At 69.5% G+C, this 55,673-nt stretch carries 59 protein-coding genes and 1 pseudogene (1 of these 60 running past the window's edge); 32 read left to right on the top strand and 28 right to left on the bottom strand.

The window, feature by feature from the left end:
• Both TU34_RS21305 and TU34_RS23260 read right to left on the bottom strand, forming a co-directional pair.
• Positions 1-497, bottom strand: the 5' end (the start) of a protein-coding gene (locus TU34_RS21305) for a DUF6049 family protein (RefSeq protein WP_052689151.1). Its footprint begins 2,101 nt before the window's first position; only the first 497 of its 2,598 coding nucleotides appear in the window; its start codon is at positions 495-497; its stop codon lies beyond the left edge, outside the window.
• On the bottom strand, positions 494-1,663 hold the full coding sequence (locus tag TU34_RS23260; protein WP_082080504.1) for an NUDIX hydrolase: 1,170 nt from the start codon (positions 1,661-1,663) through the stop codon (positions 494-496). Before TU34_RS23260 ends, TU34_RS21305 begins: the two co-directional genes overlap by 4 nt.
• Positions 1,664-1,816: 153 nt before the next feature.
• On the opposite strand from TU34_RS23260, the gene TU34_RS21295 reads away from it, so the two are divergent.
• The 3 genes from TU34_RS21295 (at position 1,817) to TU34_RS21285 (ending at position 5,295) form a co-directional block, all read left to right on the top strand.
• Complete coding sequence (locus TU34_RS21295; protein ID WP_045824925.1) at positions 1,817-3,286, top strand: CCA tRNA nucleotidyltransferase; 1,470 nt, start codon at positions 1,817-1,819, stop codon at positions 3,284-3,286.
• A gap of 391 nt (positions 3,287-3,677) precedes the next feature.
• Positions 3,678-4,841 carry a DICT sensory domain-containing protein gene (locus TU34_RS21290; RefSeq protein WP_082080503.1) on the top strand — a complete coding sequence of 388 codons (1,164 nt, stop codon included), beginning with the start codon at positions 3,678-3,680 and terminating at the stop codon, positions 4,839-4,841.
• On the top strand, positions 4,834-5,295 hold the full coding sequence (locus tag TU34_RS21285) for a hypothetical protein (protein ID WP_045824923.1): 462 nt from the start codon (positions 4,834-4,836) through the stop codon (positions 5,293-5,295). Before TU34_RS21290 ends, TU34_RS21285 begins: the two co-directional genes overlap by 8 nt.
• Positions 5,296-5,317: 22 nt before the next feature.
• Here TU34_RS21285 and TU34_RS21280 read toward each other — a convergent pair whose 3' ends face one another.
• Complete coding sequence (locus TU34_RS21280; protein WP_052689161.1) at positions 5,318-6,028, bottom strand: GAF and ANTAR domain-containing protein; 711 nt, start codon at positions 6,026-6,028, stop codon at positions 5,318-5,320.
• 228 nt (positions 6,029-6,256) lie between these two features.
• On the opposite strand from TU34_RS21280, the gene TU34_RS21275 reads away from it, so the two are divergent.
• From TU34_RS21275 to TU34_RS21255, 5 genes are read left to right on the top strand one after another with little or no spacing between them, the layout of a single operon-like run.
• Complete coding sequence (locus tag TU34_RS21275; protein ID WP_045824921.1) at positions 6,257-6,937, top strand: HAD family hydrolase; 681 nt, start codon at positions 6,257-6,259, stop codon at positions 6,935-6,937.
• Positions 6,934-7,632, top strand: a complete 699-nt coding sequence (locus tag TU34_RS21270) for a glycosyltransferase family 2 protein (protein ID WP_045824920.1) — start codon at positions 6,934-6,936, stop codon at positions 7,630-7,632. Before TU34_RS21275 ends, TU34_RS21270 begins: the two co-directional genes overlap by 4 nt.
• The gene (locus TU34_RS21265) at positions 7,629-8,570 is read left to right on the top strand and encodes an acyl-CoA dehydrogenase family protein (protein ID WP_045824919.1); all 942 of its coding nucleotides are present in this window, start codon (positions 7,629-7,631) and stop codon (positions 8,568-8,570) included. The genes TU34_RS21270 and TU34_RS21265 overlap by 4 nt, the downstream gene beginning before the upstream one ends.
• Positions 8,567-9,370, top strand: a complete 804-nt coding sequence (locus tag TU34_RS21260) for a PIG-L deacetylase family protein (RefSeq protein WP_045824918.1) — start codon at positions 8,567-8,569, stop codon at positions 9,368-9,370. Before TU34_RS21265 ends, TU34_RS21260 begins: the two co-directional genes overlap by 4 nt.
• A complete protein-coding gene (locus tag TU34_RS21255; RefSeq protein WP_052689149.1) occupies positions 9,367-9,996 on the top strand; it encodes a class I SAM-dependent DNA methyltransferase in 630 nt (209 codons plus the stop codon). Before TU34_RS21260 ends, TU34_RS21255 begins: the two co-directional genes overlap by 4 nt.
• 6 nt (positions 9,997-10,002) lie before the next feature.
• On the opposite strand, the gene TU34_RS21250 is transcribed toward TU34_RS21255, so the two are convergent.
• Complete coding sequence (locus TU34_RS21250; protein WP_045824917.1) at positions 10,003-10,227, bottom strand: hypothetical protein; 225 nt, start codon at positions 10,225-10,227, stop codon at positions 10,003-10,005.
• Between the two features lie 179 nt (positions 10,228-10,406).
• On the opposite strand from TU34_RS21250, the gene TU34_RS21245 reads away from it, so the two are divergent.
• Both TU34_RS21245 and TU34_RS21240 read left to right on the top strand, forming a co-directional pair.
• A complete protein-coding gene (locus TU34_RS21245; protein ID WP_045824916.1) occupies positions 10,407-10,946 on the top strand; it encodes a Dps family protein in 540 nt (179 codons plus the stop codon).
• Between the two features lie 99 nt (positions 10,947-11,045).
• Complete coding sequence (locus tag TU34_RS21240) at positions 11,046-11,216, top strand: CsbD family protein (protein WP_045824915.1); 171 nt, start codon at positions 11,046-11,048, stop codon at positions 11,214-11,216.
• A 133-nt stretch (positions 11,217-11,349) separates the two neighbouring features.
• Here TU34_RS21240 and TU34_RS21235 read toward each other — a convergent pair whose 3' ends face one another.
• Positions 11,350-12,303, bottom strand: coding sequence for a diacylglycerol/lipid kinase family protein (locus TU34_RS21235; protein ID WP_045824914.1), 954 nt, complete (start codon positions 12,301-12,303; stop codon positions 11,350-11,352).
• Complete coding sequence (locus TU34_RS21230) at positions 12,300-13,961, bottom strand: FAD-binding oxidoreductase (RefSeq protein WP_238981424.1); 1,662 nt, start codon at positions 13,959-13,961, stop codon at positions 12,300-12,302. The genes TU34_RS21235 and TU34_RS21230 overlap by 4 nt, the downstream gene beginning before the upstream one ends.
• A 20-nt stretch (positions 13,962-13,981) precedes the next feature.
• Here TU34_RS21230 and TU34_RS21225 point away from each other — a divergent pair, with 20 nt between their 5' ends.
• The 3 genes from TU34_RS21225 (at position 13,982) to TU34_RS21215 (ending at position 17,541) form a co-directional block, all read left to right on the top strand.
• On the top strand, positions 13,982-14,647 hold the full coding sequence (locus TU34_RS21225; RefSeq protein ID WP_045824912.1) for a TetR/AcrR family transcriptional regulator: 666 nt from the start codon (positions 13,982-13,984) through the stop codon (positions 14,645-14,647).
• Positions 14,644-16,233: a glycerol-3-phosphate dehydrogenase/oxidase gene (locus tag TU34_RS21220; RefSeq protein WP_082080502.1), complete on the top strand. Its 1,590-nt coding sequence runs from the start codon at positions 14,644-14,646 to the stop codon at positions 16,231-16,233. The genes TU34_RS21225 and TU34_RS21220 overlap by 4 nt, the downstream gene beginning before the upstream one ends.
• Before the next feature lie 78 nt (positions 16,234-16,311).
• On the top strand, positions 16,312-17,541 hold the full coding sequence (locus TU34_RS21215) for an acyl-CoA dehydrogenase family protein (RefSeq protein WP_045824961.1): 1,230 nt from the start codon (positions 16,312-16,314) through the stop codon (positions 17,539-17,541).
• Positions 17,542-17,544: 3 nt separating this feature from the next.
• On the opposite strand, the gene TU34_RS21210 is transcribed toward TU34_RS21215, so the two are convergent.
• On the bottom strand, positions 17,545-17,820 hold the full coding sequence (locus TU34_RS21210) for a GlsB/YeaQ/YmgE family stress response membrane protein (protein WP_408068671.1): 276 nt from the start codon (positions 17,818-17,820) through the stop codon (positions 17,545-17,547).
• A 138-nt stretch (positions 17,821-17,958) separates the two neighbouring features.
• Between TU34_RS21210 and TU34_RS21205 the strand changes: the two are divergent.
• Positions 17,959-18,993 (top strand): annotated as a pseudogene (locus tag TU34_RS21205) (metallophosphoesterase); the annotation flags it as partial.
• A 112-nt stretch (positions 18,994-19,105) separates the two neighbouring features.
• On the top strand, positions 19,106-20,833 hold the full coding sequence (locus tag TU34_RS21200) for a chloride channel protein (RefSeq protein ID WP_045824910.1): 1,728 nt from the start codon (positions 19,106-19,108) through the stop codon (positions 20,831-20,833).
• 25 nt (positions 20,834-20,858) lie between these two features.
• Here TU34_RS21200 and TU34_RS21195 read toward each other — a convergent pair whose 3' ends face one another.
• Entirely contained in the window at positions 20,859-21,950 is a 1,092-nt protein-coding gene (locus TU34_RS21195) for an aminotransferase class V-fold PLP-dependent enzyme (RefSeq protein WP_045824909.1), read from the bottom strand.
• Between the two features lie 134 nt (positions 21,951-22,084).
• On the opposite strand from TU34_RS21195, the gene TU34_RS23255 reads away from it, so the two are divergent.
• Positions 22,085-22,825: a hypothetical protein gene (locus tag TU34_RS23255; protein WP_338063023.1), complete on the top strand. Its 741-nt coding sequence runs from the start codon at positions 22,085-22,087 to the stop codon at positions 22,823-22,825.
• On the opposite strand, the gene TU34_RS21180 is transcribed toward TU34_RS23255, so the two are convergent.
• Positions 22,711-24,117 (bottom strand): MFS transporter, encoded by a 1,407-nt coding sequence (locus TU34_RS21180; protein WP_065973670.1) that lies wholly within the window; start codon positions 24,115-24,117, stop codon positions 22,711-22,713. The two genes, TU34_RS23255 and TU34_RS21180, sit on opposite strands and share 115 nt — an antisense overlap.
• A 150-nt stretch (positions 24,118-24,267) precedes the next feature.
• Between TU34_RS21180 and TU34_RS21175 the strand changes: the two genes are divergently transcribed.
• Both TU34_RS21175 and TU34_RS21170 read left to right on the top strand, forming a co-directional pair.
• Positions 24,268-24,930 (top strand): YqgE/AlgH family protein, encoded by a 663-nt coding sequence (locus TU34_RS21175; RefSeq protein WP_082080499.1) that lies wholly within the window; start codon positions 24,268-24,270, stop codon positions 24,928-24,930.
• Positions 24,931-24,935: 5 nt separating this feature from the next.
• Positions 24,936-25,850 (top strand): ketopantoate reductase family protein, encoded by a 915-nt coding sequence (locus tag TU34_RS21170; protein ID WP_045824906.1) that lies wholly within the window; start codon positions 24,936-24,938, stop codon positions 25,848-25,850.
• A 30-nt stretch (positions 25,851-25,880) separates the two neighbouring features.
• Here TU34_RS21170 and TU34_RS21165 read toward each other — a convergent pair whose 3' ends face one another.
• Both TU34_RS21165 and TU34_RS21160 read right to left on the bottom strand, forming a co-directional pair.
• Positions 25,881-26,729 carry a hypothetical protein gene (locus TU34_RS21165; RefSeq protein ID WP_150116649.1) on the bottom strand — a complete coding sequence of 283 codons (849 nt, stop codon included), beginning with the start codon at positions 26,727-26,729 and terminating at the stop codon, positions 25,881-25,883.
• Positions 26,730-26,834: 105 nt separating this feature from the next.
• Positions 26,835-27,377 (bottom strand): hypothetical protein, encoded by a 543-nt coding sequence (locus TU34_RS21160; RefSeq protein WP_045824904.1) that lies wholly within the window; start codon positions 27,375-27,377, stop codon positions 26,835-26,837.
• A 107-nt stretch (positions 27,378-27,484) separates the two neighbouring features.
• Between TU34_RS21160 and TU34_RS21155 the strand changes: the two genes are divergently transcribed.
• Positions 27,485-28,045 (top strand): hypothetical protein, encoded by a 561-nt coding sequence (locus TU34_RS21155; RefSeq protein ID WP_045824903.1) that lies wholly within the window; start codon positions 27,485-27,487, stop codon positions 28,043-28,045.
• Positions 28,046-28,094: 49 nt separating this feature from the next.
• Entirely contained in the window at positions 28,095-28,526 is a 432-nt protein-coding gene (locus TU34_RS21150; RefSeq protein WP_045824957.1) for a nuclear transport factor 2 family protein, read from the top strand.
• Position 28,527: 1 nt separating this feature from the next.
• Here TU34_RS21150 and TU34_RS21145 read toward each other — a convergent pair whose 3' ends face one another.
• The 6 genes from TU34_RS21145 to TU34_RS21120 form a co-directional block, all read right to left on the bottom strand.
• The gene (locus TU34_RS21145) at positions 28,528-29,877 is read right to left on the bottom strand and encodes an FAD-binding oxidoreductase (protein ID WP_045824902.1); all 1,350 of its coding nucleotides are present in this window, start codon (positions 29,875-29,877) and stop codon (positions 28,528-28,530) included.
• On the bottom strand, positions 29,874-30,899 hold the full coding sequence (locus TU34_RS21140) for a hypothetical protein (RefSeq protein WP_045824901.1): 1,026 nt from the start codon (positions 30,897-30,899) through the stop codon (positions 29,874-29,876). The genes TU34_RS21145 and TU34_RS21140 overlap by 4 nt, the downstream gene beginning before the upstream one ends.
• Positions 30,896-31,300 carry a RidA family protein gene (locus TU34_RS21135; RefSeq protein ID WP_045824900.1) on the bottom strand — a complete coding sequence of 135 codons (405 nt, stop codon included), beginning with the start codon at positions 31,298-31,300 and terminating at the stop codon, positions 30,896-30,898. Before TU34_RS21135 ends, TU34_RS21140 begins: the two co-directional genes overlap by 4 nt.
• Entirely contained in the window at positions 31,297-32,403 is a 1,107-nt protein-coding gene (locus TU34_RS21130) for an alpha-hydroxy acid oxidase (protein WP_052689147.1), read from the bottom strand. Before TU34_RS21130 ends, TU34_RS21135 begins: the two co-directional genes overlap by 4 nt.
• The gene (locus TU34_RS21125) at positions 32,400-33,851 is read right to left on the bottom strand and encodes an amino acid permease (protein ID WP_082080498.1); all 1,452 of its coding nucleotides are present in this window, start codon (positions 33,849-33,851) and stop codon (positions 32,400-32,402) included. The genes TU34_RS21130 and TU34_RS21125 overlap by 4 nt, the downstream gene beginning before the upstream one ends.
• Positions 33,852-33,929: 78 nt before the next feature.
• The gene (locus TU34_RS21120) at positions 33,930-35,123 is read right to left on the bottom strand and encodes a hypothetical protein (RefSeq protein WP_045824899.1); all 1,194 of its coding nucleotides are present in this window, start codon (positions 35,121-35,123) and stop codon (positions 33,930-33,932) included.
• Positions 35,124-35,225: 102 nt separating this feature from the next.
• Here TU34_RS21120 and TU34_RS21115 point away from each other — a divergent pair, with 102 nt between their 5' ends.
• From TU34_RS21115 to TU34_RS21105, 3 genes are all read left to right on the top strand, one after another.
• Positions 35,226-35,825 (top strand): TetR/AcrR family transcriptional regulator, encoded by a 600-nt coding sequence (locus TU34_RS21115; RefSeq protein WP_045824898.1) that lies wholly within the window; start codon positions 35,226-35,228, stop codon positions 35,823-35,825.
• A gap of 108 nt (positions 35,826-35,933) precedes the next feature.
• Complete coding sequence (locus TU34_RS21110) at positions 35,934-36,650, top strand: TVP38/TMEM64 family protein (RefSeq protein ID WP_045824897.1); 717 nt, start codon at positions 35,934-35,936, stop codon at positions 36,648-36,650.
• A 33-nt stretch (positions 36,651-36,683) separates the two neighbouring features.
• The gene (locus TU34_RS21105; protein WP_045824896.1) at positions 36,684-37,406 is read left to right on the top strand and encodes a DsbA family protein; all 723 of its coding nucleotides are present in this window, start codon (positions 36,684-36,686) and stop codon (positions 37,404-37,406) included.
• A gap of 16 nt (positions 37,407-37,422) precedes the next feature.
• On the opposite strand, the gene TU34_RS21100 is transcribed toward TU34_RS21105, so the two are convergent.
• Complete coding sequence (locus tag TU34_RS21100) at positions 37,423-38,088, bottom strand: peroxiredoxin-like family protein (protein ID WP_045824895.1); 666 nt, start codon at positions 38,086-38,088, stop codon at positions 37,423-37,425.
• Between the two features lie 107 nt (positions 38,089-38,195).
• Here TU34_RS21100 and TU34_RS21095 point away from each other — a divergent pair, with 107 nt between their 5' ends.
• Positions 38,196-38,837 (top strand): TetR/AcrR family transcriptional regulator, encoded by a 642-nt coding sequence (locus TU34_RS21095; RefSeq protein WP_045824894.1) that lies wholly within the window; start codon positions 38,196-38,198, stop codon positions 38,835-38,837.
• Here TU34_RS21095 and TU34_RS21090 read toward each other — a convergent pair.
• A complete protein-coding gene (locus tag TU34_RS21090; RefSeq protein ID WP_052689145.1) occupies positions 38,826-39,458 on the bottom strand; it encodes a TetR/AcrR family transcriptional regulator in 633 nt (210 codons plus the stop codon). The two genes, TU34_RS21095 and TU34_RS21090, sit on opposite strands and share 12 nt — an antisense overlap.
• Before the next feature lie 120 nt (positions 39,459-39,578).
• On the opposite strand from TU34_RS21090, the gene TU34_RS21085 reads away from it, so the two are divergent.
• Entirely contained in the window at positions 39,579-40,979 is a 1,401-nt protein-coding gene (locus TU34_RS21085; protein ID WP_052689143.1) for a serine hydrolase domain-containing protein, read from the top strand.
• Here TU34_RS21085 and TU34_RS21080 read toward each other — a convergent pair.
• Together TU34_RS21080 and TU34_RS21075 are read right to left on the bottom strand one after the other, a co-directional pair.
• Positions 40,930-41,922: a bile acid:sodium symporter family protein gene (locus TU34_RS21080; protein WP_238981423.1), complete on the bottom strand. Its 993-nt coding sequence runs from the start codon at positions 41,920-41,922 to the stop codon at positions 40,930-40,932. The genes TU34_RS21085 and TU34_RS21080 overlap by 50 nt on opposite strands.
• Positions 41,923-41,940: 18 nt before the next feature.
• Entirely contained in the window at positions 41,941-42,402 is a 462-nt protein-coding gene (locus tag TU34_RS21075) for an SdpI family protein (RefSeq protein WP_052689141.1), read from the bottom strand.
• A 64-nt stretch (positions 42,403-42,466) separates the two neighbouring features.
• Here TU34_RS21075 and leuS point away from each other — a divergent pair, with 64 nt between their 5' ends.
• Together leuS and TU34_RS21065 are read left to right on the top strand one after the other, a co-directional pair.
• On the top strand, positions 42,467-45,292 hold the full coding sequence (gene leuS, locus TU34_RS21070; protein ID WP_045824891.1) for a leucine--tRNA ligase: 2,826 nt from the start codon (positions 42,467-42,469) through the stop codon (positions 45,290-45,292).
• 8 nt (positions 45,293-45,300) lie between these two features.
• Entirely contained in the window at positions 45,301-46,002 is a 702-nt protein-coding gene (locus TU34_RS21065; protein WP_045824890.1) for a YoaK family protein, read from the top strand.
• Between the two features lie 4 nt (positions 46,003-46,006).
• Here the strand turns inward: TU34_RS21065 and TU34_RS21060 are convergent, their stop codons facing one another.
• Positions 46,007-46,342, bottom strand: a complete 336-nt coding sequence (locus tag TU34_RS21060; RefSeq protein ID WP_045824889.1) for a TfoX/Sxy family protein — start codon at positions 46,340-46,342, stop codon at positions 46,007-46,009.
• Between the two features lie 20 nt (positions 46,343-46,362).
• Positions 46,363-47,478, bottom strand: coding sequence for an alpha/beta hydrolase (locus tag TU34_RS21055; RefSeq protein WP_045824888.1), 1,116 nt, complete (start codon positions 47,476-47,478; stop codon positions 46,363-46,365).
• A gap of 57 nt (positions 47,479-47,535) precedes the next feature.
• Between TU34_RS21055 and TU34_RS21050 the strand changes: the two genes are divergently transcribed.
• From TU34_RS21050 to TU34_RS21035, 4 genes are all read left to right on the top strand, one after another.
• Positions 47,536-47,865, top strand: coding sequence for an ArsR/SmtB family transcription factor (locus TU34_RS21050; protein ID WP_045824887.1), 330 nt, complete (start codon positions 47,536-47,538; stop codon positions 47,863-47,865).
• Positions 47,865-48,545 (top strand): cation efflux transmembrane domain-containing protein, encoded by a 681-nt coding sequence (locus tag TU34_RS21045; RefSeq protein ID WP_045824952.1) that lies wholly within the window; start codon positions 47,865-47,867, stop codon positions 48,543-48,545. Before TU34_RS21050 ends, TU34_RS21045 begins: the two co-directional genes overlap by 1 nt.
• A 64-nt stretch (positions 48,546-48,609) precedes the next feature.
• The gene (locus tag TU34_RS21040) at positions 48,610-49,311 is read left to right on the top strand and encodes an SDR family oxidoreductase (protein WP_045824951.1); all 702 of its coding nucleotides are present in this window, start codon (positions 48,610-48,612) and stop codon (positions 49,309-49,311) included.
• A 27-nt stretch (positions 49,312-49,338) separates the two neighbouring features.
• Entirely contained in the window at positions 49,339-49,761 is a 423-nt protein-coding gene (locus TU34_RS21035) for a tautomerase family protein (protein ID WP_045824886.1), read from the top strand.
• A 57-nt stretch (positions 49,762-49,818) separates the two neighbouring features.
• On the opposite strand, the gene lon is transcribed toward TU34_RS21035, so the two are convergent.
• Positions 49,819-52,137: an endopeptidase La gene (gene lon, locus TU34_RS21030; RefSeq protein ID WP_045824885.1), complete on the bottom strand. Its 2,319-nt coding sequence runs from the start codon at positions 52,135-52,137 to the stop codon at positions 49,819-49,821.
• A gap of 165 nt (positions 52,138-52,302) precedes the next feature.
• Positions 52,303-52,506 carry a hypothetical protein gene (locus TU34_RS21025; RefSeq protein ID WP_045824884.1) on the bottom strand — a complete coding sequence of 68 codons (204 nt, stop codon included), beginning with the start codon at positions 52,504-52,506 and terminating at the stop codon, positions 52,303-52,305.
• A 25-nt stretch (positions 52,507-52,531) separates the two neighbouring features.
• On the opposite strand from TU34_RS21025, the gene TU34_RS21020 reads away from it, so the two are divergent.
• Positions 52,532-53,077 carry a CGNR zinc finger domain-containing protein gene (locus TU34_RS21020; RefSeq protein ID WP_045824883.1) on the top strand — a complete coding sequence of 182 codons (546 nt, stop codon included), beginning with the start codon at positions 52,532-52,534 and terminating at the stop codon, positions 53,075-53,077.
• On the opposite strand, the gene TU34_RS21015 is transcribed toward TU34_RS21020, so the two are convergent.
• The 3 genes from TU34_RS21015 to TU34_RS21005 form a co-directional block, all read right to left on the bottom strand.
• Positions 53,074-53,733 (bottom strand): DUF8176 domain-containing protein, encoded by a 660-nt coding sequence (locus TU34_RS21015; RefSeq protein ID WP_045824882.1) that lies wholly within the window; start codon positions 53,731-53,733, stop codon positions 53,074-53,076. The genes TU34_RS21020 and TU34_RS21015 overlap by 4 nt on opposite strands.
• Before the next feature lie 218 nt (positions 53,734-53,951).
• Positions 53,952-54,446, bottom strand: a complete 495-nt coding sequence (locus tag TU34_RS21010; protein ID WP_045824881.1) for a DUF8176 domain-containing protein — start codon at positions 54,444-54,446, stop codon at positions 53,952-53,954.
• A 70-nt stretch (positions 54,447-54,516) separates the two neighbouring features.
• On the bottom strand, positions 54,517-55,575 hold the full coding sequence (locus TU34_RS21005) for a hypothetical protein (RefSeq protein ID WP_052689140.1): 1,059 nt from the start codon (positions 55,573-55,575) through the stop codon (positions 54,517-54,519).
• Positions 55,576-55,673 lie beyond the last annotated feature (98 nt).

Raw genomic sequence — 55,673 nt, 5'->3', positions numbered from 1 at the left:
AGGGGGTAGACGCCCGGGGTGTCGACACCGAGTCCTGCTGTGCCGCCGCCGGACTGGGGTTCGGCGGGCGCCGACAGCGGGACGGTCAGCGAGAAACTCCGACGCTGTCCGGGGTCGAGCTCGGACGCGACGTCGCGGAACGGCGTCGTGACCTCGTACTGCGCGGTGTCGCGGGTGAGCGACGACCGCAGGCCCGTCGACGACTGCACCGCGTCGCCGCGCTGCAGTCGCATCACCAGATCGCGCACCGGTCGGTCCCCGACGTTGGAGAGCGTGCCCGTGACGGTCACCGTGGACGGGCTCGACGTGGTCACGGTCGACGGTGACACCGAGTCGATGGCGACGTTGACGAACTCGGCGGGTTCGGGGAACGGTGCCGCGCCCACGGGGCCCGTCCCGGCGATCCACATCGCCGCCACGATCGCGGCGAGCAGTGTCGCGACGGCACGTGCACCGGTGCGCCGGTGGCCTCGTACCGGCGGTCGATGCCGGGTCATCCGTCGTGACGCGGCTCGTGGGCGCCCCGCCTCGGCTCGGACTGCGTCCGTGTCGATTCGGGCTGCGTCCGTGTCGATTCCGGCTGCGCCGGGCCCGACGCCGTACTCGGGGTGCCATCGGCTGCGGCGGGACGTCGGGGGCCGCGGCGACGTCGGCGCGGACGCGGCGCCCGCACCGGCTCCTTGCGGCGCTGGTTGCGTGCGGCCGCGGCCTTCTCGTACTCGTTGGGCTCGGTGCGCACGTTGTCGGCCTCGGAGCGGGCGAGGAGTTCGGGGTCGGAGGTCAGGGAGTCCAGGACGTCGGCGGCGGCGCGGGCGAGACGTCGTTCGTCGGAGTAGGTCAACTTCTTCGGCAGGTCCGACAGCGGGACCCAGGCCACCTCGGCGACCTCGTAGTCGGCGTCGGAGAGCTCACCACCGATCGACCGCATCAGATAGTGGTGCACGGTCTTGTGGATCCGCTTGCCCTCGCTGACGAACCAGTAGTCGATCTTGCCCAGCGAGGCGACGACGGTGCCCTCGATGCCGGTCTCCTCGGCGACCTCGCGCATCGCGGTCTGCTCGACGGTCTCCCCGGTTTCGATGTGTCCCTTGGGAAGTGACCACATCATCCGTCCCCGTCGGTCGACACGGCCGATGAGTGCGGCGCATCGATCGTCGGCGGGACCGTCGATGTTCGACACGACCAGACCGCCGGCCGAGGTCTCGCGCACGGTTCGGAGGCGCGGGCCCGCGTCGGCGTCGGGATCGGCCGGCGTCGAACGCGGCGCGCGGCCCGCCGGACGGACGGCGGCACGCAGATCGGAGGGTTTGACCGCGACGGTGACGTCGCCGTCGCGGGAGCCGCCGACGGCGTTGTCGGGGGTGTCGGAGGTGGGGCGGCTGGGCTTGCGACGCCGACCGCGACGGCCGCGTCGTGATCCGCCGGTGGGGGTGTCGGAACGGGACGGCGACGGTGCCTCGGCGGCGATGTCGGGGGTCTCGGTCGAGCCGGCGGTGCTGGGGGTGTCGTCCGTTGTACGGGGGTCCGTCGTACGGGTGTTCGGGACCGCGACGATGCCCGTCGCCGCCGCGGAACCACGCCTGCGACCGCCGCGCCTCTTGCCGCGCCGACGACGCGGATGTCCTGCGACATCGCGATTCGGCTCGGTGGGTTCGGCTGACACCCCACGATGCTAGCCGCCTGTAACCCCCCGTTCGGGGAACGGTGAGGGTGCCCGTTCGGAGAACGGTGGGTGCGACAGTTCGGAGAACGTGCGAGGTCGGCGAGTCGACGACGCCGGATCGGGTGGATCCGGGGGTCGGTAGGCTGTCACCTCGTGACAGCATCGGCCGGCCAGTCCTCCGACGAGCGCCGCACCCGTCTGCTGACGAACGCGGCGGTCTCGCTGCGTCAGTTCTCCGACGTCCTCACGCCCCTCGGTGACCGTTTCGCCGAGCGCGGTTTCTCCTTGTTCCTCGTGGGTGGCTCGGTCCGCGACGCGGTCCTGGGCCGTCTGGGGACCGATCTGGACTTCACGACCGACGCCCGACCGGCCGATGTACAGGCGCTGCTCCGCGGGTGGGCCGACGCCGTGTGGGACACCGGTATCGAGTTCGGCACGGTCAGCGCGTCGCGCGCCGGCCACCAGATCGAGATCACGACGTTCCGCGCCGACACCTACGACCAGGTGACGCGCAATCCGTTGGTCGAGTTCGGCGACACCCTCGAGGGTGATCTCGTGCGCCGGGATTTCACGGTCAACGCGATGGCGGTGCGTCTCGGGGCGGGCGGCGAGCAGGAGTTCATCGACCCCCTGGACGGGATGGCCGACCTGGTCCGCGGGGTGCTCGACACCCCGTCGCCGCCGGAGGTGTCGTTCACCGACGACCCGTTGCGGATGTTGCGAGCGGTGCGGTTCGTCGCGCAGTTGGGGTTCACCCCGGTGCCGCGGGTGATCACGGCGATCACCGAGATGGCCGATCAGATCCAGCGCATCACCGTCGAGCGTGTCGCGGCCGAGCTCGACAAGTTGATCCTGGGTGAGCACGCGGTCGAGGGTGTCGTGGCCCTCACCGACACCGGTCTCGCCGAGCGGGTGCTGCCGGAGATCCCCGGGATGAAGCTGGCGATCGACGAGCACCACCAGCACAAGGACGTCTACTGGCATTCGCTGACGGTGCTGCAGCAGGCGATCGATCTCGAGGAGAGTGATCCCGATCTCGTCCTGCGGTGGGCGGCACTGCTGCACGACATCGGCAAACCGGCCACTCGCAGGCACGAACCCGACGGTGGGGTGAGCTTCCATCACCACGAGGTCGTCGGCGCGAAGATGGTGCGCAAGCGGCTCAAGGCGTTGAAGTATCCGAAGGCGGTGATCGAGGAGATCGCCACCCTGGTGTTCCTCCATCTGCGCTTCCACGGGTACGACGAGGGCAAGTGGACCGATTCCGCGGTCCGGCGCTACGTCACCGACGCCGGTGATCTGCTCCCCCGTCTGCACAAGTTGGTACGCGCCGACTGCACGACGCGGAACAAACGCCGAGCTCAGCGCCTGCAGCGGACGTACGACGACCTCGAGCGGCGCATCGCCGTCCTGGCCGAGCAGGAGGACCTGCAGCGGGTGCGGCCCGATCTCGACGGCAACGCGATCATGGAACTGCTCGGTGTGCCCGCGGGCCCGGTGGTCGGCCGCGCGTGGCGCCACCTCAAGGAGGTGCGCCTCGATCGCGGACCGCTCGACCGCGAGGAGGCCGAGGCGGCCCTGCTGGCGTGGTGGCAGGAGCAGCCCGATCGACCGGGTTCTTGACCCCTGTCGCCTTCGTTATCATTCCGTTACCTGGTGGTGCGGTCGGTTACCGGCCCGTGACGTACGGGCCGGATCCGGCTACTCTGTGGTCAGGTCGAGACACTGGCCTCGCGAACGACTACATCCCCTCCTCCTCCGTGACCCGCACGATCGACCCTCCGGACACCCCGGATCAGATCTGACGCAGCGTGAACCGATCCGCTGCCGGTGTGGCTGCGAAACGGCGAGGGCAAGACGGGAAACGCACGATGGCCTTCTCTCCCGGGACCGCTCCCACGGTCTCCACCTGCACACTCTCGACCTCGGGTCGGTGAGGCGTATTTCCACCGACTCACGACCGGTACGCTCGAGTCACGACGAGGATTCCTTCGTCGGGGCGTTGGAGGTGTCTGTGCAGTTCGCGCCTGTACGACGTCTCACCGACGGTGCTCTCGCCGCCGCTGAGCTCCAGGTGCGCGGCCCCGCGGGGTCCGCACTGAGCACCGCGGAATCTCTCCGGCACGCTGCGCGCCTCATGCAGCAGGAACACGTCCTCGATCACCACAAGTTCGCGTTCGCGGCCACCGAGCAGGCGCAGACGATCGCCGACATCCTCCCGTTGCTGGTCACGGTCGACCTCGATTCGGTCGACGACGACGATCTCGAGCCCTCCCTGGAGCGGCTCGCGGTCTCGGTCCAGCCCGACGAGATGCTGCACAGCCCTCAGCGGACGATGGCGAAGGTCGCCGCGGCACGTCGTGCCGGCCGGGTGATCTGTGTCGACGGCCTCGGGGTGAGCGAATACGCGATCACGATGCTGGCGCTCATCGAGCCCGACGTGATCATCACCGGACCCGAACTCCTGACCCGTACCACCGAGCCCGACATGGCCCGTCTCGCCCATGCCCTGGCGGCGCACGTGGAGCGCAGCCACGCCGTGGTCATCGCCGAGGGTGTCGACTCGGTGGCGCTCAAGATGGCGGCGCTGACCGTCGGTGCGACCTACGGGCTGGGTGACCTGTATCCCCCCGTGAAAGACCCCGCGGAGTTCGGCGACGAGGCGATCGTGCCCCTGCCCGAGGCCCCGGTGTGGTCGACGCCCGAGACCGGACCGACCACGCCCTACGCCATCGGGTCCGCGGTGCACCGCCCCCGCCGCGGCACCAAGCGCCTGCTCATCGAGATGAGCAAGTCGCTGGAGGCGCAGGCATCGGCGGCCGGTGCGGCGGTCGTGGTCCTCGGTACCTTCCAGCACGCGAAGTTCTTCACGCTGCTCACCGCGAAGCGGTGGAAGGAACTGGCCGAGAACGCCGGTCTGGCCGGTGTCTACGGCGTCGGTCTGGTCAACATGATCGACGGGAACGTGCAGCACGCGCCGCTCGATCCCGACGATCCCCTGGCCGACGAATGGAACGTGGCCGTCCTCGGGCCCCACTTCTGCGCCCTGCTCGCCGCGCGCGATCTCCACGACGAGGGCCCCGATCTCGAGCGCACCTTCGATTTCGTGCAGACCTACGACCGCATGACCGTCACCCAGGCCGTGCACTCGATCCTGAGCCGGTTCACCGTTGTCTGATCGGCCCGGGGCCGACAACGCAGACGACCTGCCGGTCGACGACGAACACCGTCGTCCTGCCGGGGTGTCCGACGCCACCGTCGAAGCGGTCGGCAAGGTCACCGAGGCCCTCGAGTGGGTCGAGCGTGTCCGGGGTCACCTCTACGAGGCCCACCAGATGTCCGGTCACGCCGATCTCCTGTTCGGTGAGGCCGCGGACATGCTGTCCGACGCCGGACACGATGGCCTCGCGGCCGACATGTGGCGAGAGGTCGTCGGCGCCAACACCTTTCCGGGTCGATGGACCTTTCAGCTCGTGGAGGAGTTCGACGACGGCTACTACACCACGGTGAAGGACTTCGAGAAGCGCACGCGCGAGGAGCTCCTGGACGGCCGACGCCATGTCATGGAGTCGGAGATGAAGGAGCGCCGCCGCACCGACGGCCGTACCGGTCACGAGGCACGACCGAGCTGACCCGCGTCGACCGTCGTGATCGCTAGTTCAGCAGATCGCGGCGCTTGGTGGGGTGGTCGGCGTCGATGAGCTTGCGTGCCAGTTCGGCGACCTTGATGTTGGCGTCCTGGGAGAGTTTCCGCATCAGCTCCCACGCCTGTACCGCGTCGACGTCGAATCGCTCCATGACGATCCCCTTGGCCTGCCCGATGGTGTCGCGACTGGCCAGCGCGCTGGCGAACTGGTCGTCCCGTCGCGCCGCGAAGATCGCCAGCGCAGCGTGGGTGGCGACCGCCAGACCGAGTTCCTCCGATTCGGCGTCGAAGGCATTCGCGTTGTGTGCGTACAGGTTCAGCGCTCCCATGGTGGATTCACCGCGGTAGAGCTGAAACGCCACCGTCGAGCGTACGGGGGTCTCCGTGCGGACCGCGGACACGAACGAGGGCCACCGGGTCTCGGTGTCGTAGTCGGGGACACGGACGATGTGATCCGCCCATGCGGCATCGAGACAGGGACCTTCGCGGCGTTCGTGCTGGATGGCGTCGACGCGGGCGGCGACATCGTCGGTGGGAGCCACCGAGGTGAACTCCCCCTTGTCGACCAAGGTGATCCCGCAGTGGTCGGTGCCGGGGACCAGATCGACCGCGCTGTCGGTGATCGATTGCAGCAGTGCGTCTTCACCGGCCGGGTCGTCCTGCTCGTGCAGGGAGCGTGCGAGCTGCGCCAGCGCGAGGAGCGTACTCGTATCGGTCATCTCATCCACGGTCATGCCTTCTCACCTGCTCATGGTCTCACGGGTGAGGGTTCGTCGGTGTTGACAGGCCCCCCGGCCTGGATACACTCGGGCTACGTGCCTGAAGTCCTCGGGTGGTTCGTCGCACATCCTCGAGCCCTCGGAAGGCCGTTCCCTCATGCTGTTCGCATATCCGCGATTCCCTGTCTGCGCAATGCAATCGGTGCTCGCCTCGGCGCGCGATCACGCGTGAGCGAGCCACGGGCGGCCCTGTTCGACATCGACGGCACCCTCATCGACTCGGTGTACACGCATGTCGCCGCGTGGCGGCAGGCGTTCGCCGAGAGCGATCTGACGTTGCCGCACTGGGAGATTCACCGACGTATCGGTGAAGACGGTGCGTTGCTGGTGTCGGAGCTCATCGAGGTCGCCACCGGCGACACCGGATCCGACGATCTCGAATCCCGTCTGTCCGACGCGCACGACCGTGCGTACGCCGAGCGTTCCTCGCAGCTCACGGTTCTGCCCGGTGCGCGCGAACTCGTGCGGGAGGCCAAGCGACTGAACATGCGCGTCGTCCTGGCGACCTCGGCCCCCGACCATGAACTGGCCCTGCTGCGAGAACTCCTCGACGTCGACGATCTCGTCGACGCCGTCACCTCGGGAGCAGACGTCGACACCGCAAAACCTGACTCGACGATCGTCGGCATCGCACTCGACCGTGCCGGTGTGCGGGCCGCCGATGCGGTGATGATCGGCGACGCCACATGGGATTTCGTCGCGGCATCCGACCGTGGCGTTCCCGGGATCGGCGTCCTGACCGGCGGTGTGGGTCGCGGTGAGCTCCTGCAGGCGGGTGCCGGTGCGGTGTACCGCGACGCCGCCGAGGTCGTCGCGAGCGGCGTCCTGGACTCCGGTGATCGGCGGTGACCGCGGTGTCGCGGTGCGTCGTGGTGGTGCCCGCACACAACGAGCGCGACGACCTGCCCGAGGCCCTGGCCGCCATCGACCGCGCCGCGGCGCAGGTGTCGGTGCCGGTCCAGGTGGTGGTCGTCGCCGACGCGTGTGACGACGGATCCGAGACCGTCGTGGGACGGCACGTAGAGGTGCGCACCATCGGCGCGCGCAACGTCGGTGTCGCGCGGGCCACGGGGTTCTCCGGCTTCCCGTGCACCGCGGACGTCTGGTTCGCGAACACCGATGCCGATTCACGGGTTCCGGCCGATTGGCTCGTGCATCACCTGCGTCTGGCCGACGCCGGAGCCGATGCCGTTCTCGGCACCATCGTCCCCGAGAACTGGGAGCGGTGGCCGCGCGACGCCGCGCAGCGGTTCGCCGCGCAGTACATCGACCGCGACGGCCATCGCCACATCCACGGCGCGAACCTGGGCGTGCGCGCATCGGTGTACGGCGCCCTCGGCGGGTTCGCGCCGCTGACCCACGACGAGGACGTCGACCTGGTGCGCCGGCTCCGGGCACACCGGTATGCGATGGAGTGGAGCGCGCAGGCCCCGGTGGTCACCTCCACCCGGGCCCGCGGCCGGGTGCCGGCCGGATTCGCGACCTCGCTGCCCGCGCTCCTCGACACCCCCGTCACCGCCACTCCGAGCGTGGTGGCCGGATGACCCCGGTGATCACGGGGATCGGCCCCACCCTCCCGTTGCCCGGCCATGGGCACACGGCAGAACGGTGGCGAGCCCTGACCGAGGCGGCGCGCGCCGACATCTCCACCGGGCGCCTGCTGGAGGCGCACGTCGATGCCGAGGCGATCCTGCACGACCTGGGTGCCAGGGCACCCGGACCCGGCGAACGATGGGGCGTGTGGGCGGCGGAGGGTCCGCCGCCCACGCTCGCGGCCGATCCGGACCCCGCGTCCACGGACACCTCCACCTGGTCTCTGCGCGGGACGAAGCCCTGGTGCTCGGGCTCCCGCGGCTGCACACACGCGCTCGTGACGGCGTGGCACGAGGGCCGACGCGTCCTGGTCGCCGTCGCCCTCGACGCACCGGGCATCACCGTGGGGAACGACGACTGGCACGCCGCGGGGATGCGGGCCACCGAGACCCACGCCGTCGCCTTCGACGCGACTCCCGCCACCTTCATCGCCGACGCCGAGGACTACTTCGGGCGCCCGGGCTTCTGGCACGGCGCCATCGGGGTCGCGGCATGTTGGTTCGGCGGCGCGCAACGCGTGGCGCAGGCCGTGCTCGCTCACCCTCGCGACGACGATGTCGCGCTCATGCACCGCGGTGCGGTGGACGTGGCCCTGTTCTCGGGCGAGGCCGTGCTCGCCTCCGCCGCGGCCGCGATCGACGATGCGCCCGACGACGGAGTGGCCGCCCAGGTGCTCGCGTTGCGGGTGCGGGCGCACATCGAGTCGGTGGCCGGCGAGATCATCGACCGCGTGGGCCGCAGCCGTGGACCGGGACCGCTGGTCGCCGATGTTTCACACGCAGGTGCGGTCGCCGATCTCACCGTCTACATCCGGCAGTCGCACGCCGAACGCGACCTGATCGCGCTCGGACGACTGTGCACCGAGATCGACGCGAGAAAGGCACCATGACCGCAGCCGATGTCACCAGTGAGGACGCAGAGGGGTTCAACGCAGAGGGGTTCAACGCAGAGGGGTTCGGTGCCGAGGGGCTCGCGACCGCCGAACAGTGGCGGGACTGGCTGTCGACCCACCGGCTGCCAGCCCTGGAACTCACCGAGCCCACGCGGATGTTGGTGGTGTCGGCCCATCCCGACGACGAGGTCCTCGGTGCGGGTGGCCTCATCGCCGAGCGGATCGCCGCCGGGGGCGGGGTGACGGTGCTCTGCCTGTCCGACGGTGCCGCCTCGCATCCCGGATCGCCGACGGTGTCCCCTGCCGACCTGGCGCGTATCCGTCGCGCCGAGCTGGAGGCCTCCCTGGCCGAGGTGGGGGTCGAGCACGTCAGGCACGTGGGTCTGCCCGACGGGGAGCTGGCCGACCACGCCGCCGAGATGGAGGAGGCGGTGGCCGAGGCGATGGAGACGTTCGGTGGCCACGATCTGGTTCTCGCGCCCTGGCGCGGCGACCGTCATCCCGATCACGAGGCCGCCGGCCGCGCCGCGGTCGCCGCGGCACAGCGCACGGGGTCGGTGTTCGCCGAGTATCCCGTGTGGATGTGGCACTGGGCCACCCCCGGCGATCCCGCGGTTCCGTGGGAACGCGCGAGCGCACACCCCCTCTCCGAGGGCGCACACGCGGCGAAGATGCGGGCGGTCGCCGCGTTCGTCAGCCAGATCACCGACCTGTCCCCCGACCCCGCCGACCGCGCGGTGTTGCCGCCGCGGATCCTCGACCGTCTCACCGGCCGCACCGAGGTGTTCTTCACGTGACCGACCCGGCCTACTTCGAGCGGATGTACGCGCGGTCGGATGACCCGTGGGGTTTCGACGACCACTTCTACGAGCGCCGCAAGCGTGAGCTCACCGTGGCCGCGCTCCCGCGGGCGCGTTTCGTCAGCGCGCTCGAGCTGGGGTCGTCGACCGGTGCACTCACCGAGCAGCTGCTCGCGCGGGTGGATCGCGTCCACTGCGTCGAACTGCACCCCCGAGGCGTCGAGATCGCACGGCGACGACTGGTCGCCGACTCCGACCGCGTGCGGTTCGAGGTCGCCGACCTCATCACGTGGACCCCTGGCGAGACCTACGACCTCGTCGTCGCCAGCGAGGTTCTCTACTACCTCGACGCCGAGCCGCTGGCGCGGGCGTTGGGGTGGATCCGCGATCAGCACCTCGCCGGGGCCACGGTCGTCGCCGTGGACTGGCGGCATCCGGTGGACGAGCACCGGTGGTCGGGAGACGAGATCCATCGTCGGCTCACCGAGGTGCTCTCCACCGCGTCGGGTGGCTACCGCGACACAGATGTGACCATCGAGATATTCGAGCCGGCAGGGGTCGAGTCGGTGGCCGTGCGCGACGGTCTGGCGCCGAGCACGACCGATGGCCCGTCCGGCGGCTAGGGGCCGTCAGTCCTGCACGCGGGACAGCACGAAGATGGTGGCGAGGCCCGCGCCGGTGAAGAGTCCGAGCACGGCGCCGGCGAGCGCCAAAGACCCCAGCATCGGCAGCGCGATCACGAACAGGCAGGTCAGCAGGGCGAGCACCATCACGACGGCGTTCACCGACCGCCATTCGCGGCGGTCATCGTCGCGGCTGTCGATCTCGTCGACCATGGTGGTCTGCTCGTCCATGACCCCTACGCTGACAGATGCAGGTAGCGGCCCCGCACCCCGGATCATCACGGTGTGGTCTCGCAGCGGTAACGCTGGAGTCACGGCTTGCCGTTACCATTTCGTGATCGTCGAATCGGTCTGGTTGCGATCTCCGCCAGCGGTGGGCAAGCCCCCGGTGGCGACCTACCGTCGAAGACATGGCTCCTTTCACCACACCCGGACTGACCGCAGACAGCGCTGCGACCGTCGTCGCGACGCTGCAGGAACGACTGAGCGCGCTCAACGACCTGCATCTGACCCTCAAGCACGTGCACTGGAACGTCGTCGGCACGAACTTCATCGGCGTCCACGAGATGATCGACCCGCAGGTCGAGCTGGTGCGCGGCTACGCAGACACCCTGGCCGAGCGCATCGCCACCCTCGGCGAGTCGCCCAAGGGCACCGCCAAGGCCATCGAGGACAGCCGCAGCTGGGATGACTACAGCCTCGGCCGCGACACCGTCCAGGCGCATCTCGGTGCCCTCGACCTGGTCTACGTCGGCTTCATCACCTCGCACCGCGACGCGATCGAGACCACCGGCAAGCTCGACCCCGTCACCGAGGACATCCTCATCGGCCAGACCGCCGAACTCGAGAAGTTCCACTGGTTCGTCCGCGCGCATCTCGAGAGCTACACCGGTGAGCTCGCCACCGCCGGCGCGACCAGTGAGAAGGCCGCTGCAGACCAGGCTCGCTGATCTGCGACGACGCTGTCGCTGAGCTCGCCACCCGTGCGCCGTCGGTGCACGGCCCACAGACGCCCCGACATCGGTCGGGGGAGACAACAGGAGATTCTCATGGGGATTGTTGACAAGGCCAAGAACGCCGCCGAAGACGCCATCGGCAAGGCAAAAGAGGTCGTCGGTGACGCCACCGACAACAAGGATCTCGAGGCCGAGGGCAAGAAGGACCAGGGTTCGGCCGGCGTGAAGAAGGTCGGCGAGAACATCAAGGACAAGCTCAGCTGAGACCAGCTGCTCGCGGAGCCCGAATCGTCTGTGACGGTTCGGGTTTCGTCGTTTGTCGATCTAAATCGTTGGCGGCCAGCACGAATCACGACTTATCCACAGAACACCTGTGGACAGTGGGGATAAATGGCTTTCACGCCTGTGGAGAACCCGTGGATCGTGGGCTGAGGAAATCCATTGCGGATGCGTCGATCTCGATTGTGACCGGCGTCACCCCGAGGAGTTCCCCGTCGGCGGAGACCGGCGTCGGCTCGGCCGTCTCGATCGTCACGGTGCTCGCCCGCAGCGAGTGCACGCCGCGGCGGGAGACGTGCGTCCCGCGGTAGATCGTCGGGAACAGACCCAGCAGGCGCAGCCGGGAGGTGTGCTCGACGAGGGTCACGTCCAGCAGACCGTCGTCGATGCGTGCGTACGGGCAGATCCGCATGCCGCCGCCGTAGCTCGGGGTGTTGCCCACCGAGGCCATCACGAGATCCATCTCGTGGACGATCCCGTCTACCGTCACCCGGAATCGGCGGGGCCTCAGCGCCGCGATCTCGGCGACGGCGGCCAGTGCGTACCGGGACTGCCCCCGAGGGCGCGTCATACCCACCGCACGTTCGGTGACGGCGGCGTCGAGCCCGATCGCCGCGACCGTGCCGAAGGTGGTGGTGCGGTCGCCGACGGTGAGCCGCGCGAGGTCGCACCGAAGCGTGTGACCTGCGACGATGATGTTTGTCGCCCCGTCGATGTCCGTGGTGGGGATCCCCAGGGCACGTGCGTGGTCGTTGCCCGTCCCGGCCGGGATGAGGCCGACGCGCACCTGCGTACCGCGCGCCGCGGCGAGCACCGGGCCGATGGTGCCGTCGCCGCCGATGACCACCACCGCGTCGAGACCCGACGCCGGGTCGCCCGCCCGGGCCACCGCTTCGCGCGCGATCAGCGCGGCATCGGCAGCCGACGACCCCGACCGCGCGTCGACGGTCACACCGCGCGCGGTCAGGGCGGCGATCGCCTGCCGGGCCGTGACCATCGCCGCGCCGTTGCGCGACGTCGGGTTCACCAGCGCCACGACCGATGAGACCGGTCCGCGGTCGGAGTTGCTCACGGGATCAGCGTTCCGGGATTGAGCACGCCCGCGGGGTCGAGCGCGTCCTTCACGGCCCGCAGCATCTCGACCCCGACCTCGCCGATCTCCGCCGACAGGTACGGCCTGTGGTCGGCCCCGACGGCGTGATGGTGGGTGATGGTGGCGTCCGCGGCGACGATGGCGGCGCATGCATCGGCCTTCGCCGTCGCCCACTGCGCCAGCGGGTCGTCTCCCATCCGGTAGATGACCGTGAAGTAGAGCGACGCACCGGTCGGATAGGTGTGCGAGATGTGGCACATCACCAGCGCAGGCGAGCCGCCCGGCAGGCCGTCGGCGGGACGGGACAGTGCGGTGGTCAACGCCGCGACCACCGCGTCGCGCAGCGCGGGGACCCCTGCCCAGGTGGTCGCGGTCTCGAGGGTCTCGCATCCCACACCGATGGCCAGCAGCGCATCACGCAGGTAGGGCGCGCGGAAGCGCCCGTGCTCCCAGGCGTCGGCCGGCGCGGTACCCAACGAGGTGCCGCCCGCGGCCAGCAGCGTCTCCGCGGTGAGGTCGCGCCGCGCCGCACACAGCGACTCGTCGCCCTCGAAGCGGGTGATCGCGAGGACACCGCCGGCCACGGCGTCGTCGCTGACCCCGATCGCGCCGGGTCTGGCCAGGTTCACGCCGGTCTCGACCTCGTCGGACAGTCGTAGCACCGTCGGACCGGTCCCCCGCTGGACGACCGCGCGGACCGCGGCCGCGCCCTCGGCGAAGCTCGCGAAATGCCACGCCTCGTTCACGGCGTGCGGCGGCGTCGGATGCACCCGCAGCGCCACGGCGGTGATGATCCCGAGGGTGCCCTCCGATCCGAGCACCATCTGTCGTAGGTCGGGCCCGGCCGCCGACTTGGCCACGGGGCCGAGGCGGAGCGTCCCGCGCGGGGTGATCGCCGTCAGTCCGACGACCATGTCGTCGAAGCGTCCGTAACCGGCCGAGTCCTGACCTGACGAGCGGGTCGCCGCGAACCCGCCCATGGTGGCGAACTCGAAACTCTGGGGGAAATGGCCGAGCGAGAATCCGTGCTCGGTGAGAAGTTCCTCGGCGCGTGGCCCGGAGACGCCGGCACCGAGCACCGCGATCCCCGACGTCGCGTCGAGATCGATCAGGGAGTCGAACCGGTGCAGATCGAGCGAGATGACGGCACGGTGACGCCCGGCATCGGGATCGAGGCCGCCGACGACACCGGTTCCGCCGCCGAAGGCGACCACCGCGACCCCGGCCTTCGCGCACCAGGCGAGGATGGCGGCGATCTCGTCCTCGGTCCCGGGAGCCACGACCGCGTCGGGCGCGTCCTGTTTGATCGCGGTCCGACGCAGCAGGTCGGGAGTGCTCTTGCCGCCGGCACGGCGCAGACGGTCCTGCGGATCCACCGAGACGCACCCCGACCCGACGATGTCGGCGAGCGCCCCGCGGTCGTCGTCGGTCACGCGGGTCGGTGCGACGGTCACCTCGTCGATCGCGGGCACCGGTCGCGGGTCGCCGCTCACCCCGAGCGCGCTGCGAACGAGGTCGAGGACCGCCGGCGAGAGGGTCGTCGCCTCCTCGGCGACTCCCCAGGCGTTCCACTGCATCGGCGGCAGACCGATCCGGGGTGATCCATGGGCACGAGCGGCGGACGGGGAGGCAAACATGCGTTACAGTTTTACACAACATGTCAACCAGGAACGACGTCCTCGACGCGGCACGGCGCTGCCTCGTCCGCGGATCCGGACGCAAGCTGACCCTCGCCGAGGTCGCCCGTGAGGCCGGCGTGAGCCGACCGACCGTCTACCGGCGATGGCCCGAGGTGAGCGCGGTCATCCGCGACCTCCTGACCCGTGACATGACGAGCCTGGTGACCGAGCACATCACCGCCGTCGACGCCGCGATCGACTCCGCACCCGAATCGAGTCCCCCGAAGGTGCTCGCGGCTCTCGTGGACGGGATCGTCGGCGCCGCGATCGCGTTGAGCGAGGACACCCTGTTCTCGTCGTTGCTGCGCCGACAGCCGGATCTGATGGCGCCATACGTGTTCCAGCGACTGGGAGCCAGCCAACGCGGAGTCCTCGCACTCCTCGACAGCCGCATCACGCAGGCCCAGCAGGTGGGCGCTGTCCGCTCGGGTGATGCGATGCGTCTCGGCGCGATGGTCCTGCTCATCACCCAGTCGGCGATCCAGTCCCGATCGGTGGTGGCACCCGTGCTCGGCGGCGACTGGTCGCAGGAACTGACGCGTGCCCTGTGCGGCTACCTGACCCCGGTCGAGCCGGTGTCGTTGCTGACGACCACCGCAGACATCCCGCCCGGCGACGGTGATCGGGACGAGGAACGATCATGACCACACCACCGCATCCCTTCAGCGCCGACCTCGGCCCCGAACGCTCGCGCCGCGACCGCGCGAGCCTGCAGTCCCGGCGCAGACCGTGGGACGTCCTCGTGGTCGGTGGCGGCGTCACCGGCGTCGGCGTGGCGCTCGACGCCGCCTCGCGTGGTCTCACCGTCGCCCTCGTGGAGGCCGAGGACCTGGCCTTCGGTACCAGCCGGTGGAGCAGCAAACTGGTCCACGGCGGACTCCGCTACCTCGCCTCGGGCAACATCCGGATCGCGTGGGAGAGCGCCGTCGAGCGGCACAACCTCATGACCACGATCGCGCCACACCTGGTCTCCCCCGTCGCCCAGGTCGTCCCGTCCTACTCCGCGGGCCACGGCACCGCCGGACCGGGCATGCGGGGACGCGTCGACGCCGCCATCGGGAGTGCCCTCGTGGGAACGGGTTTCGCCGTGGGCGACCTCCTGCGTCGCGGCGCACGCACCCCGGCCGATGTGCTGGCGCACCCCGCCCGCATCTCGGCGTCCGAGGTGATCGCGGCGTGTCCCGCCGTCGAGACCGAGGGACTGCGTGGTGGATGGCGCTCGTACGACGGCCAGCTCGTCGACGACGCACGACTCGTCGTCGCGATCGCGCGGACCGCGGCCGCCCACGGCGCGGCGATCTGCACCCGGATGCGTGCCACCGAGGTGACCGGTCAGGGCGCGACCGTGATCGACGGGACCACCGGTGACCACCTCGACATCCGTGCGCGCACGGTGATCAACGCGACGGGCGTGTGGGCGGGCACCGTCGACGACTCGATCACGGTGCGTCCCAGTCGCGGAACGCATCTCGTGTTCGACGCCGCGACACTGGGATACCCGACCGGCGCCCTCACCGTCCCGATCCCCGGCGCCCGCAACCGGTTCGTGTTCGCGCTGCCCGAACAGCTCGGCCGCGTCTACGCCGGCCTCACCGACGTTGACGCGCCGGGCCCGGTGCCCGCCGTCCCGCAGGCCTCCGACGACGAGATCGACTCGATCATCGCGACCCTGAACACCGCACTCGCTCGGCCGGTGTCGCGCGACGACGTGATCGGGACGTTCGCCGGTCTGCGACCGCTGCTGCAGGCCGACGGTGAGACGGCCGACCTCTCCCGGGAGCACTCGGTCACCGTCGGTGACGACGGGCTGGTCACCGTGGTCGGCGGCAAGCTCACCACCTACCGCACGATGGCCGCCGACGCGGTCGACGCCGCCGTCGCCCGTGCGCGTCTCGACGCCCATCCCTGTGTCACCGACTCGATCCCGCTCGTCGGGGCGCACGGCACGCGCAACCGTCGACTACCGGCGTCGCTCATCGCGCGCTTCGGCGGTGAGTCCGATCGCGTGGTGCAGGGTGCCACGATCAGTGCGCCCCTCGGGCCGATCGCCCCCGGGATCGACGTGACGCGGGCAGAGGTCGAGTTCGCCATCACCGCCGAGGGCGCGGTCGACGCCGACGACATCCTGCACCGCCGCACCCGTATCGGGTTGGTCGCCGCCGACGCCGATCGTGCGCGTCCGGCCGTCACCCACCTGCTCGACCAGGTCCTCGCGGCACACATCGGTTGATCGACCCCCCGACAGGATCGACCCCCGACCGGCCCCGAACCCGGTGTGACACAGCGGGCGGCGACCTACGCTGGACCGATGACGACAACGCAGGTCGGCCCCACCATCGACGGCCCCGGAGCCGGTGACCTCGCCGTGTCGGGCGCCGAGGTCGACGCCGAGGAACTCGGACAGATCCTCGCCACCACCGAGGAGTTCATCCGCACGAAGGTGATCCCCCGTGAGCAGGAGATCGCCGACGGCAACGAGATCCCCGCCGATCTGCGGCAGGCCGCGCGCGATCTCGGACTGTTCGGGTTCGCGATCCCCCAGCAGTGGGGAGGCCTCGGTCTCGACCTCGCGCAGGAGGTGCGCCTGGCCGAGGTGCTCGGGTACACCAGCCTCGCGCTGCGGTCGATGTTCGGGACGAACAACGGCATCGCCGGTCAGGTGCTGGTGCAGTTCGGCACCGATGAGCAGAAGAAGACATGGCTCGAGAAGATCGCCTCCGGCGAGGTCGTCGCGTCGTTCGCCCTCACCGAGGACGGCGCCGGATCGAACCCGGCCGGACTGCGCACGAAGGCCGTCGCCGATGGTGACGAATGGGTGCTCACCGGCGAGAAGCGGTACATCACCAACGCCCCCACCGCCGACCTGTTCGTCGTGTTCGCGCGCTACCGCGACGCCGACGCCGAGGGGCCGGGGATCGCGGTGTTCCTGGTGCCCGCAGACGCCGAGGGTGTGAGTGTGGCACCGGCCGACAAGAAGATGGGCCAGGAGGGTTCCCTCACGGCGACGGTGCATTTCGACGAGGTGCGGGTGTCGGCGGAAGCCCTGGTCGGTGGCGACGCCGACGTGGGTTATCGGGCGGCGATGACCATCCTCGCGCGGGGCCGCATCCACATCGCTGCGGTCGCGGTGGGCCAGGCGCAGCGTGCGCTGGATGAGTCGGTGACCTCGGCGGCGATCAGCACCCAGGGCGGCACACCCGTCGGGAGCAATCAGTTGGTGCAGGCGATGATCGCCGACATGGCCACGCAGGTGATGGCGGGGCGGACCATCGTGCGGGAGGCCGCACGACAGTGGGTGGCCGAGACCGACCGGCGGATCGCCCCGTCGATGGCGAAGCTGTTCTGCACCGAGATGCTCGGCACGGTGGCCGACACCGCCGTGCAGGTGCACGGCGGTGCCGGATACATGCGGGGCGTCGTCGTCGAACGGATCTTCCGCGACGCCCGGCTGCTGCGCCTCTACGAGGGCACCAGCGAGATCCAACGCCTGATCATCGGTGGCGGACTGGTCAAGCAGGCCACCAGGCGCCTGCAGTAGGAGCTACTTGCGGAGACGCTTGACGATGAAGAGCAGGATCACCGAGCCGAGGAGTGCGGTGAGGAAGGTGAAGAACCAACCGCCGCTTGCGGTGTCGAAGGCGAAGCTCAGCAGGAACCCGCCGAGGAACGCGCCGATGACACCGACGACGACGTTGAGGACGATGCCCATCTGAGCGTCGGTACCCATGAACTTGCTGGCGATCCAGCCGGCGAGTCCGCCGATGATGATGTAGCCGATGATGCCGACACTGGTCGTGGTGGTGGAACGTTCCGCCAAGATCTCGACGGCGACTGCGGTTGTGCTGATGGTGACTCCTCGGTCTGGTGTTCACGGATGGAGCGGACGCGCGTGCGGTGGTTATGCACGGGCGGAGAAGTGCTCATGGTTTGAACGCTCGGTCTCACGGTACGGGTCGTCGACGTGGTCCTCGTGGTCGCTGGAGCCCTCGCGCTGATCGGGTTCGGCTCCGGTTCGGTGTTCGACCCGGCGTGGTCTCAGTGGCCCGCCTTCGCGGGATGGACGTGGATGGCGGTCGTGCTCTATCTGCTGCTCGGCACCGTCGTCCTCGGTGTCGTCACTCTGGGCGTGCGACTCGTACACATCGGCCGCACAGGTGACAGCACGTCGATGCGGTTGCGCGCCAACCGCATCGGCTCGGCCGTGGTGGTGGTTGCATCGGTGGCGACCGTCGCCTACGGCCTGGTCGAGGCGGCGCATCCGCGCGTCACCCGGACGACGGTCGCCCTCGACCGCCTACCGGCGGGCTTCGCCGGCACGTCGGTGGCGCTGGTGTCGGATCTGCACGCCGGACCGTCGCGCGGGGTGGGTTTCGTCCGCGAGGTGGTCGATCGCATCAACAGCCTGTGTCCGGACATGGTGGTCCTCGGCGGCGACCTCGTCGACGGGACCGTCGAGCACGTCGGGGGTGACCTCACGCCGCTGCGTGACCTCTCCGCGCCACTCGGTGTGTTCGCCGTGAGCGGCAACCACGAGTTCTACGCCGACGACGGCGGACGCTGGCTCGACCTGTGGGAGACGTTGGAGGTCACCGTCCTCCGCAACGAGCGGACCACGGTGACGCGCGACGGTGCGCAGATCGACGTCGCCGGCATCAACGACGCGACCGCGCCGCGCCCCTACGAACCCGACCTCGCCGCCGCACTCGCCGGACGCGACCCGAACCGCTTCGTCCTGCTCCTCGCCCATCAGCCCCTGCAGGCGCGCGAGGCGTCGGCCGCCGATGTCGACATGCAGGTGTCGGGTCACACGCACGCCGGGCAGATCTGGCCGCTGCGGTATCTCGTGCCGCTGCAGCAGCCCACGGTCGAGGGCCTCGACACCATCGGCGACACGACGATCTACACGACGCGCGGAGCTGGTGCGTGGGGTCCGCCGGTGCGCGTGGGTGCTCCGCCGGAGATCTCGATGCTGGAGCTGACACCGGCCTGACACCGGGTCGGCGCGGGGCAGGTGCGTCGGAGCGATACGTTCGGACGATGGAATCGCGCCATGGTGACATCGCCGAACCTGTTGTGCTGTCCGAATTGTCGGCTACGACGTGATGACGATCCCGATGTCGCTGAGCCGATGGTTCCGGACCGAACGCGCCGCGCTCGTCCCGCTCGCGGTCGTCATCGGTCTCGGTACCGGTCTGGGCAGCGTGGCATTCCGGTGGCTCATCACCTCGATCACCTGGCTGTTCACCGGGACCGACGATTTCTCTGACGCGGGCCGCGTCGGCAGCCCGGATTTCCCGGGTCTGGGGATGTGGTTCCTGCTCCTGGCGCCGATGATCGCGGGTGCCGTCTACGGACCGCTCGTCTACCGTTTCGCCCCCGAGGCGAAAGGACACGGTGTCCCCGAGGTGATGTACGCCGTGGCCCAACGCGGCGGGCGGATCGCCCCGCGGGTGGCGTTGGTGAAAGCGCTCGCCTCCGCCCTGTGCATCGGCGGCGGTGGATCGGTGGGCCGGGAGGGACCCATCGTCCAGATCGGTTCGGCCATCGGCTCCGGCCTCGGCCAGTGGACGCGCGTCGACTCCGACCGCCTCAAGGTGCTCGTCGCGTGCGGTGCCGCCGGCGGAATCTCCGCCACGTTCAACGCTCCCCTGGCCGGTCCGTTCTTCGCGCTCGAACTGATCCTCCGGGACTTCGCCGCGGAATCCTTTGGTGCGGTGGTCCTCTCGAGCGTGACGGCGAGCCTGCTCGCCCGCGCGGTGCTGGGTGACGACCCGTTCCTGTCGCTGCCCGCGTTCACCGTGCACAACCCGGCCGAGTACGGGCTCTACATCGTGCTCGGCGTGGTCGTCGGCGCCGTCGGTGTGCTGTTCTCGAAGGTGCTCTACCTGGTGGAGGATCTCTGTGACTGGGTGTGGCGGTGGCCGGAGTGGGCACGGCCGGCGGTGGGCGGGCTCGTGCTCGGGGCCGTGCTGTTGGCGGTCCCGCAGATGTACGGCGTCGGCTACCCGATCCTCCAGAACGCCGTGGAGGGCAAGTACGTCATCGGGTTCCTCCTGCTGTTGCTGGTCGCGAAGATCGCGGCCACCAGCCTCACCATCGGCATCGGCGGTTCCGGCGGTGTGTTCGCGCCGACGCTGTTCATCGGGGCGATGGCGGGCAGCGCGTTCGGGGCCGTCGGACACGACATCGCGCCCGGGATCGTGGTCAGCGCAGGGGCTTACGGCCTGGTGGCCATGGGCGCGGCGCTCGGTGGGGCCACGCGGGCTCCCATCACCGCCGTGATCATCCTGTTCGAGCTGACCGGCGAGTACAGCATCATCCTGCCGCTGATGCTGGCCGTGGCGATGTCGGCCGGGGTGAGTCAGCTCATCTCGAAGGACACCATCTACACGCGAAAGCTGTTGCGGCGCGGTATCGACATCGACAAGGCGGTCCACCCCGACCCGTTCGAGGGACAGACCATCGGGCGTGCGGTCGGACCGGCGCCTGATCCCGTTCCCGACGACACCGATCTCGAGGCCGCGGCCGGAATCCTCGCCGATTCCGACCGATCCCTGGTCCCGGTGGTCGATGAGGGAGGTCTCTACCGCGGGTGCGTGAGTGCGCGGGGCATCGCCGAGGCGATGCAGCTCCCCTCCGCGCGTGCGGTCACCGTCGCGCAGATCGCCGAGCTACCGGAGGCCGTCACCGCCGACAGCACGCTCGACGAGGCGCTGGAGGCCATGGTCGACTATGCGGGTACCGGACTACCGGTGCTCGACGCCGATCACGATCGTGTCGTCGGCTGGATCACCCACCGGGATGTGTTGACGACGTTGCGATCCCGCTGAGACCGATCCCGCCGGCAGGCGCGTGTCAGTAGCCCATGCCCCGTAGCTCGGTGGCGAGGGTGTCGAGGTGCTCGCGCTGTACGTCGAGATGCGGACTGATCCGCAGCACGGACTGTTCGGTGAACAGCGGCGCCCGCCACGATTCGGCGCAGGTGGTCAGAATCCCCAAGGAGCGCAGTCGTTCTCGTGCTCCGGCGACATCACCGGGTCCCCACCCCGGCGGCGGTGCCAGGGTGACGATCGCCGACGGCTCGTCGATGGGTTCGAGCAGTTCCCAGCTGCCCACGCCGTGGAGTCGTTCGCGTGTGTGTCTTCCGATGGCCGCCAGTTCGCGGCGCACTCGCTCGAGACCGAAGCTGGCCAACTCCTGCACGGCCACACCCAGGCCGATACGGCCGGCGATGAACGCCTCGGAGCTCTCGATCTCGACCGGCCGCAGCGAATCGGCGCGTACGGCGAGGAATCCGACGCCGCGCGGACCGGCGATCCACTTGCGGCTGGTGCCGTAGACGATGTCGGCACCGGTCACACAGTCGACCTGGCCGAGGGCCTGCGCGGCGTCGACGACCACCGGGACACCCGCGCGATGCGCCAACTCGACGATCTTCGCCGCCGGCTGCACGATCCCGCTGTGCGACCCGACATGGCAGACGTGGATGACGTCGGGTTGTTCGAACTGCAGCATGTTCTCGAGGGCGTCGAGATCGACCCGGCCGTACACGTCGGTGGACGGCATCGTGTGGACCGCGTACCCGCGTCGCTCGAACTGGTCGAGGTTTGGGCCGTACTCGTTGGGGCAGACCCACACCGTGGCCGACATCGGCAGGTTCCAGTAGGTGAGCAGCGCGCGCAACGCCGCGAGAGCGCTCTCGCGGAACGCGAGTTCGTCGGCGTCGTGGCCGACCATCGCCGCGATGTCACGGCGGCACCGCGCCACCTGGTCGGCGGCCTCCTCGGCGGCGATGTAGGCGCCGCGTTCGGACTCGCGCCACAGATGCGCGGTCACTGCCTCGATGACGGCGTTCGAGGATCGTGACGCCGCCGCGGAGTCCAGATGCACCGTGCGCGGCTCCACGCGGGCGCGATGCCACATCTCGCCCAGTTCGCTGATGTACATGAGGGCCTTTCGCCGACGAAGCGAGTGTCACGCTACCCGTCGGGACCGAGGCGATCGGCGGGCCCGTCTCGGCCGGAACCGACGGCTTCCCGTGAACAGTGGAACCGGCGGCGGGCCACGAACGTCATAGCGCCATGGACTTCCTCGGCGCCCCAGACCATCTCACTGCAGACGATCTCGCGTTCGACGACCCGACCGATCCCACGGCCCACGGTGCGGATGCGTCGGCGCAGCACGTGCATCCCCTGCTCACCTACTCGTTCGGGACGGGCGACGGTGCCGCGACCGAGTGGTCGTCACCGGCCGACCGGGACCTGTCCGGCGACGGCGTGCCCGACGCGGTCACCGTCGACTTCGACGGTGACGGCCTCCGCGACGACGCGATGTGGGATTCCGACGGGGACGGTCGTGTGGATCTCGCGGCCCTCGACGTCGGCGGCGACGATCCCGATCGGTTCTACTCCGACACCGGTCGCGGTCTGTGGGACCACCGGGTCCACGACGCCCACGTCGGGGCCGGACCGACCGCTCCGCCGACCGAGGCGGCCGTACCGTCGACCCCGCCCGCCTCGGTCGAGGCACCGGAGCCCGAGGCGGCCGAGGCCGCGCCCGATGATCGTCGCGATCTCGACGGGGACGGTCGTTCCGACGACCGGATCGTCGACCCGGATGCGTCCGGCCGCTCGACGGTCGGACTGGTGTTCGCGGGCTCCGACGACCCGCAGCCGGTACGGGTGCTGATCGATCTCGACGGAGACCGTCAGTTCGACGGGGTGGTGATCGACGCCGACGCCGACGGTGTCGCCGACACCTGGGCGCTGCGCGGACAGTCCGGGTTCGAGGGCCCCGCTGCCGACTCGGCGGCGGCACGGTGAGCTGCGGGATCATCGGCGAACCGGCGCCGTGGCGAGTAGACGGCCCGGACGGCGACGAGTGCGACGAGGTAGATCACCGCGCCGGCGGCGGGCAGTCCGGGTGAGTGCCCGTTGTCGGCGATCACCAACGCCGCCACGGTCACCGCGGCCACGTAGGCGACGTTGAAGATCGCGTCCTGGAACGAGAACACCTGGCCCCGGACGGCGTCGTCGGTGTCCATCTGCATGGCCGCGTCGCCGCACAACTTGGCCATCTGCCCGATCAACCCCAGCACCAGCGCCGCGGCACAGATCACGATGCCGTTGAACGTCAGCAGGGTCAGTTCGGCGACCACACCGACCGACAACGCCACGTACAGCGTGGTGCGTCGACCCCACCGCGCCACCGAGATGGGAGTGAGGATGGCGGCGAAGAACATGCCGATCGCGGTCATCGCCGCGACGAGACCGACGCCGGCGATGCCGCCGCCGAGGGTGGAGTGCCGCGTGAGGACCAGCAGCATCAACGTGTTCAGACCGAACACCAGCCGGTGCGCACCGATCGCCGTCAACGCACCCGACACCCCGCGTGCCCGGGCGACCGCGCGCGCACCGTGGATCAGTCCCACGGCCACCGCGCGCATCGCCGGACCGCGCGGGTGCGCGGCGCTGACCGGGGCGCCCTCGGTGTCGGGATGGTCGGGACCGAGGGCGAGGTGTGCGAAGCCGACGGCCAGGAAGGCGCCGAGCAGCGCGATCACCACCGCGCCCAGGGTGGTGGCGGCGCTGCCGGAGTTGTCGGATCCGAAGACCGCCCGCAGCCCGATGGCGAGCCCGGCACCGACGGCGAGAGCACCCGAGCCGATGGTGGTGAAAAAGGCGTTCATGCCGACGAGGGCCTCGCGGTCGACCACATGCGGTAGTGCGGCGGACAGACCGCTGGCCACGAACCGACTGGCCCCGGTCACCACGAGCGCGGCGATCAACACGACGGTGTCGGGGGCGCCGACCGCGATCGACGCCGCCACCGCGCCGATGAGGAAGGCGCGCGCGATGTTGGCCCAGATGAGTACCGTCCGCCGATCCCAGTGATCGAGGAGTGCACCGGCGAAGGGCCCGATCACCGAATACGGGAGCAGCAGGACCGCGAGCCCACCGGCGACGGCCAACGGGTCGGCGTGCCGCTCGGGGTTGAACAGGATCGCGCCGCCGAGCGCGGCCTGGAACAGCCCGTCGGTCACCTGGCTGCTCAGGCGCACGGCCAGCAACCGCCCCAGTCCGGGGCGGCCGTGGAAGGCGCGCAGAAAGCTCACTCGACCGAGAGTACAAACCGCGCCGCCGGGGTGCGGGGCCACGAGCTGTGAGAATCCTGACGATCGCCGGCGCGGAACCGACGAACTCCGAGATCGCCCGGGACGTGCGAGCCGACCGCCCCCGACGGCCGCGCGTGCCATGATGGAGTCGTGGCCAGGTCAGATGACCCCGAGGACGTTCCCGGTGAGGGTTCGCGCGAACACGACGCGGTCGGTGAGGGTTTCGACGCGAGCTGGGACACCGTGGAGGCAGGGCGAATTCGCGCGGGCAGCCTGTTGATCGCGGCGACCACCCTGACCGAACCGACGTTCCGGCGGTCGGTCATCTACATCGTCGAACACAACGACGCGGGCAGCCTCGGGGTGGTGGTCAACCGGATGAGTCAGACCGCCGTCCACAACCTCCTGCCGCGCTGGACCGACATGGCTGCGGCGCCGCCCGCGGTGTTCATCGGTGGTCCGGTCAAACAGGACTCCGCGCTGTGCCTGGGTGTGGTGCGGCGTGGCGTCGATGTCGACACCGTCGTCGGGGTGCGGCCGGTCGACGGTCGCGTCGTGCTCGTCGACCTCGACGCCGAACCCGAGTACCTCACCGAGGTCCTCGAGGGCATCCGTGTGTTCGCCGGCTACTCGGGCTGGGGGATCGGCCAACTCGACGACGAGCTCCGCCACGATTCGTGGTTGGTCGCCTCGGCGCTGCCGGGTGACCTGATCGCTCCGGCCGGGTCCGATGTCTTCGCCGACGTGCTGCGTCGTCAGCCGTGGCCGCTCCCCCTCCTCGCGAGCCATCCCATCGACGTCGGCCGGAACTGACGGGCGTGCGCACACTCGTCGTCGGGGCCGGCGCGGTCGGCGGGTTCTTCGGGGCGCTTCTCCTCGACGCCGGTCGCGATGTCACCTTCCTCGTCCGCCCCGCCCGCGCCGAGGCGCTTGCCGCCGACGGACTGGTGGTGCACGACGGCGACACGTCGACGGTCACGCGGGTCCCGACCGTCACGGCTGATCGACTGGCCGACACCTCATGGGACCTGGTGCTCGTCACGGTCAAGGAACAGGCGCTCGACGCCGCCATCGTCGACATCACGCCTGCTGTCACCGGCGACACCGTGGTGCTGCCCCTGCTCAACGGGATGCGTCACCTCGACCGGCTCCGCGACGCGTTCGGCGAGGCCGTCCTGGGTGGGGTCGCCGTCGTCGCGAGCCAACTCCGTCCCGACGGATCGATCGACCTACTCGGTCCCGATCGGTTCATGCGCTACGGCGAACCCGCGGGCGGGCGGTCGACACGCATCGAGACCGTCGATGCGACGTTGTCCGGGGCGGGCTTCGACACCGTGTGCTCGGCCGACATCGTCACCGACATGTGGGACAAGTGGATCTTCCTCGCGTCGGCGGCGGCCCTCACGACGCTGCTGCAGGCCACGGTCGGTGACATCACCGCCACCGACCACGGCCCCTCGGTCGCCCGCGCGGTGATCGACGAATGCGCTTCGGTCGCTGCGGCATCCGGCGTCACGGTCCGCCCGCAGGTCATCGACGGAGCCCGTACACGGCTGGTCGCCGAGGGCTCTCCGTTCACCGCGTCGCTCTACCGCGACATGGTTGCCGGCCGTGACGTCGAATCCGACAGTGTGATCACCGATCTGGTCCGCCGCGCCGACCGGCTGGCGGTGTCGGTGCCCCTGCTGACCGCGGCGTCGGTCAACCTGTCGCTCTACCGCAGTCGGCGGTGACCCGACGCGTGGCCCCGTGTCTCGAGCGAGTCACCCGCAGTCACCGTCGTCGCGCGGTCGTACGTCCTTGAAATGCACCAGTTTCTCGGCGAGCGTCTGTCCCGGCGCCGTCGCGGTGGGCCCACGCGATCGGGTGACGGCACCATCCGTCCCCGCCTCCGACCACGTGACCTCCGCGCGAGGGTGTGATCGCAGGTAGCGGTTGAGCTCGAACCGGGTGAGCTCGGTGCCCGAACTCGTCCGGGCGGCCAGCGCGGGATCGTCGGTCGCGACCACGGTGACCAGCCGATCCTGGAACCCGAAGACGCGCACCGAATCCGGGATCAGCACGTGGTTCCAGGCGCCCTGCTCGGTGCGCAGGTTGCTGAACATGGTGAAGGTGCTCTCCGATCGCAGTCCCAGGTAGGGGCACGCGGCGTTTGCGAGCAGCAGCGCGACGGCCACGACGAGGATCGGGTGGCCGAGCCGCCGCCCCGATCGCGGGCGGGCGTACTCGGCGGTGCCACCGCGGCGTCGACCGATCACGAACGCGAAGCCGGCGAGACCGACCATGACGACGATGGCGAGTCGGGCGAGGCCGCCCAATCCATCGGACCACGACCACGGGTCGCGGCCGAAGACCTGTGCGGCGCCGAGCCAGAGACCCACCCCGACGACGAAGAGCACCAGCGACGCGATGGGTGTGGCGACGGAACGTGTCACCGACCGAAATCGTCTGTGTCGGAGCAGGACGGAGTGCAGGGCCGGGACGGTGTGCATCGGCAGGAATGCGACGTAGAGCGCGAGCGCCAACGCCGAGAACGGGACGTTGCCCGCGAGCGCGAGCACCACATGGAACGCAGACCCGAGAACGAGTCCGACCACGCGCGTCCGGGGCACAGCGAGCAGGATCGGCAGCGCGATCTCGATCGCGACGGTCGCCCAGATCGACGGCGTGATCCGCCATGTCCCGCCGATCAGTGTGGGGTCGAACCAGATGATCTTCTATGACATCGGACCGGCGCAGCTGGTCTGCGGGTCGAGGAAGTCGGTGTTCAGCTTCGACAGCGCCGCGGCCGCGTAGACGATGATCAGCTGCACCCGGAGGAACGGCGCGATGGTGTCGTACAACTCTCCGGCCGCGGGCAGGCGTCGGCTCCGGAGGAGGGTCCAGCCCAGGAGGAAGAGGACCGCGAGGCCGGACACGAACACGACGAGCGTGTGGTCGCCGACGTAGGGCAGGTCACCGACCACCGCGACGACCTCGGCGGCCAGCATCATCGCGAACCGGACGACCGACGTCGGCCGCACGAGCAACCACAGCGCGGCGAGGACGACCACGGCGTGCAGGGAGTCGGTCTCGAGGCCGTCCCACCACAGCTGATGCAGGATCAGCGACACCGCCAGCAGCGTGGAGAACAGACCGAACAACCACCGACTGCTCAGTTCCCGAACCCGGGCCTCGCCCGCAGTCCCCGGCAGGGGCGGTCCCGATGACAGCGTGCGGTCTCGGTCGCGGTGACCTCGCGCGATGCCGGTGCCGCTCACCCCGGGTCGAACCCGCCGCGGGGCAGGCCGAGGAGACACTCGCCCGATGCGCGGCTCCGCACGTCTCCGGATGCCGTCACATCTATCAGTGTGCCAGCGTGGAGGGTATGGATCGCGAATACCGCTTCGAGGTGGTGACGCTGCTGGTGTCACCGGGGCACGCCTACTTCGGACGCGCCAAGGACGGTCCGGCCGAGAATGTACCCACCACGCTTCCCGGCCATGTGGAGATCGCCGCCGACAAGGGCATCCGCGGGGACCGGTTCTTCGGGGTGCGGGCGCACACCGAGGCGGCGGTGACCTTCCTGGCGCTCGAGGCGTGGGAGGCCGCCGCCGGGACCGCCGACCCCGTGGTCGCCCGCCGCAACGTGATGGTGCGCGGACTCGAGCTCGATCCCCTGCGCGGCGAGGAGTTCGAGATCGACACCGGTGACGGCCCGGTGCGGTTTTGGGGAGGACGGCCCGCGCACCCGTGTTCGTGGATGGACACCATGGCCGGCGAGGGATCCCGCAAGGCGCTGATCGGACGCGGCGGTCTGCGCGCGCAGCCGCTCAGCGACGGCGTCCTACGTCTCGGCACCGCCGTCATCCGGTGCTCGGTGGAGCTCGATCCGTCCCGTGCCGCCGATCAGGTTCGCCGCGCCCAACCCATCGCCGACGGGAGATGATGGGCACGTGACCGCACCCGAGCCCCGTCCGCCGCTCCCCCCGTTCACGATGGACACCGCCATCGCCAAGGTCCAGGCCGCCGAGGACGCCTGGAACACCCGCGATCCGGAAAAGGTGAGTCTGGCGTACACGCCGGACTCGGTGTGGCGCAACCGCGACACCTTCCTGACCGGGCGTCCCGCGATCGTGGAGTTCCTGACCGCGAAGTGGGAACGCGAACTCGACTACGTCCTACGCAAGAGCCTGTGGGGCTTCCGGGAGAACCGGATGGCGGTGCGGTTCCAGTACGAGTGGCACGACGCCGACGGGGCATGGTTCCGCAGCTACGGCAACGAGCTCTGGGAGTTCGACGAGAACGGACTGATGCGACGGCGCGAGGCCAGCATCAACGACGTGCCCATCGCGGAGCCCGACCGTCGGTACTTCGGGCGCCGACCCGACGACGAGCGCGGTCCGGGTCACGACATCGTGCTGGAATGAGTCAGAGGTTGAAGATCCTGCCGGGGTTGAGGATCCCGAGTGGGTCGAGCGCCGACTTCACCGCCCGCATCACATCGACGGCGCCACCGTGCTCGGCCGCCAGATACCGCTTCTTGCTCAGCCCGATGCCGTGCTCACCGCTGGCCGTGCCCCCGACCGACAGCGCGTACTCGACCATCCGGTCGGAGAACGCACGAGCGCGGCAGTAGGTCTCGCCGCTGTACGGGATGACGACGTGGACGTTGCCGTCACCGATATGGCCGGCGACGGTGATCCCGACGCCCAGTTGCGCCGCACAGCGGTGCGCCGCGTCGACCGCGCCTGCGATCTCGGACAACGGTACGGCGGTGTCGGTGACGAGGAACCGATGTCCGGGATGCGCCGCCTTGATGGCGAAGAACAGATGATGTCTGTTCTCCCACAGCGCCGTTTGCTCCGTCGCGGTCCGAGCGATGTCGATGCCGGTGCATCCGCACTCGCTCGCCAGTTCGGCGACGAGCGCGGTCACGTCGTCGAGCACGGCCCGCGTGGGCCCGGCGGCGTCGACGAACAGGGTGGGTCGCTCGGGGTAGCGGGTCTGTCGGTAGCGGTTGATGGCCGCGATGCTCGCGGCGTCGACGAGCTCGAGACGCGTCACCGCGACAGCGCTCGACAGCATGGCGACCGCAGCGGACACGGCGTCGGAGATGCTGTCGAACTGCAGGCGCAGTGACGCCATCGCATCGGGGACGGGATGGCAGCGAACCGTCAGCCCGGTGATCACCCCGAGTGTGCCCGCCGACCCGATGAGGAGGTCTTTCAGGTCGTATCCGCTACTGGTCTTGGCGACCGGGCGGCCGAGGCGATGGACGGTGCCGTCGGCGAAGACCACCTGCAGCGCAGCGATATTGGGTCGCATGGCGCCGTAGCGCACCGAGGTCGTGCCGCTCGCGTTGGTCGCCGCCATCCCGCCGAGGGTGGCGTCGGCGCCCGGATCGACCGGGAAGTGCAGACCGTGTGGCGTCAACGCCGCATCGAGCTGTGTCCGTGTCACGCCGGGCTCGACGACCGCGGTGAAGTCGAACGGCGACACCCGCGTGATGGCCGTCATCGCCGACAGATCCAACATCACCTCGTCGCCGCGGGCGAGCAGGTGCCCCTCGAGGCTGGTCCCCGCGCCGACGGTGATGACCGGTGTCCGTGTCGCAGAGCACCACCGCACACACTCGACGACGTCGTCGAGTGTGTGGGCGTGCACCACCGCCCGTGGCGGGCGACCACCGCGACCGGTCTCGTCGCGGGTGAACCCATCGAGAACCGCGGCGCGGGTGTCGATCTTGCCCGGCAGGGCGTCGGCGAACGTGGCGGTCATCGGGAATCGGTGGACCGCTCGAGGATGCTGGTCACGAGCATGGTGTGGTCGGAGTGCCGTTGTGTGAGAGTCCATCCGAGGTCGGCGAACGCCGTCTCGTACTCGGCGTCGCTCCACAGTTGGACGCCGGTGATCGCGTGGTAGATCTCGTAGGTCGGTGAGAACCACGGTTGCCCCGTCCATCGCGGCGCGGTGAGTCGGATGCCGTCGCCGATCACCAGCCGGGTCAGGTTGGGGAACCATTCCATCCACCCCGCGAGCACGGGCGCGATCCCGCCACCGTCGCTGGCCAACTGGTGCAGCAGGAAGAACGACATGGCCGTGGTCACCGCCTCACGATCCACGTGGTCGAGCCAGGCGGGCATCTCGGCACCGGGTTGCACCGAGCCCGCGAGCAGGCGCACTCGGTCCGACAGCCCACGCGATCCCATCTCGGCGGTCGCGTCGGCGATCACACCGTCCTCGATGTCGACTCCGATGAACGTCTCCTCGGTGGCGATCTGCGACAGCAGTGCGATCCGCCCGGCATCGGCGCATCCGAGGTCGATCGTGATCCCGGGGGTTCCCGCCGCGATCGCACCTCCGACACCGCCGAGGATCTCCGGGCGTCGTCGGGCGATGTCGGTACAGCCGCGAGCGACATCGCCGGGCTCGGTGGCCGCGGGGATGTGGTCGGCGCCGCGCTGTGCCGACAGCTGTCGGAACGTCGGTTCCCAGCCGCGGACGGCGACGCGCACGAAGCCACGATTGTGGGCGACCTCTCGGCCGGCGTCGGTCAGCAGGATGCCTGCCGGTGAGCCGGCGAGCAGTCCGGCGCGGATCAGTCCGTCGGCGACGACGTTCTCGATCGCCGAGGTCGGCTGGATCGGAGTGTCCGCGAGCAGCGTTGTCCACCAGTCGTAGTCGTCGGCTGCGACGATCAGATGGCCGGCGGTCTGGCCCTCGATGACGTCTCGGAGGGTGACGGCGGGTGACTGTGTTCCGGACGTGGCGGTGTCGGTGATGGGCGTGGTGATGGTCATGATGTGGTCTCCTTCGAGGTGCGTGCGATGGCGTGGATCTCGATGAGCAACCCGTCGATGGGCAGCGTGGTGATAGTGGTGGTGCGGGCAGGGATGCCCGCACCGGTACTTCCGGCGACGCTGCCGAGGAAGAATGTGGCGAACGCCTGGTTCCAGGCGGGGAAATGGGTGCGCTCGGCGAGGAAACAGTCCAGCTTGACGACGTCGAAGCGGCTGCTGCCGCTGTCGGTGAGCGCGGTGTCCAGCTGGGCGAGGACGTCGGCGCACTGCGCGTCGAAGTCGTAGCTGGTGGGGGTCAGGGTCGACGGGTCGACGGCGGCCAGTCCCGAGGTGTACACGGTGTCGCCGTGGCGGACGGCCTTCGGGAAAACCGGTGCCGACGAAGCGGTGTCGGTGGTCATGACCGCACCTCCATCAGGCGGTCGGCGGTGATGTCGGCGACGGTCGCGACGCCCGAGAGCGTCATCAGGACCCGCAGTTCCTCGGCGATCAGCGTCAACACCCGGTGCACACCGGCCTGTCCGGCCGCGGCCAGCCCGTAGATCGCCGCGCGACCGATGATCACGGCATCGGCACCGAGGGCCAGTGCGACGAAGACGTCGGCGCCGGTACGGATCCCGCTGTCGACGAGGACGGGGACGTCGGGTCCGACGGCTGCCCGGATGGCGGGCAGGACGTCGAGGCTGGCGGGGGCGGGGTCCACCTGCCGTCCACCGTGGTTCGACACCACCAGCGCGGATGCGCCGGCGGCGAGTGCTCGGTGGGCGGCCGTGGGGGTGAGGATTCCCTTCGCGATCCACGGCAATTGGAAGTCGCGAGCGGCCGCCGCCAGATCCCCCCAGCTCCAGGCACTCTCGCCGCTGCCCATCAGCTGCCCCATGACCTCGGCCACCCGCGGACCGTCGCCTGCTTCGCCCGGGCCGTCCGCGACCACGACATTGCCGCTGAAGGCGAGCAGGTCCGGCGAGAACCGATTGCGCATGTTGCGGGTGCGGAACCCGCCCATGGGGCAGTCGACGGTCACGCAGATCGCGTCGTAGCCGGCGTCGGCGATCAGATCGGCCACGCGCGCGGCATGCGTGAAGGGATGCAACTGCGCGATGCGGGCGGCCCGCGGGGCGTCCTTCCGCACCTGCGTGTAGGAAAAGCTGCCGGCCTCGGGGACGATGTCGACGGTCCCCGCGTCCGCGGCGGCGGTGGCCACGGCGCGGTGTCCGTCGGGATGGAACAGTGCGTCGCCGCCGAACGGTGCGGTGAGGACGGGCAGGTCGATCCCGATCCCGAGGATCTCGGTGGCGATGGACGGATCGCCGACGCCGCTCATCGGCTCCGGGAGGATGGCGTACCGCTCGAACGCAGACCGGTTGCGGCGCAACGTGGACTCGGTACCGGCGCCGCCCTCGAGGAAGTCGGCGACATCGGCGGGCAGTACGGCGAGCGCCGCATCGCGGATCTCGTCCAGGCTCCCGAAATCGACTGTGGTGGAGTACATCGTGTTGGTCATGCGGGGACTCCCGGGGTGTCTGTGGTGACCTCGGTGGCGTCGTCGGTGCGGCCCGCGACCGAATGGCGATGGCTGTAGCCGACGTAGACGGCGATGCCGACGGCGGTCCAGACCGCGAAGCGGATCCAGGTCAGTGCCTCGAGGGTGGTCAGCAGCCAGACACACCCCGCGATGGCGAGGACGGGGACCAGCGGCATGAGCGGGACACGGAAGCTGCGCGCCCGCTCGGGTGCGGTGTACCGCAGGATCATCACGCCGATCGCGACCACCGCGAAGGCGAACAGCGCACCGATGTTCACCAGTTCGGCGACGGTGTCGATGGGCAGCAGCCCGGCGATCACCGCACCGACGATGCCCAGCGCGATGCCCAGACGCTTCGGGGCTCCGCGGCGCGTCGTCACCGACAACGCCCGCGGCAGCATCCCGTCGCGACACATCGCGAACACCAACCGAGTCTGACCGTAGAACAGCATCAGCAACCCCTTGGTGAGCGCGATGACCGAGGCGACCAGGATGACCTTCCCGATCCATCCGGCGCCGACGGCCGCCAGCGCGGTGGCGACGGGCGCCTCGTTGTTCAGCGACGGATACGGTGCGACACCGGTCAGCACAGCGGACACGCCGACGTAGAGCACGGTCGCGATCACGACGGAACCGATGATGCCCCAGGGCATGTCACGACCGGGGTTCTTGGTCTCCTCGGCCGAGGTGGCGACGATGTCGAAGCCGAGGTAGGCGAAGAACGCCAGTGCGGCGCCCGCGGCGATGCCGTGTGCCCCGAACGGCGCGAACGGTGCCCAGTTCGAGGTGTGCACGTGCGGTGCGCCGATGATGACGACCAACACGAGTACCGCGATGGTGAGCGCCACCAGCGACTTGACCACCGCAGCAGTCAGTTTCACATCGAGTACGAGTACCGCGACGATGGCCCCGATGATCAGCACAGCCGGGAGGTTGACGACGCCACCGGCGCCGGGCCCGGCGGTGATCGCGGTGGGCAGGGTGACGTCGAACAGGCTGTGCAGCGTGGCCGTGAACAACCCCGACCACCCGATTGCCACCGCTGAACCGGCAACCACCAGCTCCAACAGCAGATTCCAGCCCACCAGGAACGCCGACTGCTCGCCCATCGACTGGTACGTGTAGGTGTACGCGCTCCCCGACATCGGCGTCATCGATGCGAGTTCGCTGTAGCAGAGCGCGACGAGCACACAGATCACCCCGGCGAGCACGAACGAGATCATGATCGCCGGGCCCGCCTTCGTGGCCGCCGCGACGCCGGTGGTGACGAAGATCCCGGCTCCGACGATGGCGCCGACACCCATGGCGATGAGGTCGAGTCGACCGAGCCTGCGGTGCAGGACGCGTTCACCGTCGGGTTCGGAGGTCGGCACGGTCGGTGTCCGTCGGCGCAGTGAGCGGACTTGCGGGCGAAAGGTGGTGGCCATGTCGGCTCCTCGAGATATGACGGTGCGCCGGATCCGACTGCGGCACTGCAGAGGGAATCCGTTGCGGGTGTGGACGGATCAGACGAGAGCTTCGGAGACGCGTTCCGGCGACGATGCCGATGTGGTGGTGTGGCGTGCGCGGGTGACCGCGGCGATGGCGAGGATCAGGGTGAGCAGAGCCGCGGCGGTGAGGACGGCGGTCGACATCGACGCCGTGGTGGCCACGACACCGAACCCGACGGTGGCGATGGCGGCGAACAGGTAGGCGACCGCTGCATATCGCGACGCAGCCCTGGCGTGGTCTCCCGGTTCCGTTGCTGCACTGACGATGTGGAGACCCGAGCGGTAGGACAGGCCCTGTCCGACTCCCGCCACCACTCCACCCACGACCAGGACCGCGAGGCTGGGAACGACCGGAACCAGCGCGGTGACGGCCACGCCGACGATGATGATCGCCTGTGCCATCAGGGGATGGGCGAGCAGTGCGGTCGGGCGGACGGCGCGCTGTGCGAGCCAGGCGCTGACCAGGTAGATGGTGACCGGCAGCGCCAACAGTGTCAGGTTGCGGGTGGAGAGCAGCTCGGCGCCGTAGCTGGGGAGCAGGGCGACGACGAGCCCCGCCGACACCCACGCGGATACACCGCAGAGGTAGCCGACCAGCGGGCGTTCGGGGATGCGGGGACGTGATGCGTCGGCCGGGCTGCTCGTGGCCGCGACGGTGGATCGCGCAGAGGGGGCGACGACGCGGGCTCGGTCGGCGCAGACCGCTGCGGCCAGGATCGCGAGAAGTACCGCGTGGACCAGGTAGACCGTGACGCGCGGCGCGGGGAGGTACTCGGCGAAGCCGGCGGCGGCCATCGTCCCGATCGCGGACCCGAGGACGGTCGCCGTCGCCATGGCGGTGCGTCCCCGCTCGCCGAGTCGCTCGAGGATCAAGCCGGCCACCGACCCGGTGACCAGCCCCACCGAGATCCCCGCGGCGACACGAGCGGCGCAGGCGATCGGGGCCGACTCGGCCAAGGCCATCACCACGTCGGCGACGACGCTCGCGGTGCAGCCGGCGGCGATGCGCCACCACCATCCGGTGCGCGCCCGCGGCCTCCCGATGGTCGCGAGTGCCGGGACCAGTGCGATGAGGTAGGCGGCGAAGATGACCGTGATGAGGATCGGGCGCAGATCCCAGCTCGAGCGGTAGAGCGGCATCATGCCGGTCGCCATGTTCGGCTGCGCCATCACGAGGACCAGCAGCGCACCGGGGAGCAGGGTTCGCATGGCTCGCCTCCGATCGCTAACTGGGAAGTTCTTGTCACTTAGGCAGCAACCGTAGCGGATGATTCGCGAATTGGGAAGAACTTCTCGGATACAATCGGAACCATGGACGGCGCACAGCAGCGGACCCACACCCGGAGCGATGCGGTGCGCAGCCGTGTCGCGCTCACCGACGCGGTGGAGCGGTTGCTCCGGGAAGGGCGCGTCGATTTCTCGATCCCGGAGCTCGCCAGTGAGGCCGGACTCGGCGTCGCCACCGCCTACCGGCACTTCCCCGCACCGTCAGATGCGTTGCACGCCTACTACGCCCGTGCTGCGGGCGAGTTGGTGGAGGCGTTGCGCGACATCGATGTCGACCTCGATCCGGTGCGGCGTTTCGAGACGCACTGCCGTGAGTGGATCGCGCAGGCGCAGACGTGGGGCCCAGCGGTCCGCCACATCCGCAGCCACGAGGGGTTCATCGAGCGTCTCGACAACGGGGATCCGTCGATCGTCGCGCTGTACTCGGCGTTGGATGCGGTCCTGCAGGCGTTGGTCGACGCCGGGCACATGCCGGCGGGTGACCGGCGCGTCGCGGTGCTGCTGTGGATCACGATCTTCGACGAGCGGGTGGTCTACGACCTCGAGCACCACCACGGCTGGACTGCCGAGCAGATCGTCGAGCACCTCGGACGGGCCGCCCGAGGTGCGCTCCGCATCACCTGACCGCTGGTCGGGCCCTCGTCCCCGCCCGTCGGGCCGTTGTGACCGCGGGTTCGGCGCAAGCGAGCAGCGAATCGGGCACTACGCTGAACATCGACCCCGGGGAGAGATGTGGACGACACCGTGCCGATCGGCTCGAGCAGCCGATTCAGCCATCGTTGGAAGGCTGCTCTCCTCGTCGCGATCGTGGTCGCCGCTGTCGTCGTCGCGGTGACCGTCGACATCCCCGATCCGCAACCCCTGCGTGACCGTGTCGACTCGGCCGGAGCCTGGGGCCTCGTGCTGTTCGTCCTCATCTACATCGCGGTGTCGCTCACACCGTTTCCCGCGAGCGCTCTCACCATCGCGAGTGGACTGCTCTTCGGGCTCCTCGAGGGCACGATCGTGGTGATGGTCGCGGCGACCATCGGTGCATGGTTGGGGTTCCTGCTCGCCCGATGGCTCGGGCGCGACGGTGTGGCCCGACTCGGATGGGAACGCATCGCATCGATCGACGCGATCCTGCGGCGTCGTGGACTCATCGCGATGGTGCTGATCCGCCTCATCCCGTTCCCGTTCGCCGTCGTCAACTACGCCGCCGGCCTCAGCGCGATCCGGGGACGCGACTACCTCATCGGCACCGTCGTGGGCATTCTCCCGTCGGCGATCGGGTACACCGCTGTCGGCGCGTACGGAACCTCTCCCCTGTCGTGGCCGTTCGTCGGCGCGCTGGCCGCGGTCGCGGTCATCGCGATCGTCTCCGGTGTGGCCGCACGGCGCCTGCGTCACCCCGAGCCGTTGCCCGACGGTGCCGCGGGAGAACCGGTCGACGGCGTCCTCGGGTACTGACCTCGACCGGCGGGATGTGCTTGTCTGGAAAGCATGACCACCGCCGACATCAACTTCTACTTCGACCCGGTGTGCCCGTTCGCCTGGATGACCAGCAAATGGGTACGCATGGTCCAGCGCGAACGCGACTACTCCGTCGAGTGGCGCTTCATCTCGCTGCGACTCCTCAACTCCCACATCGACTACGACGCCCACTTCCCGCCCGAGTACGAGGCGGGACACACCGCGGGTCTGCGCCTGCTCCGCGCGGCGTCATCGGTGCGCGAGCAGTACGGCCGCGAAGGTGTCACAGCGCTGTACGCGACGCTGGGTGACCACATCTTCGACTCCGATCCGGTACCGGACGAGGATCCCGCGCACCGCGGCACACGCGAGTTCCTCGCCCCGATCCTCGACGAGCTCGGTATGTCCGACGCGCATCTCGACGCCCTCGACGACGCCGGTCGCGACGCGGAGATCCAGGCCGAGACCGACGAGGCCCTCGCCCTCACCGGTAAGGACGTCGGGACGCCGATCATCCACTTCCGGCCGCCGGAGGGTGTCGCGTTCTTCGGGCCGGTGATCAGTCGCCTGCCCGATCCGTCGGAGGCCGCCGAGTTGTGGGACCACGTCGTCGGTCTCGCACGGTTCCCCGGATTCGCCGAACTCAAGCGCAGCCTGCGGGAGATGCCGCAACTGCGCGGGCTCGGCGTCTCCGAGGACGAGGCCGGCGCCACGGAGGACTGGCACGGGGGCTCGCGCCGCCAGAAGCGCTGACGAGCCCCCGTCCGGCTCAGCCGAGCGCGTCGACCGCGGCGAGGATGTCGGCGGTCTCGGTGCGGGTCGTGTAGTTCGGGTGCACGTCGATGAACGCGATCGTGCCGTCCGCGTCGAGAACGACGACGGTCGGGAACGGCAGATCGGCGGTGCCGTCGGCGTTGTGCTCGGTGACGTCGAGGCCGAGCTGCTTCTGCGCCGCGATGGCGTCGGGGTTGTTGGGCGCGATGATCCCGAGGTGGCCCGCGAGCGCGTTGCCGGGATCCGACAACACCGTGAAGGTCAGCTCGTTCGACTCCTGCGCGCTGAGCGAGCCGTCGGGCTTCTGGGGGCTGATGGCGATCAGGGTCGCGCCACGGTCGGCGAGCGCGGGCACCAGTTCGCGCTGGTAGGCGCCGAGTGCCACGTTGCAGTAGGGGCACCAGGCGCCGCGGTAGAACACGAGAACAGCGGGGCGCCCGCTGATCTCGCTGTGCAGACGAGTGGTGGCACCCTGGGCGGTGATGAGCTCGACGTCGGCGACGGTGCTCCCGACCGCGGCCACCCCGGCGGGCGTGCCGGCCGCGTCGAGCCCGTCCCGGTCGGCGGCGAATGCCGCGCTCACCTCGGCGGGGAGTTGGGTGAGCGAACCCTCGAGGGTCGCGGTCAGCTGCTGGGTCATCGAATCCTGCGATGTGGTCATCGTGATTCCTTCACTGGTGTGTCCGATCCCGGGGCACGCCGCCTCGGTGACACCAGACTGTCGAAACAAAAGTGGACTGTCCAATCCAGAAACTCTAGGGTGGATCGATGACCGTCGACACTCAGCGCACGCACACCGGGAGACCGCTCACGGTCAGGGGTCGCGAGACCCGGGCGCGCATCGTCACCGCGGCAGCCGAGCTGATGCTCGACACCGGCGTCGCGGGCACCACGATGGAGGACGTCCGGGCGCGCGCCGGCGTCAGCAGTTCGCAGATCTATCACTACTTCGCCGACAAGGACGCGCTCGTGCACGCGGTCATCGAGCATCAGGACGAAACCATCGTCGGCGCACACGAGTCGATGTTCGCCGATATCGACTCGATCGACGCACTCCGGCGGTGGTGCGCGTGGATCGTCGACTACCAGCGCCTCGGCGGGTGCTCGGGCGGATGCCCGTTGGGATCACTGGGTGTCCAGGTCGCCGAGGTCGACGTCGACGCGCGTGCCGGCGTCGCACGAGCCCTCGGGCGATGGGAGCGGGCGATTCGCCGCGGCTACGAGTCGATGCGTGCGCGTGGGGTGTTCGACGACCGCGCCGACACCTCGGCCCTCGCCATGTCGACTCTCGCAGCGCTGCAGGGCGGGCTGCTCATGGCCCAGATCCAGCGCAGCACAACACCGTTGGAGGCGTCACTCGACGCCGTCGTGCGTCACGCCGAGCTTCTCGCGGCGCAGTCAGTCGCCTAGTCCGTGGTGGCACTCCCCCGGACACAGGCGGGCGACCGCGTCGGTGAGGGCGTCGACCGCCCATGACCGCTCGGTTGTGTCGGCGTCGGGAAGGAGCTTTGCGGCGAGTCCGTCGACGAGTGCGACGACGGTGAACGCCGCAGCAGCGCAATCCAGATCGGCATCCACCTCACCGCACATCTGACCGTTCTCCAGCGCTGCGCTCACCCGCCGGAGTATCTCGTCGCGTGCGTCGTCGAGGTGGGTACGGATGGTGGCGTCCTCGAGGGACAGGCCGGCGAAGGCGTGCGTGAGGTACACCTCGTCGCGTCGCGTGGGTGAGAGCGGCAGTAGCTGCGCCAGGCCGTCGACGAGCATCTGCTCGATACGCGCCCCGCGTCGCTCCGACAGCGCGATCTGGTGGTCGACCCGGTCGAGAACGCTCTCGTGCACGGCGCGGAACGCGTCGATGAGGAGATCCTCCTTGGTGCGGTAGTAGTGCTGCACCATGCCGACGGACACGCCCGCGGCGTCCGCGGTTCGTGCGACGGTGACGTTCCCGATGCCCTGCGCACGTGCGACGGCCCGGACGCCCGTGACGATCTGCGCTCGACGCGCGTCTCGATGTTCGGTCGCTGCCATGCCTCGACCCTATCCGCGTGGACGGCGCGAAACCAATATGCTTGTATTGCTCCCATGCAATACGGTCATATTGAGAATGTCGGACCGTCGCGCCGATCGAGCTGCCTCCGAACACTTGTCGTGGCCGTCCTCCTCGCGCTGTGCGTCGGTACGCTGGCAACTGCATCAGGCAGACCGGCCGACGATGTCGGATCGCGCGTCGACACCTACCTCGATCGCGTGGCCGACGAGCAGTCGATCCCGGGTATGGCCGTTGCCGTCATCGACGGCGAGGCGCCGCCTGTCCACCACTTCCGCGGGTACGACGGAGAAGGGCGCGCCGTCGATGCGCGAACGCCCTTCCTCATCGGGTCGGTGGCCAAGTCGATGACCGCGGCAATCGTGGCGAAGCAGGTACGGGCGGGATTGTTGCGGTGGTCCGACCGCGTCGGTGATCACCTGCCGTGGTCGGCGGCCGCTGACGCGACGACAGAACAGTTGCTCACGCACACCGCCGGTTTCACGGCGTCCGATGGATTGGCCGTGTCGGAGCGGTTCGACAACTCCGCCGGCGCGATCGACCGTGCAGCGCGGGATCTACACCGTTCGGGTCGCCCCGGGGTCTACCGATACAGCGACGCCAACTACCTGATGCTCGGTGCCCTGATCGAGAAGGTCACCGGTCGACCGTATGCCGACGTCCTGCGCTCGGATCTGCTGGATCCGCTCGGCATGGCACACACATCGGCCGCGTCGGCCGATGTCCGCGATCTGCCTGCAGGACATCGGTTCTGGTGGGGGCAGCCGGTCCGGTACGACCCCGGCTTCGACGAATCAGGAGCGCCGTACGGCTACATCGCGTCGACGATCGAGGACATGGTCGTCTACGCGCAGGCGCAGATGGGACGAGCTCCCGACGTTCTCGATGCCACGATGCTGGCCGACCTCCATCGTCCGCGTGTTCGGTCGGGCGACGACCGGTACGGGTTCGGTTGGCGTGTCGCTGATTCCGACGGACGCCGGGTGGTGCACCACACGGGGGCGACGCCCGGCTACTTCGCGCACGTGATGCTCAGGTCCGACGGGAACGGTGTCGTCGTGCTCGCGAATGCGTACAGCGAGGCTCGCGCCCCGGCCCTCGCTGCTGTGGCCGGTGATCTCCTCGCCATCACCGACGGACAGCGACGTGAGCCCGGGTCCGGCGACGCCGCGCTCGGGCTGCTGCCATGGGCTCTGGCGGCTGCGGTGGGAATCGGACTGCTGGCCACGGTTCTCGCGTGGCGTCGCGTTCGTCGCCGCGGGATCCGCATCGCCTGCGCCGTCGCATCGCTCGGTGTCGTCGCGGCCGTGGTGATGGGACCCTGGCTCCTCGGAGCGTCAGCGCGACAGCTGTGGATCTGGGCGCCGGACGCGGCGGTCGGTCTCGTCGCGACCGCAGTGTCGTGGGCAGCCCTGGCTGCGACCCTGGTCGGGCGTAGACGCCCCGGATGGATTACGTGGCAGTGGGTGCGGGTGCGTCCTCGCGCTGCGGCTCGCGACTGAGCCGCCCCGCCCACCAGGCGCACATCATGAGCTGCACCTGGTGGAACACCAACAGCGGCAGCACGATCAGGCCCACCTGCGAGTCGGAGAACAGCACGGCGGCAATGGGCAGGCCGGTGGCGAGACTCTTCTTGGTGCCGCAGAACTGGATCGCGATCTCGTCGGCACGGTCGAAGCGCATCAGGCGCGCTACCCGCGAGGTGAGCCACAGCAGGAAGCCCACCAACGCGACCGATCCCGCGATCAGCACCAGCACCTGCCACCACTGCACCGTCGACCAGATGTGCTGCTGCATGCCCTCGCTGAACGCGACGTAGACGACCAGCACGATCGACCCGCGGTCGACGAGCTTCGTCGGCTTGGCGTGTGCGGTGAGCCACGATCCGATGACCGGGCGCGCGAGCTGACCGACGATGAACGGCACGAGGATCTCGAGGACGATGGTCAGGAACGATCCGGGCGAGATGCTGACGCCGCCGGTGGTCGAGATGAGCGCCACCACGAGCAGCGGTGTGAGGACGACGCCGAGGAGATTCGACGCCGACGCGCTCACGATCGCGCCGGCCACGTTGCCCCGGGCGATGGAGGTGAACGCGATCGACGACTGCACCGTCGACGGCACGAGACACAGGAACAGCACACCGGTGTACAGGTCGTCACCGAGTACGTGCGGAGCGATCGGTCGCAGCGCGAGCCCGATCAGCGGGAACAACACGAAGGTGAACGCCAGGATCGTGAGGTGCAGGCGCCAGTGGGTGAGTCCGGCCAGTGCCTCGCGCGGATGCATACGCGCGCCGTAGAGGAAGAACAGGAGCGCGATCGCGGCCACCACCACCCACGACATCACGTCGGCGAAGCCACCACCGGCGGGGAGGATCGAGGCGATCGCGACCGCGGCGAGGATCGCCAGGATGAAGCCGTCGATGTGCAGACGTGCGAGCACGATGGGTTACCCGGCGCGTCAGGAGGTGTGTGCCGAGGCGTCGGCGGAGGCGGCCGCGGCCGGGGCGCAGGAGCCCTGCAGCACGCAGCTGCCGCATCCGCCGGAGGTCCCGCACGACGACGACTCCTCGTCCCAGTCGGGCACCCGCGCGGCCGCGCGCAGTCCGTAGGAACTCGCCGCGCCCAGGATGACCAGCGCCGCCACCAGCGCGACCAGCGCGAACACCAGGCCGGTGACGCTGCCGGCGCCCAGGCCGAGCACCGCGCCGAGGGCGAGGATGACTCCCCCACCGATGAGTCCCGGTCCGGCGACGGCGTGCGCCGCGGCGAATGTCTCGTCGGTGCGCAGGGTGACCGGCGTGCGGATACCCACGAACCGGTTGCGCGGCAGGCGCCGGGTCACGCCGAGAACCCCGGACGTGACGAAGACGACCGCCAGGACGGCATCGACCACGGCGATGGTCAGGGCAGCTGCGTTCACGGTGTCGATTCTACGAGCACCTACCGCCCCCGACCGCATCGAGGTGACGCTTTACGCTGGTCAGGTGACTGAGTACCGCTACACCGCCCAGCTGGCCGGCGAGATCGAGGAGCGCTGGCAGGGGATCTGGAACGACCGCCGCACCTACGAGGCCCCGAACCCGGTGGGCCCGCTGGCCGGCGATCTGTCCGCCTTCGGCGCTCCGGACCGGTCGAACAAGCTCTTCGTCCAGGACATGTTCCCGTACCCGTCCGGCGCCGGCCTGCACGTCGGTCACCCGCTCGGGTTCATCGCCAGCGACGTCTACGCGCGCTTCCACCGCATGGACGGCGCCAACGTCCTGCACACGATGGGCTTCGATGCCTTCGGCCTGCCCGCCGAGCAGTACGCCGTGCAGACGGGTACGCATCCGCGGTCGACCACCGAGGCGAACGTCGAGCGCTACCTCGCCCAGATCCGTCGGTTGGGTCTCGGTCACGACGAGCGTCGCCGGGTCGCCACCACCGACGTCGATTTCTACCGCTGGACGCAGTGGATCTTCCTGCAGATCCACGACGCCTGGTACGACACCGACGCCGACCGTGCGCGCCGCATCCCCGAACTGGTCGCCGAGTTCGAGACAGGCGAGCGCGCACCGAAGAACGGTGAGGTCTGGGCCGAGCTCGACCGCCTCGGGCGTGCCGAGGTCCTCGACTCCTATCGCCTGGTCTACCAGTCCGATTCGGTGGTGAACTGGTGTCCCGGTCTGGGGACCGTGCTGGCCAACGAGGAGGTCACCGCCGACGGTCGCAGCGACCGCGGCAACTTCCCGGTGTTCCGGAAGCGTCTGCGGCAGTGGATGATGCGCATCACCGCCTACTCCGACCGTCTGATCGACGATCTCGAACTGCTCGACTGGCCCGACAAGGTCAAGGCGATGCAGCAGAACTGGATCGGGCGGTCGCGCGGCGCGCAGGTCGCCTTCGGTGTCCCCGGTGTGGCGAGTCCCATCGAGGTGTTCACGACCCGCCCCGACACCCTGTTCGGCGCCACGTACATGGTGCTGGCGCCCGAACACGCGCTCGTCGACGCGATCGTCGCCGACGCCTGGCCGGCCGATGTCGACGCCCGCTGGACCGGCGGCGCAGCCGATCCCGCGGCCGCCGTCGCGTCGTACCGCGCCGGAATCGCTGCGAAGTCCGATCTCGAACGGCAGGAGAGCAAGGAGAAGACCGGCGTCTTCACCGGCGCCTACGCCACGAATCCCGTGAACGGACAGCAGGTCCCGGTGTTCATCGCCGACTATGTGCTCATCGGGTACGGCACCGGCGCCATCATGGCGGTGCCCGCCCACGACGGGCGCGACCACGAGTTCGCGACCGCTTTCGGCCTTCCCATCGTCGAGGTGATCGGGTCCGAGCAGGGCGTCGCCGACGCGGCGTACACCGGCGACGGACCGATCGTGAACTCGGACTTCCTCGAGGGTATGCGCGTCGACGAGGCGAAGACGGCGATCATCGACTGGCTCGAGGCCCGGGGCGCGGGAACGGGGACCGTGCAGTACAAACTGCGCGACTGGCTGTTCGCACGCCAGAGATACTGGGGTGAGCCGTTTCCCATCGTCTACGGCGCGGACGGGACCGCGCATGCCATCCCGGAGTCGGACCTGCCGGTGGAGCTTCCCGAGGTCGACGATTTCGCGCCGGTGTCGTTCGACCCCGACGACGCCGACAGCGTGCCCTCGCCCCCGTTGGCCAAGGCCACCGACTGGGTGAACGTCGAACTCGATCTCGGCGACGGGCTGCAGCACTACACCCGCGACACCAACGTCATGCCGCAGTGGGCCGGCAGCTCCTGGTACCAGCTGCGCTACATCGACCCCACCAACGACGAGACCCTCTGCGCGCCCGAGAACGAGCAGTACTGGATGGGCCCGCGCCCGGATCTCCACGGCCCGAACGACCCCGGCGGTCTCGACCTCTACATCGGCGGCGTGGAACACGCTGTCCTGCATCTGCTGTACTCGCGGTTCTGGCACAAGGTGCTGTTCGACCTCGGCCACGTCAGCTCGAAGGAGCCCTACCGCAAGCTCTACAACCAGGGCATGATCCAGGCCTTCGCCTACACCGACGCCCGCGGCATCTACGTGCCCGCCGACGAGGTCGTCGAACGCGACGGTGGCTTCTTCCTCGGTGACGCACCGGTGAACCGCGAGTACGGGAAGATGGGGAAGTCGCTCAAGAACTCCGTTGCGCCCGATGACATCTGCCGCGACTACGGCGCCGACACCCTGCGCGTCTACGAGCTCTCGATGGGTCCGCTCGACCAGTCGCGTCCGTGGGCGACCAAGGATGTCGTCGGTGCGCAGCGTTTCCTGCAGCGTGTGTGGCGCCTGGTGATCGACGAGGAGACCGGTGCGGTCCGCGTCACCGACGCCACGCCGGGCGAGGACACCCAGAAGCTGTTGCACCGCACCATCGCCGGAGCACGTGACGACTACGCGGCGCTGCGGGACAACACCGCGGTCGCGAAGCTCATCGAGCTCACCAACCACCTCACGAAGGTGTACGCCGACGGCGCCCCGCGCGACGTCGTGGAGCCGCTGTTGCTGATGCTGGCACCGGTGGCACCGCACATCGCCGAGGAACTGTGGTCGAGGCTCGGCCACCCGGATCCGCTGGCCCGCGGTCCCTTCCCCGTCGCCGACGAGAGCCTTCTGGTCGAGAACACCGTGGAGATCCCGATCCAGGTGAAGGGCAAGGTGCGCAGCCGCATCACGATCGCGGTCGACGCCGACGAGGCGTCGGTGACGGCGCTCGCCCTCGCCGACGAGAAGATCGCGCCGCTGCTCGACGGTGAGCCCCGGAAGGTGATCTTCGTGCCGGGCAAGATGATCAACATCGTCCCGTAGGACATCCGGTGAGCGGATCGGCGCGGGTCGCCACGGCATCGACGCCGAGGTTCGTGCTGATCCTCATCGGCGTGGGCGGTTTCCTCGACGCGTACACCTACCTCACCCGCGGCGGCGTGTTCGCGAACACCCAGACCGGCAACGTGATCCTGCTCGCGACGTCCGGGGCGGCGGGGGAGTGGCATCGTGCCGTCGCCCACCTGTGGTCGATCCTGGCCTTCGTGATCGGCGTCCTCGTCGCCACGGTCCTGCGCACCTGGTGGCGCGACGCCACGAGCGCCGCACTCCTGGTGTCGGTCACCTCCGCGCAGGCACTCGTGCTCGGAGTGGTGGCCGCCGTGCCCGCCGAATGGCCGAATGTCGTGGTGACGGTGCCGATCGCGTTCGTGGCGGCCATGCAGATGGAACTGTTCCGCACCATCGGCGGGATGCCCATCATCACCATCGCGACCACGGGCAACCTGATGCGCTTCGTCGAGTCGGTACACGCTCTGCTGACGCAGCGCGACGCCGAGAGTCGCCGCCGGTGCGCTCTCTACAGCGCGGTGGTGGCGGCGTTCGCCGGGGGAGCGGTGGTCGGCGCGATCGTCTCGCGTTGGCTGGGCACGCCGGCGGTGGCCGTCTGCGCGGTCGCGATGATCGTCGTCGCACTCTTCGTGGTGCACGACGCCCGCCAGATCGACGCCGACGCCCCCGAACCGGAGGGGTGAGAACTCACTTTCGCGGCAACGTCAGGACGAACGCCGCGGCGCGATCGGTCCAGTCGCCGAGCGCGTCGTCGTCGACGAGGCCCGGCGGGTCGATGCGGAGCCATCCGCGAGCGGGCTTGCCCGACATGATCATCGGTCCGACGTGGTCGCGGGCCATCAGAGCGTCGGCGTCGGCCGGATCGACCCGCACCATCAGGCCCTGCTGCTTGCTGAGGATGACCACGGCCATGTGACCGTCGACGAGGAACGCGAGGCCGCCGAACATCCGCTTCTCGGTGAGGTGCGGCTCGGTCTCCATCGCGTCGCGGATGCGATCGGCGAGGTCCTCGTCGTAGGCCATGGTCTGCGCTCCAGGGCGTCTCAGTGCGTGGCGACGGCCGCGGGGTCGGATTCGATGTGGCGGTGCGACAACTCGCGCAGAGCGCGGAACACCCGACGCGACGACTCGGCCCACGGCATGAGGATCGGGAACACGTGGAACATGCCCTTCTCCTCCATCGCGTACACGGTGACACCCGCGGCCGAGAGGCTCTCGGCGAACTTCCGGATGCCGTCGCGGAACATCTCGTCGGCCCCCCAACAGACGAAGGTCGGTGGGAACCAGGTGGGGTCGGGCTTGGCGTAGATCGCCGACACGCGTTCGTCGTTGGGCTGAACACCCTGCAGGTACGGACTGACCGGCACGTTCCACGGCAGGATGTCGAGCTGGGCGTTGGCGGTGATCGACGGGTGATTGAGGTCCAGGTCGACCTCGGGCGAGAACAGCATCACCGCAGCGGGTTTCGCCAGTCCGTGGTCGTGCAGATACGACACCAAGGAGGTGGCGAGGCCGCCACCTCCGGAGTCGCCGGCGATCACGATGTGCTCGGCGTCGATCCCACGCTCGAGCAGACCGCGGTAGGCGTCGGCGGCGTCGTGCACGCCCGCGGGGAACGGGAACTCCGGTGCCATGCGGTAATCGGCGATGAACACCTCGTAGCCGGTGATGTTGACCAGCGATGCGGCGAAGGCCGAGTACATGATCGGCGACGTGCCGATGTACCCGCCGCCGTGGAGGTAGAGGACCGTGGCGGTGATCGTCTCCTTGTCCTCGCTGTCGTCGACGTAGTCGTCGGAGCTGGCCTTGGCGCGGCACCAGATGCCCTCGATACCGCCGACCGTGTCGTCGGTGAGCTCGACACCGTCGGTGAGGCTGATGAACGGCGGCATCACCACGCGGCAGATGTCGTCGAGGATCTTCTCCATCGACCGGAACTCCTCGATCGGCAATGCCATCGAGTAGCCCATGAACGACCGGATGGTCTGCCGCGTCACCGATTGACCGATGTTGTCGAGCAGCCCGCCCGGTCCCTCCCAGAACCGCCGGAACGGGACCCGGGCGAGGCCGTTGAGCATGCTCTCGGCCAACCCGACCATCGCCAACGCGGTCACCGGGGCCGATGCCGTCTGCACTTCGGGACGATCCGCCATCACCATGGGGCTCATCCTAGGGAAGCCACCGACAGTACAGCCAACCCTGTATCGTCAGCCGCCATGACCACCGCGCTGCGTCACGACGCCCTCGCCCGATTCGGATATGCGCTGTCCGACGCCACCCGCACCCAGATCCTGATGCGGCTCGCCGACGCACCGGGCTATCCATCGGATCTGGCGGTCGAGATCGGGGTGTCGCGACAGATCCTCTCGAACCACCTCGCGTGCCTGCGCGGCTGTGGACTCGTGGTCGCGACGCCGGAGGGCCGGCGTACGCGCTACGAGCTGGCCGACGCCCGTATCGGCCGTGCCCTGCACGACCTGGTCGGCGTCGTGCTCGCGGTCGATCCGGCGTGCTGCCCCGGTTCCGACGCGCACGGGTGCTGCTGATGGGGACCGGGACCGAGACGGTGACGCTGCCGGATCGGCGGACGGTGTTGTCGCGGCGGATCCGGTGGTTCGTCGCGATCACCATCACCTACAACGTGATCGAGGCCGTCGTCGCGCTCGTCGAGGGCACGCGGGTGTCGTCGACGGCGTTGATCGGCTTCGGCCTGGACTCGGTGATCGAGGTGTCCTCGGCGGCTGCGGTGGCATGGCAGTTCGCCGGTCGGGATCCCGAGGCGCGGGAGAAGATCGCGCTGCGCATCATCGCGGTGTCGTTCTTCGCCCTCGCCGCCTATGTCGCCGTCGATGCCGTTCGCGGGCTCCTCGGTGCGGCCGACGCCCGGCACTCGGTGGTCGGGATCGTCCTGACCGCTCTCAGCCTGGCGATCATGCCGGTGCTGTCGTACGCCCAGCGGCGGGCGGGCCGCGAACTGGGTTCGGCGTCGGCGGTGGCCGACTCGAAGCAGACGCTGCTGTGCACCTACCTGTCGGCGGTCGTGCTGGTGGGTCTGGTGCTCAACTCGACGCTGGGATGGTCGTGGGCCGATCCGATCGCGGCACTCGTGATCGCCGCCATCGCGGTACGCGAGGGCCTGAACGCGTGGAGAGGCGATGCGTGTTGCGCCCCGCTGATACCCGGTCGCCCCATGACATCGGATCGCGCCTGCGACTGCTGCGACTGAGGCTTGCGCCGGGATGTCGCGGTTGATTAGCCTGACTCCAACGAACTAGAGTCAGGAGGTGGCCATGACGAATGTGGCCGATGCAGTGGTTCTGGTGACCGGGGGTCGCCGTGGCCTGGGGGCGGCACTTGTCGACGAGGTGCTCGCGCGCGGCGCTCGAGCCGTCTACTCGACGGCACGCACCGAGTTCGCCGACGATCGACCTGCCGTCACGACCGCTGCACTCGACGTCCGCTCGCAGGATTCCGTCGAGGCACTCGCGGCGAGGGCAACCGATGTCGACATCGTCATCAACAACGCCGGCGTACTCGTCCCCGCGCCCCTGCTCAGCGGCGAGTTCTCCGACATCACGGACACCTTCGACGTCAACGCCTTCGGCCCGCTCCGCGTCACGCGGGCGTTCGCCCCGATCCTCGCGCAGAACGGTGGCGGTGCCGTCGTCACCATCCACTCGGTGCTCTCCTGGCTCGCGGGCAGCGGCGCCTACGGCGCATCGAAGGCCGCGATCTGGTCGGTGACCAACTCGCTGCGTACCGAATTGGCCGCCCAGGGCACCCAGGTGCTCGGGGTCCACGCGGGGTTCATCGACACCGAGATGGTCGCCGACATCCCGATGGAGAAGACGTCGCCGGCGATCGTGGCGAGCCGGATCCTCGACGGCCTGGAGGCGGGGGAGCGAGAGGTGCTGGCCGACGACATCACCGTGGCCGTCAAATCGATGCTGTCCGGACCGGTCGACGACCTCGTCTTCAGCGCTGACCACTGAAGCCGACACCCGAGGAGGAGAGATCTCATGCCGCTGTGGACCATTCACCACTCGCCGGGCATCTTCACCGACGAGGACAAACATGCTCTGGCCGAACAGATCACCGATCGCTACGAGAAGGTGGGCCTTCCCCGCTTCTATGTCGTGGTGATCTTCCGGGAGGTCGGTGCCGGCGACAACTTCGTCGGCGGGGCATCCGCACCGAAGACCGCACGGATCGAGATCGCCCACATCGCACGACATCTCCCCGATTCGGCGAGCCGCCGACGCACCGCCCGGTGGGTCGGCGACGTGCTCTCCCCCTATCTCGATCGCGACGAGATCCACTGGGAGTTCCACATCGACGAGACCAGCGAGGAGTTGTGGATGATCAACGGCCTCGTCCCGCCCCCGGCGCGATCGGAGGCGGAGAAGGCGTGGGCCGCGAACGGTCGTTCCGCGCCCTACTGACCGACGAGCGAGCGACCGACGCCCCACCGTGTGGTGGGGCGCCGGCCGATCGGTGGCTCAGGCCGCTGCGGTCACGTCGGCGGTGGAGTCCTCCAGTGCGGCGAGGATGATGTCGGCGACATCGGTCATCGGTCGGACGTCGACCGCGTCGAGCACCTCGGCGGGCACGTCGTCGAGATCGGGTTCGTTCCGGATCGGGACGAACACCGTTGTGAGACCGGCCCGCTGGGCCGCGAGCAGCTTCTGCTTCAGCCCACCGATCGGCAGCACGCGGCCGTTCAGCGTGACCTCGCCGGTCATCCCGACCTCGGCGCGAACGCGACGGCCGGTGGCCATCGACACCAGCGCCGTCACCATCGTCACGCCTGCCGACGGTCCGTCCTTGGGGGTGGCACCCGCTGGGACGTGGATGTGGATCTTGCGATCCAACGCCGCCGGGTCCACGCCGAGTTCGGTGGCGTGGGAGCGAACGTAGGACAGTGCGATCTGCGCCGACTCCTTCATCACGTCACCGAGCTGCCCCGTGAGGGTCAGACCCGCGTCACCGACGGTCGACGACGCCTCGATGAACAGGACGTCACCACCCATGCCGGTGACCGCGAGACCCGTTGCCACACCGGGCACGGCCGTGCGCTCCTCCGACTCCGGGGTGAACCGGGGCCGGCCGAGGTAGTCGACCAGATCGGGCTCGTCGATGACCAACGCGGTGTCGTCGCCGGCCAGTTTCGTGGTCGCCTTGCGCATCGCCTTGGCCAGGAACCGCTCGAACTGACGCACGCCCGGTTCACGGGTGTAGTCGGCCGCGATCTTATGCAACGCCTCGTCTGTCACGGTGACCTCGTCGGCGGTCAGTGCGGCGCGGTCGCGTTGGCGGGGGAGCAGGTAGTCCCGCGCGATGGCGACCTTGTCGTCCTCGGTGTAGCCGTCGAGGGTGACGAGTTCCATCCGGTCGATCAATGCCGACGGAATCTGTTCCACCACATTGGCCGTCGCGAGGAACACGACGTCGGACAGGTCGAGGTCCAGATCGAGGTAGTGATCACGGAACGTGTGGTTCTGCGCCGGATCGAGCACCTCGAGCAGGGCCGCGGCTGGGTCGCCGCGCTGGTCGGAGCCCACCTTGTCGATCTCGTCGAGCAGCACGACCGGGTTCATCGACCCGGCCTCGCCGATCGCACGCACGATGCGTCCGGGCAGGGCACCGACGTAGGTCCGACGGTGACCACGGATCTCGGCCTCGTCACGCACGCCGCCGAGGGCGACGCGGACGAACTTGCGACCCAGGGCCCGGGCGACGGATTCGCCGAGCGAGGTCTTGCCGACGCCGGGAGGGCCCGCGAGCAACATGACCGCGCCGGAACCGCGTCCGCCGACGACCTGCAGACCGCGCTCGGCGCGACGCGCACGCACCGCGAGGTACTCGACGATGCGGTCCTTCACGTCCTCGAGTCCGTGGTGGTCGGCGTCGAGGATCTCGCGCGCCGAGGCGATATCGGTCGAATCGGTCGTGGTGGTGTCCCACGGCAGGTCGAGGACGGTGTCCAACCAGGTTCGCAGGTAACCACTCTCGGGCGACTGCTCGCTCGAGCGCTCGAGTTTGCCGACCTCGCGGAGGGCAGCCTCGCGCACGTTGTCGGGCAGCGTCGCCGCCTCGATGCGTGCGCGGTAGTCGTCGGAACCGTCCGGCTCGCCCTCGCCGAGCTCCTTGCGGATGGCGGCGAGCTGCTGACGCAGCAGGAACTCCTTCTGTGTCTTCTCCATGCCGTCGCGGACGTCGCCGGCGATCTTGTCGTTCACCTCCACCTCGGCCAGGTGATCGGTGGTCCAGGTGATCAGGGTGCGCAACCGCTCCACGACATCGGGTGTCTCGAGCAGTTGTCGCTTCTGCACGTCGGTGAGGTACGAGGCGTAACCGGCCGTGTCGGCCAGGGCCGAGGGGTCGGTCAGCTTGTTCACCGAGTCGATGACCTGCCACGCCTCACGGCGCTGCAGCATCGCCAGGACGAGCTTCTTGTACTCGGCCGCGAGTTCGCGGGTCTCGTCGGTGACGGTCGGTTCGGCGGCCTCGTCGACCTCGACCCACAGCGCGGCACCCGGGCCGGTGGTGCCCGACCCGATGTGCGCCCGCTTCTCGCCCTTCACCACGGCGGCGTGTTGTCCACCGCCGAGGCGTCCGACCTGCACGATCGACGCGATCACGCCGTAGGAGGGGTAGCGGTCGTCGAGCCGAGGCGCGACCAGGAGCTTCTGCGAATCGGTGGCCTGCGCGGCATCGACCGCCGCGCGGGCGGCGTCATCGAGCTCGATGGGGACCACCATGCCGGGCAGCAGGATGGGATCGGTCAGGAACAGGACTGGCAAGCGGGTGTCGCTCATTCTTCCTCCAGGGTTAAGTCTGACTCGCTCAACTGGTCGGAGGGGTTGATCTGTTCCCGCTCAAGTCCGGTGTTCGTTGTGGGCGAAACCGGGTCGCGCGGAGATCGTCCCTCCACGGACCTGCCTCGGGTCATATGCCCGAGGTGACGCTGTAAGCGGACGATCTCAGTCACCGAGCGTCGTGCTGATCGCGGTCGGGGGCATGTCGGTGCGCGCGGCGATGTCGACGCGACGGGTGCCGCACTCGTCGCAGCGGACGTAGAGGACGGTCCCGTCGCTGGTGCGGTGTGCGGACTCGATGAGCCAGGCGTGTTCGTGGGTCTGCAGGGTCGGGCTGAGGGTCGAGTTCTCGGTCGAAGAGGTGTGCATGCGTCCACTGTGATGTCATGGTCTTGTGCATCTCAACCCTTACGGCGAGTACGCGGTGCTCCTGGCGGCCTCGTTGGCCAACGACTGGCCCGAGGACTGCGCCGGGATCGAGGCTCGGGCGCGCGAGTTCGGGATGACGGGTCGATTCGAGACCCGCCCCGACGATCACGCGCGGACCCGCGAGGTGATCGACGAGTGGCTACGGATGGTCGATGCCTCCACCGAGGTCGAGCGGGCACGTCTGCTCAACGAGACGATGAGCGTCGCCGCGGCCTATCCGCGGTTGACCAACCACGACGACGAGGGATGGCACCTGCACTATCGCGACCGGAATCAGTCGCTCGCCCACGTCCTCACCGCGGTCATCTCGGTGGGGACGGCGCTGCACCTCACCACCCGCGGCATGCACCGTATCGGCCGGTGTGCCGCCGGCCTGCCCGGTGGCGGCGACTGCGAGATGGTCATCGTCGACGTCAGTCGGAACGGGACCCAGCGGTATTGCTCGGTGCGGTGCGCGAATCGTGCTGCGGTGCGCCGACATCGAGCCCGGACATCGTCGGTGCGGCGCTAGGAGCCGTCGCCGGAGATGATCGCGTCGATCTTCCACCGACCGGATCCGTCCGCCGAGACGTAGAAGGCGTCGCCGCGGGCGACGTCGGCGACGACGGCCGGGGTGCGGACGCGCACATCGACGAGGACGCGGGCGGCCGAGTCGGTGAGGGTGACCCGCGCGCACCACGCGTCGGTTCCCTGGGGCAGCGCGGCGATCCACCGTTGCAACTCGATGACGGTCGGGACGGGCGCGGTGTCGGCGATCGCCGCGCGAGCCGCCACCGGCGACCTGTCGGTGATGGCCGCCGCGAGGAAGGTCGCGACAGCGCCGGTCGGCGAGGTCGGATCCGCGCGCTCGTCGATCGTCGTCACCGCACCATCGGTGCCCGTGGTGCAGAACGGGATCTGCGGACCGTCCGCGGGAGCCGCGTTGTCCTGAGCATCCCCCGTCGAACCCGCGCCACTCGATCCGGACACGGTCGAACCCGACCCGCTCGACCCCGAGGACGTGGCGAGAACGACGGCGCCCGCGACGATTCCGGCCACGACGACCACCGCGCCGGCGATGAGCGCGACGCGACGCCGATTGCCACCTCGAGCCCGCCGCCTCCGCGAACCGCGTACGGCGATCTCCTCGAGTGTCGCCGACCAGTTCGACGACGGATCGGTGTTCATCGGCACCCAGGGTGGCGCCTCCGGCGACCCTCGCGGCGGTCCCGGATCAGCGGCGGTGAACCACGGGGGCTCGGGCGGTGTGACGCGGGGCGGGGGCGCCTCGGTCGGCCCGGGAGCCGACTGCCGTGCGAACGGATCGGTGTCGGGCTCCCCCGCAGGTGATACCGATGGGTCGTGAGGGTGGGGCTGATCGTCCGGTGGCAGTCGGGGATCGTCTGTCACTGATCCACCACGCCCGCGATCCGTACATCACCCGGAGGGCCCGTGACCGTTGCGCGCAGCCGATACTCGTTGGTTCCGCCGGCCGGGGGTTGATACGTGAGGGTGTACAACACCGTGTCGGGCCGAGTCTGGCGCATCCGCAAACAATAGGTCGTGCCGGGCGGGTAACCCCCGATTGCCTGCGAGATCAGGGACGGCGACGCCATGGCCGCGCCGGTCGCGACGGCGTCGGTCACCCGGGCGGTGTCGCGTCCCGTGATGACCGCCCAGTTGTAGTCGGCGACCACTGCCACCCCCGATTCGTGGCTGCCCTTGCCGTTGGTGACGGTCTCCCCGGGAGCGGCGGTGGTCGGGTCGCACCGCAGCGGGTCGATGGCGGGAATCGCTGCGGCCGAGGTCGATCCGGACGGCATGGTCACGACCGACGCGGTCGGCGAACCGCCGCCGCACGCGGTGAGACCCAGCATCAGCGCGGTGACGGCACACACCACCAGGCCACCCGGTCTCGCCCGGTGGCGAGAGGGTGGCCTGGTGGCGTGATCGCACGTCGTCACGTGGCTGTCACTGTCGGTGTCGGCCCCCGGTCGGCGCGCCGACGTACTGCGGGTAGGCGATCTCCAGGCCCGGGAACGCGCGCTGCGCCTCCTTGCCGAAGTTGATCACCGCGGCCGTCACCGAGTCACGGGCGGTCTGGGCGAACACCCCGGCTGCCTTGAACGGTGCGTCGGCGGCGTCGTGATCGATCCTGATCGGCACGTTCGCCGCGCCGATCTTCACGGTGCCGGTCACATCGCCGTTCTTGGCGACCACGTAGTCGACCTTGTCGCCACCGGGCAGGTTCGACCGGTCGAGGTGCAGCTCGTACTGGTTCGCATCGGGGTTCGGCGGAGCCGGCTTCGACTTCCGCGGATCCTCTTGCGTGGCCCCGCCCAGCGGTGCGTTCGGATCGGCACCCGGATCACCGGCACCGACCGCGTAACCGATGGCGCCGCCGATACCGCCACCGACGAGCGCGCCCAGGGCGGCGCCACCGGCACCGCCGGCGAGTGCACCCACGGCGGGGCCTGCGGCTAGGCCGATGAGAGCTCCGGGGCCCGCGAGAGCGCCTGCTGCAGCGGCGGATCCCGGTGGGCCTGCGGGGGCGCCCAGGACCAGACCGGTGATGGCGCCGGCAGCGGCACCGACACCCGCGCCGACGGGGAGGCCGATGATGGCACCTGCGGCGGCGGCCGGGATGCCAACTGCAAGTGCGCCTGCCGTGCCGCCGACGAGGATGCCGACAGTGGTCGAGGCGGCGGTACGTGCGGCCTGGTCCTTCGGGAATCCGATGGACTCGTAGTAGGTCGCGGTGCGTGCCTCGATGGTCGCGGCCTGGCCGTTGAGGTTGCGGGCGTCGGCGTCGGAGAGGAACGCGGGCTGCGGCGTACGGAAGTTACCGAGCTTGATGACGCCGGGCCGGGGCAGCACGGGGTTGACCGGCTTCGTCGGCTTGGGCGCGGTCAGCACCGGGGGGAGTGGGTTGTAGTTCCCCGAGTAGACCGGCGGCGTGTAACCGGGCGAGTCCTCGTAGATGACCGGCGCGTCAAAGGTCGGCGCCGGGATGATGCTGCGTCCCTGCACGGGCGGAGGCGTCGGCGCGGGCGGAGGGGGAGGCGGCGGTGTGGCGGGGGGGGGAACCCGCGGCCCCGCCGGCGGGCGGGGGGGGGGGTCGCCCGCGG

The sequence above is a fragment of the Williamsia herbipolensis genome (assembly GCF_000964005.1).
Classification (GTDB): domain Bacteria; phylum Actinomycetota; class Actinomycetes; order Mycobacteriales; family Mycobacteriaceae; genus Williamsia_A; species Williamsia_A herbipolensis.
This window is presented reverse-complemented; position numbering and strand designations above follow the sequence as displayed.

What these genes read in the sequence shown, in the direction of transcription:
- TU34_RS21280 (WP_052689161.1), bottom strand. Translation starts at nt 6,028, where the DNA reads ATGACCGATACGAGTACGCTCCTCGCGCTGGCGCAGCTCGCACGCTCC.
- TU34_RS21265 (WP_045824919.1), top strand. Translation starts at nt 7,629, where the DNA reads ATGACCCCGGTGATCACGGGGATCGGCCCCACCCTCCCGTTGCCCGGC.
- TU34_RS21260 (WP_045824918.1), top strand. Translation starts at nt 8,567, where the DNA reads ATGACCGCAGCCGATGTCACCAGTGAGGACGCAGAGGGGTTCAACGCA.
- TU34_RS21250 (WP_045824917.1), bottom strand. Translation starts at nt 10,227, where the DNA reads ATGGACGAGCAGACCACCATGGTCGACGAGATCGACAGCCGCGACGAT.
- TU34_RS21245 (WP_045824916.1), top strand. Translation starts at nt 10,407, where the DNA reads ATGGCTCCTTTCACCACACCCGGACTGACCGCAGACAGCGCTGCGACC.
- TU34_RS21240 (WP_045824915.1), top strand. Translation starts at nt 11,046, where the DNA reads ATGGGGATTGTTGACAAGGCCAAGAACGCCGCCGAAGACGCCATCGGC.
- TU34_RS21230 (WP_238981424.1), bottom strand. Translation starts at nt 13,961, where the DNA reads ATGTTTGCCTCCCCGTCCGCCGCTCGTGCCCATGGATCACCCCGGATC.
- TU34_RS21225 (WP_045824912.1), top strand. Translation starts at nt 13,982, where the DNA reads ATGTCAACCAGGAACGACGTCCTCGACGCGGCACGGCGCTGCCTCGTC.
- TU34_RS21220 (WP_082080502.1), top strand. Translation starts at nt 14,644, where the DNA reads ATGACCACACCACCGCATCCCTTCAGCGCCGACCTCGGCCCCGAACGC.
- TU34_RS21215 (WP_045824961.1), top strand. Translation starts at nt 16,312, where the DNA reads ATGACGACAACGCAGGTCGGCCCCACCATCGACGGCCCCGGAGCCGGT.
- TU34_RS21200 (WP_045824910.1), top strand. Translation starts at nt 19,106, where the DNA reads ATGACGATCCCGATGTCGCTGAGCCGATGGTTCCGGACCGAACGCGCC.
- TU34_RS21195 (WP_045824909.1), bottom strand. Translation starts at nt 21,950, where the DNA reads ATGTACATCAGCGAACTGGGCGAGATGTGGCATCGCGCCCGCGTGGAG.
- TU34_RS23255 (WP_338063023.1), top strand. Translation starts at nt 22,085, where the DNA reads ATGGACTTCCTCGGCGCCCCAGACCATCTCACTGCAGACGATCTCGCG.
- TU34_RS21155 (WP_045824903.1), top strand. Translation starts at nt 27,485, where the DNA reads ATGGATCGCGAATACCGCTTCGAGGTGGTGACGCTGCTGGTGTCACCG.
- TU34_RS21150 (WP_045824957.1), top strand. Translation starts at nt 28,095, where the DNA reads ATGGACACCGCCATCGCCAAGGTCCAGGCCGCCGAGGACGCCTGGAAC.
- TU34_RS21145 (WP_045824902.1), bottom strand. Translation starts at nt 29,877, where the DNA reads ATGACCGCCACGTTCGCCGACGCCCTGCCGGGCAAGATCGACACCCGC.
- TU34_RS21140 (WP_045824901.1), bottom strand. Translation starts at nt 30,899, where the DNA reads ATGACCATCACCACGCCCATCACCGACACCGCCACGTCCGGAACACAG.
- TU34_RS21135 (WP_045824900.1), bottom strand. Translation starts at nt 31,300, where the DNA reads ATGACCACCGACACCGCTTCGTCGGCACCGGTTTTCCCGAAGGCCGTC.
- TU34_RS21130 (WP_052689147.1), bottom strand. Translation starts at nt 32,403, where the DNA reads ATGACCAACACGATGTACTCCACCACAGTCGATTTCGGGAGCCTGGAC.
- TU34_RS21125 (WP_082080498.1), bottom strand. Translation starts at nt 33,851, where the DNA reads ATGGCCACCACCTTTCGCCCGCAAGTCCGCTCACTGCGCCGACGGACA.
- TU34_RS21120 (WP_045824899.1), bottom strand. Translation starts at nt 35,123, where the DNA reads ATGCGAACCCTGCTCCCCGGTGCGCTGCTGGTCCTCGTGATGGCGCAG.
- TU34_RS21115 (WP_045824898.1), top strand. Translation starts at nt 35,226, where the DNA reads ATGGACGGCGCACAGCAGCGGACCCACACCCGGAGCGATGCGGTGCGC.
- TU34_RS21105 (WP_045824896.1), top strand. Translation starts at nt 36,684, where the DNA reads ATGACCACCGCCGACATCAACTTCTACTTCGACCCGGTGTGCCCGTTC.
- TU34_RS21100 (WP_045824895.1), bottom strand. Translation starts at nt 38,088, where the DNA reads ATGACCACATCGCAGGATTCGATGACCCAGCAGCTGACCGCGACCCTC.
- TU34_RS21095 (WP_045824894.1), top strand. Translation starts at nt 38,196, where the DNA reads ATGACCGTCGACACTCAGCGCACGCACACCGGGAGACCGCTCACGGTC.
- TU34_RS21090 (WP_052689145.1), bottom strand. Translation starts at nt 39,458, where the DNA reads ATGGCAGCGACCGAACATCGAGACGCGCGTCGAGCGCAGATCGTCACG.
- TU34_RS21060 (WP_045824889.1), bottom strand. Translation starts at nt 46,342, where the DNA reads ATGGCCTACGACGAGGACCTCGCCGATCGCATCCGCGACGCGATGGAG.
- TU34_RS21055 (WP_045824888.1), bottom strand. Translation starts at nt 47,478, where the DNA reads ATGGTGATGGCGGATCGTCCCGAAGTGCAGACGGCATCGGCCCCGGTG.
- TU34_RS21050 (WP_045824887.1), top strand. Translation starts at nt 47,536, where the DNA reads ATGACCACCGCGCTGCGTCACGACGCCCTCGCCCGATTCGGATATGCG.
- TU34_RS21045 (WP_045824952.1), top strand. Translation starts at nt 47,865, where the DNA reads ATGGGGACCGGGACCGAGACGGTGACGCTGCCGGATCGGCGGACGGTG.
- TU34_RS21040 (WP_045824951.1), top strand. Translation starts at nt 48,610, where the DNA reads ATGACGAATGTGGCCGATGCAGTGGTTCTGGTGACCGGGGGTCGCCGT.
- TU34_RS21035 (WP_045824886.1), top strand. Translation starts at nt 49,339, where the DNA reads ATGCCGCTGTGGACCATTCACCACTCGCCGGGCATCTTCACCGACGAG.
- lon (WP_045824885.1), bottom strand. Translation starts at nt 52,137, where the DNA reads ATGAGCGACACCCGCTTGCCAGTCCTGTTCCTGACCGATCCCATCCTG.
- TU34_RS21025 (WP_045824884.1), bottom strand. Translation starts at nt 52,506, where the DNA reads ATGCACACCTCTTCGACCGAGAACTCGACCCTCAGCCCGACCCTGCAG.
- TU34_RS21015 (WP_045824882.1), bottom strand. Translation starts at nt 53,733, where the DNA reads ATGAACACCGATCCGTCGTCGAACTGGTCGGCGACACTCGAGGAGATC.